Annotated in this window: 55 protein-coding genes and 1 riboswitch (1 of these 56 running past the window's edge); of the genes, 9 read left to right on the top strand and 46 right to left on the bottom strand. The window is 41.0% G+C overall.

Annotation, left to right across the window (positions count from 1 at the left end; translation table 11 throughout):
* The 16 genes from AKG39_RS09175 to AKG39_RS09100 form a co-directional block, all read right to left on the bottom strand.
* Positions 1-544, bottom strand: partial view of a hydrogenase gene (locus tag AKG39_RS09175; RefSeq protein WP_050740092.1) — the 5' portion only. 113 nt of this gene lie to the left of the window's left edge; 544 of the gene's 657 nt are visible here — the first part of the coding sequence; its start codon is at positions 542-544; its stop codon lies beyond the left edge, outside the window.
* A gap of 2 nt (positions 545-546) precedes the next feature.
* Positions 547-1,494: a respiratory chain complex I subunit 1 family protein gene (locus AKG39_RS09170; protein WP_050740091.1), complete on the bottom strand. Its 948-nt coding sequence runs from the start codon at positions 1,492-1,494 to the stop codon at positions 547-549.
* 14 nt (positions 1,495-1,508) lie between these two features.
* A complete protein-coding gene (locus tag AKG39_RS09165) occupies positions 1,509-3,569 on the bottom strand; it encodes a proton-conducting transporter transmembrane domain-containing protein (protein ID WP_050740090.1) in 2,061 nt (686 codons plus the stop codon).
* Between the two features lie 12 nt (positions 3,570-3,581).
* Positions 3,582-4,130 (bottom strand): TetR/AcrR family transcriptional regulator, encoded by a 549-nt coding sequence (locus AKG39_RS09160; protein WP_050740301.1) that lies wholly within the window; start codon positions 4,128-4,130, stop codon positions 3,582-3,584.
* Positions 4,131-4,335: 205 nt separating this feature from the next.
* The gene (locus AKG39_RS09155; RefSeq protein WP_050740089.1) at positions 4,336-4,905 is read right to left on the bottom strand and encodes a carbonic anhydrase; all 570 of its coding nucleotides are present in this window, start codon (positions 4,903-4,905) and stop codon (positions 4,336-4,338) included.
* 38 nt (positions 4,906-4,943) lie between these two features.
* Positions 4,944-5,294 carry an HD-GYP domain-containing protein gene (locus tag AKG39_RS20680; protein ID WP_050740088.1) on the bottom strand — a complete coding sequence of 117 codons (351 nt, stop codon included), beginning with the start codon at positions 5,292-5,294 and terminating at the stop codon, positions 4,944-4,946.
* Positions 5,291-6,850, bottom strand: a complete 1,560-nt coding sequence (locus AKG39_RS09145; RefSeq protein ID WP_050740087.1) for a diguanylate cyclase domain-containing protein — start codon at positions 6,848-6,850, stop codon at positions 5,291-5,293. The genes AKG39_RS20680 and AKG39_RS09145 overlap by 4 nt, the downstream gene beginning before the upstream one ends.
* Positions 6,840-9,806 (bottom strand): response regulator, encoded by a 2,967-nt coding sequence (locus AKG39_RS09140; RefSeq protein WP_050740086.1) that lies wholly within the window; start codon positions 9,804-9,806, stop codon positions 6,840-6,842. Before AKG39_RS09140 ends, AKG39_RS09145 begins: the two co-directional genes overlap by 11 nt.
* Positions 9,807-9,835: 29 nt before the next feature.
* The gene (locus tag AKG39_RS09135) at positions 9,836-10,663 is read right to left on the bottom strand and encodes a CheR family methyltransferase (RefSeq protein WP_050740085.1); all 828 of its coding nucleotides are present in this window, start codon (positions 10,661-10,663) and stop codon (positions 9,836-9,838) included.
* 177 nt (positions 10,664-10,840) lie between these two features.
* Positions 10,841-12,463 carry a sensor domain-containing diguanylate cyclase gene (locus AKG39_RS09130; RefSeq protein WP_050740084.1) on the bottom strand — a complete coding sequence of 541 codons (1,623 nt, stop codon included), beginning with the start codon at positions 12,461-12,463 and terminating at the stop codon, positions 10,841-10,843.
* Entirely contained in the window at positions 12,460-13,005 is a 546-nt protein-coding gene (locus AKG39_RS09125; protein WP_242852585.1) for a V4R domain-containing protein, read from the bottom strand. Before AKG39_RS09125 ends, AKG39_RS09130 begins: the two co-directional genes overlap by 4 nt.
* Positions 13,006-13,145: 140 nt before the next feature.
* A complete protein-coding gene (ribH, locus tag AKG39_RS09120) occupies positions 13,146-13,610 on the bottom strand; it encodes a 6,7-dimethyl-8-ribityllumazine synthase (protein ID WP_050740082.1) in 465 nt (154 codons plus the stop codon).
* Between the two features lie 23 nt (positions 13,611-13,633).
* Complete coding sequence (locus tag AKG39_RS09115) at positions 13,634-14,833, bottom strand: bifunctional 3,4-dihydroxy-2-butanone-4-phosphate synthase/GTP cyclohydrolase II (RefSeq protein WP_050740081.1); 1,200 nt, start codon at positions 14,831-14,833, stop codon at positions 13,634-13,636.
* 10 nt (positions 14,834-14,843) lie between these two features.
* Positions 14,844-15,494 (bottom strand): riboflavin synthase, encoded by a 651-nt coding sequence (locus AKG39_RS09110; protein ID WP_050740080.1) that lies wholly within the window; start codon positions 15,492-15,494, stop codon positions 14,844-14,846.
* Positions 15,495-16,589 (bottom strand): bifunctional diaminohydroxyphosphoribosylaminopyrimidine deaminase/5-amino-6-(5-phosphoribosylamino)uracil reductase RibD, encoded by a 1,095-nt coding sequence (gene ribD, locus AKG39_RS09105; protein WP_050740079.1) that lies wholly within the window; start codon positions 16,587-16,589, stop codon positions 15,495-15,497.
* A 175-nt stretch (positions 16,590-16,764) separates the two neighbouring features.
* Positions 16,765-16,881, bottom strand: a riboswitch (FMN riboswitch).
* A gap of 72 nt (positions 16,882-16,953) precedes the next feature.
* Entirely contained in the window at positions 16,954-17,751 is a 798-nt protein-coding gene (locus tag AKG39_RS09100; RefSeq protein ID WP_050740078.1) for a hypothetical protein, read from the bottom strand.
* A gap of 613 nt (positions 17,752-18,364) precedes the next feature.
* Here AKG39_RS09100 and kamA point away from each other — a divergent pair.
* Positions 18,365-19,636: a lysine 2,3-aminomutase gene (gene kamA, locus AKG39_RS20310; RefSeq protein WP_423230038.1), complete on the top strand. Its 1,272-nt coding sequence runs from the start codon at positions 18,365-18,367 to the stop codon at positions 19,634-19,636.
* Complete coding sequence (gene ablB / locus AKG39_RS20305; protein WP_050740076.1) at positions 19,637-20,467, top strand: putative beta-lysine N-acetyltransferase; 831 nt, start codon at positions 19,637-19,639, stop codon at positions 20,465-20,467.
* Between the two features lie 244 nt (positions 20,468-20,711).
* Here ablB and AKG39_RS09085 read toward each other — a convergent pair whose 3' ends face one another.
* Positions 20,712-20,984 carry a DUF5661 family protein gene (locus AKG39_RS09085; protein ID WP_050740075.1) on the bottom strand — a complete coding sequence of 91 codons (273 nt, stop codon included), beginning with the start codon at positions 20,982-20,984 and terminating at the stop codon, positions 20,712-20,714.
* Positions 20,985-21,210: 226 nt separating this feature from the next.
* Here AKG39_RS09085 and AKG39_RS09080 point away from each other — a divergent pair, with 226 nt between their 5' ends.
* Positions 21,211-22,821: a phytoene desaturase family protein gene (locus AKG39_RS09080; RefSeq protein WP_050740074.1), complete on the top strand. Its 1,611-nt coding sequence runs from the start codon at positions 21,211-21,213 to the stop codon at positions 22,819-22,821.
* Between the two features lie 14 nt (positions 22,822-22,835).
* On the opposite strand, the gene AKG39_RS09075 is transcribed toward AKG39_RS09080, so the two are convergent.
* From AKG39_RS09075 to AKG39_RS09030, 10 genes are all read right to left on the bottom strand, one after another.
* Positions 22,836-25,658, bottom strand: a complete 2,823-nt coding sequence (locus tag AKG39_RS09075; RefSeq protein ID WP_050740073.1) for an HD domain-containing phosphohydrolase — start codon at positions 25,656-25,658, stop codon at positions 22,836-22,838.
* Between the two features lie 321 nt (positions 25,659-25,979).
* Positions 25,980-27,818, bottom strand: a complete 1,839-nt coding sequence (locus AKG39_RS09070) for an FAD-dependent oxidoreductase (protein ID WP_050740072.1) — start codon at positions 27,816-27,818, stop codon at positions 25,980-25,982.
* 101 nt (positions 27,819-27,919) lie between these two features.
* Positions 27,920-28,459, bottom strand: a complete 540-nt coding sequence (locus tag AKG39_RS09065) for a glutathione peroxidase (protein WP_050740071.1) — start codon at positions 28,457-28,459, stop codon at positions 27,920-27,922.
* A 287-nt stretch (positions 28,460-28,746) separates the two neighbouring features.
* Positions 28,747-29,526 carry a 4,5-DOPA-extradiol-dioxygenase gene (gene ygiD, locus AKG39_RS09060; RefSeq protein ID WP_083439483.1) on the bottom strand — a complete coding sequence of 260 codons (780 nt, stop codon included), beginning with the start codon at positions 29,524-29,526 and terminating at the stop codon, positions 28,747-28,749.
* A 15-nt stretch (positions 29,527-29,541) separates the two neighbouring features.
* On the bottom strand, positions 29,542-30,234 hold the full coding sequence (locus AKG39_RS09055; RefSeq protein ID WP_050740070.1) for a CDGSH iron-sulfur domain-containing protein: 693 nt from the start codon (positions 30,232-30,234) through the stop codon (positions 29,542-29,544).
* 65 nt (positions 30,235-30,299) lie between these two features.
* Positions 30,300-31,034, bottom strand: coding sequence for an amino acid ABC transporter ATP-binding protein (locus AKG39_RS09050; RefSeq protein WP_050740069.1), 735 nt, complete (start codon positions 31,032-31,034; stop codon positions 30,300-30,302).
* On the bottom strand, positions 31,006-31,791 hold the full coding sequence (locus AKG39_RS09045) for an amino acid ABC transporter permease (RefSeq protein ID WP_050740068.1): 786 nt from the start codon (positions 31,789-31,791) through the stop codon (positions 31,006-31,008). Before AKG39_RS09045 ends, AKG39_RS09050 begins: the two co-directional genes overlap by 29 nt.
* Before the next feature lie 12 nt (positions 31,792-31,803).
* Complete coding sequence (locus tag AKG39_RS09040; protein ID WP_050740067.1) at positions 31,804-32,610, bottom strand: transporter substrate-binding domain-containing protein; 807 nt, start codon at positions 32,608-32,610, stop codon at positions 31,804-31,806.
* A gap of 27 nt (positions 32,611-32,637) precedes the next feature.
* A complete protein-coding gene (locus tag AKG39_RS09035) occupies positions 32,638-32,937 on the bottom strand; it encodes a cupin domain-containing protein (protein WP_050740066.1) in 300 nt (99 codons plus the stop codon).
* Positions 32,938-33,065: 128 nt separating this feature from the next.
* Positions 33,066-34,040 carry a YbgA family protein gene (locus tag AKG39_RS09030; protein WP_050740065.1) on the bottom strand — a complete coding sequence of 325 codons (975 nt, stop codon included), beginning with the start codon at positions 34,038-34,040 and terminating at the stop codon, positions 33,066-33,068.
* A gap of 185 nt (positions 34,041-34,225) precedes the next feature.
* Between AKG39_RS09030 and AKG39_RS09025 the strand changes: the two genes are divergently transcribed.
* Both AKG39_RS09025 and AKG39_RS09020 read left to right on the top strand, forming a co-directional pair.
* Complete coding sequence (locus tag AKG39_RS09025) at positions 34,226-35,401, top strand: iron-containing alcohol dehydrogenase (protein WP_050740064.1); 1,176 nt, start codon at positions 34,226-34,228, stop codon at positions 35,399-35,401.
* Positions 35,373-36,866, top strand: coding sequence for a bifunctional diguanylate cyclase/phosphohydrolase (locus AKG39_RS09020; protein WP_050740063.1), 1,494 nt, complete (start codon positions 35,373-35,375; stop codon positions 36,864-36,866). Before AKG39_RS09025 ends, AKG39_RS09020 begins: the two co-directional genes overlap by 29 nt.
* Positions 36,867-36,894: 28 nt before the next feature.
* Here AKG39_RS09020 and AKG39_RS09015 read toward each other — a convergent pair whose 3' ends face one another.
* From AKG39_RS09015 to AKG39_RS08990, 6 genes are all read right to left on the bottom strand, one after another.
* A complete protein-coding gene (locus AKG39_RS09015) occupies positions 36,895-37,386 on the bottom strand; it encodes a hypothetical protein (RefSeq protein WP_050740062.1) in 492 nt (163 codons plus the stop codon).
* 68 nt (positions 37,387-37,454) lie between these two features.
* Positions 37,455-39,167 (bottom strand): bifunctional diguanylate cyclase/phosphohydrolase, encoded by a 1,713-nt coding sequence (locus AKG39_RS09010; protein WP_050740061.1) that lies wholly within the window; start codon positions 39,165-39,167, stop codon positions 37,455-37,457.
* 108 nt (positions 39,168-39,275) lie between these two features.
* A complete protein-coding gene (locus AKG39_RS09005; RefSeq protein WP_050740060.1) occupies positions 39,276-39,401 on the bottom strand; it encodes a cyclic lactone autoinducer peptide in 126 nt (41 codons plus the stop codon).
* A gap of 201 nt (positions 39,402-39,602) precedes the next feature.
* Positions 39,603-40,256: an accessory gene regulator ArgB-like protein gene (locus tag AKG39_RS09000; RefSeq protein WP_050740059.1), complete on the bottom strand. Its 654-nt coding sequence runs from the start codon at positions 40,254-40,256 to the stop codon at positions 39,603-39,605.
* Positions 40,213-40,719 carry a hypothetical protein gene (locus tag AKG39_RS08995; protein ID WP_050740058.1) on the bottom strand — a complete coding sequence of 169 codons (507 nt, stop codon included), beginning with the start codon at positions 40,717-40,719 and terminating at the stop codon, positions 40,213-40,215. Before AKG39_RS08995 ends, AKG39_RS09000 begins: the two co-directional genes overlap by 44 nt.
* Before the next feature lie 62 nt (positions 40,720-40,781).
* Positions 40,782-41,375, bottom strand: coding sequence for a DUF5317 family protein (locus AKG39_RS08990; RefSeq protein ID WP_050740057.1), 594 nt, complete (start codon positions 41,373-41,375; stop codon positions 40,782-40,784).
* A gap of 392 nt (positions 41,376-41,767) precedes the next feature.
* Here AKG39_RS08990 and pdxS point away from each other — a divergent pair, with 392 nt between their 5' ends.
* Together pdxS and pdxT are read left to right on the top strand one after the other, a co-directional pair.
* Positions 41,768-42,640, top strand: coding sequence for a pyridoxal 5'-phosphate synthase lyase subunit PdxS (gene pdxS / locus AKG39_RS08985; RefSeq protein ID WP_050740056.1), 873 nt, complete (start codon positions 41,768-41,770; stop codon positions 42,638-42,640).
* On the top strand, positions 42,640-43,212 hold the full coding sequence (pdxT, locus tag AKG39_RS08980) for a pyridoxal 5'-phosphate synthase glutaminase subunit PdxT (RefSeq protein WP_050740055.1): 573 nt from the start codon (positions 42,640-42,642) through the stop codon (positions 43,210-43,212). Before pdxS ends, pdxT begins: the two co-directional genes overlap by 1 nt.
* 57 nt (positions 43,213-43,269) lie before the next feature.
* Here pdxT and AKG39_RS08975 read toward each other — a convergent pair whose 3' ends face one another.
* From AKG39_RS08975 to AKG39_RS08915, 13 genes are all read right to left on the bottom strand, one after another.
* Complete coding sequence (locus AKG39_RS08975) at positions 43,270-43,719, bottom strand: flagellar FliJ family protein (protein ID WP_050740054.1); 450 nt, start codon at positions 43,717-43,719, stop codon at positions 43,270-43,272.
* The gene (fliI, locus tag AKG39_RS08970; protein WP_050740053.1) at positions 43,716-45,020 is read right to left on the bottom strand and encodes a flagellar protein export ATPase FliI; all 1,305 of its coding nucleotides are present in this window, start codon (positions 45,018-45,020) and stop codon (positions 43,716-43,718) included. Before fliI ends, AKG39_RS08975 begins: the two co-directional genes overlap by 4 nt.
* Positions 45,021-45,036: 16 nt before the next feature.
* Positions 45,037-45,780, bottom strand: a complete 744-nt coding sequence (locus AKG39_RS08965; protein ID WP_050740052.1) for a FliH/SctL family protein — start codon at positions 45,778-45,780, stop codon at positions 45,037-45,039.
* Positions 45,773-46,777 carry a flagellar motor switch protein FliG gene (fliG, locus tag AKG39_RS08960; protein ID WP_050740051.1) on the bottom strand — a complete coding sequence of 335 codons (1,005 nt, stop codon included), beginning with the start codon at positions 46,775-46,777 and terminating at the stop codon, positions 45,773-45,775. The genes AKG39_RS08965 and fliG overlap by 8 nt, the downstream gene beginning before the upstream one ends.
* Before the next feature lie 32 nt (positions 46,778-46,809).
* Entirely contained in the window at positions 46,810-48,366 is a 1,557-nt protein-coding gene (gene fliF / locus AKG39_RS08955; RefSeq protein ID WP_050740050.1) for a flagellar basal-body MS-ring/collar protein FliF, read from the bottom strand.
* Positions 48,367-48,417: 51 nt separating this feature from the next.
* A complete protein-coding gene (gene fliE / locus AKG39_RS08950) occupies positions 48,418-48,738 on the bottom strand; it encodes a flagellar hook-basal body complex protein FliE (RefSeq protein ID WP_050740049.1) in 321 nt (106 codons plus the stop codon).
* 59 nt (positions 48,739-48,797) lie between these two features.
* Entirely contained in the window at positions 48,798-49,232 is a 435-nt protein-coding gene (gene flgC, locus AKG39_RS08945; protein ID WP_050740048.1) for a flagellar basal body rod protein FlgC, read from the bottom strand.
* Positions 49,233-49,234: 2 nt separating this feature from the next.
* On the bottom strand, positions 49,235-49,636 hold the full coding sequence (gene flgB, locus AKG39_RS08940) for a flagellar basal body rod protein FlgB (protein ID WP_050740047.1): 402 nt from the start codon (positions 49,634-49,636) through the stop codon (positions 49,235-49,237).
* A gap of 239 nt (positions 49,637-49,875) precedes the next feature.
* The gene (locus AKG39_RS08935; protein ID WP_050740046.1) at positions 49,876-50,265 is read right to left on the bottom strand and encodes a hypothetical protein; all 390 of its coding nucleotides are present in this window, start codon (positions 50,263-50,265) and stop codon (positions 49,876-49,878) included.
* A 3-nt stretch (positions 50,266-50,268) separates the two neighbouring features.
* Positions 50,269-50,661, bottom strand: a complete 393-nt coding sequence (locus tag AKG39_RS08930) for a flagellar export chaperone FliS (protein WP_050740045.1) — start codon at positions 50,659-50,661, stop codon at positions 50,269-50,271.
* 24 nt (positions 50,662-50,685) lie between these two features.
* A complete protein-coding gene (gene fliD, locus AKG39_RS08925; protein ID WP_050740044.1) occupies positions 50,686-52,605 on the bottom strand; it encodes a flagellar filament capping protein FliD in 1,920 nt (639 codons plus the stop codon).
* A 57-nt stretch (positions 52,606-52,662) separates the two neighbouring features.
* Positions 52,663-53,475, bottom strand: coding sequence for a CheR family methyltransferase (locus AKG39_RS08920; RefSeq protein ID WP_050740043.1), 813 nt, complete (start codon positions 53,473-53,475; stop codon positions 52,663-52,665).
* 23 nt (positions 53,476-53,498) lie between these two features.
* The gene (locus AKG39_RS08915) at positions 53,499-55,562 is read right to left on the bottom strand and encodes a chemotaxis protein CheA (RefSeq protein WP_050740042.1); all 2,064 of its coding nucleotides are present in this window, start codon (positions 55,560-55,562) and stop codon (positions 53,499-53,501) included.
* Positions 55,563-55,825: 263 nt separating this feature from the next.
* On the opposite strand from AKG39_RS08915, the gene AKG39_RS08910 reads away from it, so the two are divergent.
* Together AKG39_RS08910 and AKG39_RS08905 are read left to right on the top strand one after the other, a co-directional pair.
* Positions 55,826-57,262, top strand: a complete 1,437-nt coding sequence (locus tag AKG39_RS08910) for a hypothetical protein (protein ID WP_050740041.1) — start codon at positions 55,826-55,828, stop codon at positions 57,260-57,262.
* The gene (locus AKG39_RS08905) at positions 57,249-57,536 is read left to right on the top strand and encodes an EscU/YscU/HrcU family type III secretion system export apparatus switch protein (protein ID WP_050740040.1); all 288 of its coding nucleotides are present in this window, start codon (positions 57,249-57,251) and stop codon (positions 57,534-57,536) included. The genes AKG39_RS08910 and AKG39_RS08905 overlap by 14 nt, the downstream gene beginning before the upstream one ends.
* Positions 57,537-57,671: the final 135 nt, after the last annotated feature.

Raw genomic sequence — 57,671 nt, 5'->3', positions numbered from 1 at the left:
CCATATCCACAATAAAGGGCATGCCCTGGGTGGCAAACAAGGCCGTGACAAAGATCCCATTTTCAATCACCAGAAATCCGATGATTAAGCCAATCGCCTTTTTTCTGCTGATCATAAAAAACAACCCGATTAAAATCAGGGAAACCGAGTTAATGACTTGCATATTAATGTTCCCGGAGTTTATCCCAGTGGTTGTTGAAAGTGAAAAATAGGTAAATACCACAATAAAGCAACACCCTAGAATAAGGATGGGGATATTGAAATAAAAATCTTTTTCGACCCTGTAGGCCACATTTTTACACGTCTTATTTAAAAGGTAGGGAATATATATAACCTTAATCCCTATTACAACGGCACAAACCACCAGCATATCAACATGGCCGTCTTTCAAAAGACTGTTTATGCCCATAACTCCGGTTAGAATTGCAATCAGTATTGATTGCATTTTAAAGCTTTTTATATAGGCATTTGTTCGTTTATTTCCCATCAGAACAAACGCGGATATTAATAATAAAACCGATAATGCATCAAGATAATTCGACATTTTTATCCTCCAAAAACGAAATATTGTAAAAATCCTATAAAGGATAGGATAAATGACAGCGCGGCGAGATTCGGTATGCTGAAGAGTCTGAGTTTGACTGTGCTTACCTCGGCAATGGCAATAACTATCGATACCACAACAATCTTCAATAAATAAACCAACAGTGATATTCCAATCCCGGCAAAACCGGTAATGTTAATCAACTGATCATGAGGGATGAAAATATTGACCAGCAAAGTAATAAACACCAGCTGTTTAATGGCCGCACCAAGCTCCATCAGGGCCAGATTTCTGCCCGAATACTCCAGCACCATGGCCTCATGGACCATCGTCAGCTCAAGATGCGTACCGGGATCATCCACCGGGATTCTTGAGGTTTCGGCAATAATAATAATAACCAGAGCACAAAAAGACATGATATAAACGGGATGAATTAAGGGATTATGGATTTCCTGCATAAAATTCATTATCTCAAAAACAGAGGTTGATTTTGCAATAAGCCCTACTGTAATCAACGATACAATGATGGACGGCTCGATGAGCGAGGAAATCATTGCTTCGCGGCTGGCCCCCATGCCGCCAAAGGTGCTTCCGGCATCCAATGCCGCAAGCATCATAAAAAATCTGCCCAGGGCAAATATCGAAACCAACATAATAAGATCTCCCGGAAACCACCGGGGTTTAATCAGGGTGGTCACCGGCACAATCAGTGCGGCGGCAACTGCTGTGGAAAATACGATAAAAGGCGTAACCTTGAATATCCACGACGACACATCTGACACAACGGCGGTTTTTTTTAACATTTTAAACAAATCATAATACATTTGCAAAAGAGGTCCGCCGGTTCGCTTTTGGGTTAATGCCTTTATTTTTTTTATAATTCCGTTGACCAACGGCGCAATCAAAATAATTACGCTTATTTGAACAATTAAATATACTGCCTCTACCATTACTGAATCTCCTTCTATGCGAGCCTGTTATAAAGCATTAATGTTAAAACGGCAATGAAAATGTATATCAGGTACGCGTGAATACTTCCCGTCTGTACCGTGTTTATTATTTTCAGTGAAATTTTGCTGACCATATTGAGTACCGGATTATAAAAATACTTCTCAAAAATCGGTTCTGTCCAGACCTTATATTTAATGGAGGTTGGAAAGTAAGAAGAAATACCTTCTTCTATTTCAACTTTTCTTCCCGGCCGATATAAAATACTAAAAACAATCCTTAAAGGCTTTGAAAATCCTGTGGCGGTGTACTGCATTCTTGAATTGAGTGCTTCAAAACCGCAATCCCAGGTTCCGTATTTCCGTTCGATATATTTTCCACCGATTAATCGGATGATCAGAAGCGCGCCGGCAATTAAAGCCAGTATCACAATCAGTATTTCCAATGGCGCAATACTATTTCCGGAAACAACCAGTGGCGCCGTAGCGTTTAAAAACCCGCCCTGCAAATTAGCGGTGATTGATAAACCGGTGAGACTGCGAACAACTTTATCCGCAATATCGATGAAAAAGCCTGGAAAAAGACCACTTGCCAGACAGAGCCCGGCTAGCATGCCCATTCCTATATTCATTGTCGCCGGAACCTCTTTTGCCTTTTGGGCATTGTCGCTTCTCGGCAGTCCCAAAAAAGAAATCCCAAACAGCTTAACAAAACAGGCTGCGGCCAGGGCTCCGGCCAATCCCAGCGCGGCAATTGATAAAATGGATAAAATATTCAGGCCACCGCCGCCATAACCGATATTCAAGAACAAGGATTGGTAAACCAGCCACTCACTGACAAATCCATTAAAAGGAACGACTGCTGAAATGGCCAGCGAAAAGCACAATACCATCAGCGCCGTGATCGGCATTTTTTTAATCAACCCGCCGAGTTTGTCAAGCTCCTTTGTATGGGTGGCATATTGAATGGATCCTGCGCTAAGAAACAACCCACCTTTAAACAGGGTATGGTTAAAGGTATGCAGCAGCGCTGCAACAAGCGCCAGGCCGCCTAAAAATTCATTGTTTTGAGCAAATGCAATAAAGGATACGCCCAAGCCAATCAGAATTATCCCAATATTTTCAACGCTGGAAAATGCCAGTATTTTTTTTATATTGTGCTCCATCAAAGCATAGGCAACCCCCAGCACAGTGGATACAATCCCAACGCATAGGATGACTACGCCCCACCAGACATCCTGGATCTGTAAATAACAAAACATAAACCGGATCATTCCATAGATCGCTGTTTTAATCATGATCCCGGACATCAAGGCAGACACATTGCTGGGTGCTGCCGGATGTGCCTGAGGCAACCAGATATGAAGCGGCATGACCCCGGCTTTGGTTCCAAATCCAATCAGAAAAAATACAAACATCAGGTTTTTTGCCGCCGCTGGTATGGCTGCCGAACTTCCGAAAATATCAAAAGATTGGGTGTAGCTATACATCATCATAAACCCGATTAATAAAAATGCGGTTCCTAAATGAGTCATAATGATATACAATTTACCAGCCCGCAAATTTTCTTCTCGTTCCGACTCGAAAATTACCAGAAAATATGAAATGATCGACATGGCTTCCCATGCAATATAGAAAAATACACTATTTCCCGCTATCATCAATAGGAACATTGATAAAATGAAGCTTACATATAAGAAATTAAATAATCCCACATTTCTTTTCCCATAGTAGTGCGAAATATAACCAATCGAGTATATCGAAACCGAAAAAACAAGGACCGACAAGCAAAGCACAAAGAATGCCGATAAAGTATCGATTCTTATATTCATGGATAGCTGCGGAATAGTAGACTGAAGAATAAAACTATTTGTTTGGGTGGTCCCTGTGAAAATTTTTATTAATGAAGCGGCTGCGCCAACTAACGCTGCAGCCATGCAGATAATGTTTGATGCAATGTTACACAGTTTATGATGTTTTATTAAAATAAGCGCTGTAACTGCTGCGATCAGATATAATAAAATAGCAATCAGAAATAAACTATTGTGTTCGCCAATGTTGTGAATTATAAGTAACATTTTGGGGTCTCCTTATTTAATACCATTCCAGAAATTTTGCCATATATCATCGTGATTTATTTTCAAATTCTCTGATTCGTAAATAATAGAGATTGAGACTAACCCATGAATCATTGCAAGAAATGAATATAACACTGTTTCTGGATCTTGAGGTCTGATGATCCCTTTTTCCATATTTAATTTTATTAAATCTTTTATAATTGCATAACGCTGTTCCGTCAGCTTGTTGATTTTCGAAATGAGGGTGGTTTCAAACACTGCGGGTGGAAATAATAACAGCCGTTTCCAAAAGTATCGTTTGGCCTTCGATTTGCTATAATAATTTAATATCATATCGAAGGTACTTTTTAAATCCCGACTTTGTTCATCGATCTCAAAAAAGTACTCGTAAATTTCCTGATCAATCACTTCATAAAGTAAAACTTCTTTGCTTATAAAATGAGCATAAATAGAAGCTTTTTTAATCCCAACTTCATTCGCTACTTCAGTCAGTGAAAATTCATTGCCCTTTTCGGAAAACAATCTAAATGCCGAATTCATAATCTTTTTCTTTGTTTCCAATTCCAAAACCTCTCTTTCGTTTACCTACCTACCGTAAGGTAGCCGATGTTTATCATACCTCTAATTTTTATTTTGTCAAGCCAAATTATGGCTGTAAACGTTTCTTTTAGCTTCGTTTTTCAAAATAGCTTAAAATGACGTAAAAAAATAGGATCAAGGCCCTCAAAGCCTTGATCCCATTCTTCTGACGCATGATATTCAATGTTTAGTAAAATTCCACGATCCCTGTCTCAATGTCATATTTCCCTGAAATGATTTTTACGTATCCTTCTGCTGTGAGATTCTTTATCATATCACTTTCCATTATTCTGGAAACGCTGTTTTCAATATTTAGTTTCTCGCATTTCTCCACATCCTTTTCGCCGGTAATAACAGGAATGATCTCATTCAATATCTTTTGAACATAACCTTTCCCATGGTTGCCCATGGCGGCTTTAACCGCACCGCAATGATTATGCCCCAGAACACACACCACTTTCGCGCCGAGATACTTAACCCCGTACTCAATGCTGCCTAATTCAAAATCACCAATAACATGGCCCGCTGTGCGAATCACAAAAAGCTCTCCGATGCCTGCTGAAAAAATGTATTCTGCCGGAACTCTGGAATCAGAACAGGTTACAACCACTGCATATGGTTTCTGGCCTTCTTCCGGAATCTGGGATTTAATTATTTGTGAAATATTGCCTTTTTTTTGGGCATTTACATAGCATTTATTCCCCTGGACCAGAGCCCGACACGCATCTTCTATGGTATTAATAGTTATCTCGCTCATCTCTGAACCTCTTTTCGATTACCGGTAAAATTAGTCGGTCAATATTTACCTTGTTTTTTTAGAACCACTTCAATGAATACCTTCGTTACCTCAGGATCAAATTGAGTGCCGGAACACCGTCTTATTTCTTCTACCGCTTCGATTTCACTTAATCCTTTACGATAAGCTCTGTCGCTGGTCATTGCATCATAGGCATCCGCAACGGCGATGATCCGCGCCGACATTGAAATCTCATTACCTTTAAGTCCTTTGGGATAACCTTTACCATCCCATCTTTCCTGATGTTCAAATACAGATTTTGCCATATACAAAAACTCATTGGAAGCGCTTAAGATCCGATATCCGATTTCAGGATGTCGGGTCATTTCTTTCCATTCATCATTATTCAATTTATCCGGTTATTCAGAATTTTTTCATCAATTCCCATTTTTCCAATATCATGTATGAGACCGGCGGTTCTAATCTTACTAATATGATCCTGATCAAATTTCATCTCTATTGCAATTTTTTCACATATTTCACTGACTCTTTTTGAATGCAGCATCTCTCGACTGCTCTTTTCATAAAGGGTATTCATGATAAGGTCAATGGTCTTACTTCTTATACTTGCACTTTCATACAACTTATATCGATACATGCTGTCTTCAGCTTTTTTAAGTACTTTCTGAATATTTTCGTCGATGTGATACTTAGTGGCTTTTCCAAAAGAAATGGAAAGCTTAATGGCACCGATCGCTTCGTTTTCTACCAGTTTTTTTATGCTAATTATGATTTGATCTGCTTCAAAAGTATCGGTATTGGGTAATATCATCACAAACTCATCGCCGCCGAGTCGGGCCACAATATCACCCCTACGACTACCCTTTTTTATGGCTTCTGCAGTTTTTTTCAGCAACATATCCCCAAAAACATGTCCGAAAGAATCATTAATCAGCTTTAATCCGTTAACATCAGCCATCACAAGCGTGATGGGTTGATTGTCTTCGGTATCCAGCCTGATTAGTTCTTCTTCATAAAATCTGCGATTATAAAGCCCTGTGAGGTGATCGTGATAGATGAGATAAAGAATTTCTTCTTCTTTCTTTTTACGATCCGTAATATCGGATAAAATCACTGCCACCCGGCCCGGTTTGGGCGAATACGCAACAACCTCAAAATATTTCTTAAACTGTTCAAAATATCGCTCATAACGTACCGGTTCCGAGGTGATCACCAAACTCGCATGTTTTTCCATGAGAAACCTTTTGGAATCAGGCATGATTTCAGACAGCACCTGTCCGAGAATATTTTCCCTTTTTAGTCCGGTCAATCGTTCAAAACTATCATTGACATAAATAAAACGGTAATCATCAGGCTTCCCTGTTTTATCAAAGATCAATTCCTGAACAGCCAGACCCTGTTCCATTTGGGTAATCAATAAACGATTATTTTCTTCACTCTCTTTAAGACTTTCGAACAATTCAATGGTTTTCAAATGGGCTTTTTTCAATTCACAGGTTTTTTCTTCCACCAAGCGTGCAAGTTGTCCTTTTTCATCCCGCTTTTCCATGCTGGCTGTTTTTATTTTCACCATGGCCCGAATCTGGGCAGTGAGCTCGGTTTCATCAATGGGTTTTGCCAGAAAAGCCTCAGCTCCGGATTCCAGTGCCAGAATACGATGCTCTTTGTCGCCTCTGATGGCCGTCACAAAAACCACCGGAATATCCCTGAGGTCTTTATCTTCTTTTAGTTTACGGCACACTTCAAAGCCGTCCATTCCCGGCATTATTACATCCAGAAGGATTACATCTGGATCTTCCTGTGCTGCCAGCTCGAGACCTTTGGGTCCACTGAGGGCAGTGAGTACCAGATCATCAGGATACACCTCACGGATCAACGCTTTTAAAGTGATCAGATTATCCGGATTATCGTCAATGGCTAAAAATTTTAATCTTCTATTTACCATAAAGAACCTCACTTATCACATTTAAAAATTGCATCTCAATGATGGGTTTCGCAATAAATGCATCAAAACCATGAACCAGAATTTTTTCGCGATCATGAATCATGGCACTGGCTGTCAGAGCAACAATGGGGATTTTTTGTAATCTTGACGACTTTCTAATGGCTTTGAAAGCCTCTATGCCATCGATTCCAGGCAGGGCAATATCCATAAGAATGAGATCAGGAACATATTTTTCTGCCATGGCAATGCCTTCTTTTCCATCAACCGCCTCAATAACCCTGAACTCCCCTTTCAGTAAAGCTTTCACGGTAATCATGTTATCCGGATTGTCTTCCACCACCAACACCATCGGTTTTCCTTCAATATGTTGGAGTTTTCGCCTAGGCTTGGAGACTTCTTCGCGCGCCGGAAATAACATGGCGGTAACTGCACTTTCAAGCTCAATTCGATTCACATCCCCCTTTTGAATCAACTGATGAATATTGTTTTGTTTCAGGGATTTAAGTTCTTCTTTAGTAATATGCTTTGCCGTAAGTATGAGCACTGGCACATGGGCTGTTGATTCTGCTTCCCGGAGTGTTCTGAGCACTTCAAACCCATCCACTCCGGGCATCATCAAATCCAATATGATAGCATCCGGAATAACCCGTTCCATGATTCCAAATGCTTCTCCGGCATTTCGGGCAACCAGAATTTTATTACCGCTTTCCTCCAATAAATCTTTAATCTGGATCACAGCGGGTTCGCTGTCTTCAACCATTAATATGGTTTTAACCGCAGCTCCTGAAACTGGTTTGACCGCTGCCGGTTTATTAAGATGTTTAAACTCAGGAATTAGTTCTGTTATAATGTTTTCACCGGCATAAAATTCAGGCAGTAAAAGTGTGAATTCCGATCCCTCATCAACTATGCTTTTAAGTAAGATTCTGCCTCCCAGCAGATTGGCATATTTCTTCGCAATGGCCAAACCCAATCCGGTACCGCCGAATTTTCGCGACGTACTGCCATCCGCTTGCCTAAATTCATCAAAAATAGTTTGTGAATATTTTTCAGCAATCCCTATTCCTGTATCTTTTACAATTATTTCAATGTTTCTACCGTTTGGCTTTGCTTTAATTTCCACAGTACCACTTTCTGTGAACTTTACTGCATTGCCAATTAAATTCTGTAAAATATGACGAACCTTATCCGCATCACTGGTGATGAAGCGTTTCTGTTTCTCGGATGTTTGAATTAGTTTGATACTTTTCTCGTTAGCCTGTGGTTGTATCATGTCCACCACTTCGGCAATGAGGCGATTCACATCGAATTTTGTGATTTCTATTTCTTCCCGCCCAGCTTCAATTCTGGAAATGTCCAGAATATCATTAATCAGACTTAGCAGGTTTTTACCATTGCGTTCAATAACTTCCAGATAACTATACTCCTCTTCGGGAATTTTATCCACAAGCCGTCGGTTAAGAACACCTGAAAGAGCAATCACCGAATTCAACGGGGTGCGAAGTTCGTGGCTCATGTTTGATAAAAAGCTGGTTTTTAATCGGTTGGCTTCATTAAGCTGATTTTTCTGAATTTCCAATTCGGTGTTTTGTTGGCTCAACTCAGAGGATTGAGCTTCCAATTCTTTTTTCTGGGTATCTAATTCACGGTTTTGGTGTTCCAGTTTTTCAGAGAATTCCTTGATCTTCTGGTAGGCCAAGATACCCACAATGCGGGCACTCATGGTATCGCTGGTTCGGTCAATCAACTTCATCGCATCATCACTAAAGGTACTGATTGAGGCCAGGGAAATAATGGCAATTACCGTATCCCCGGAAAGAATTGGAATTGTAATAATTTCTCTGGGAATAAACTTTCCGCTGGTGGTGTAAAACACAAAACGGGTATCATCAGGGATGTTTTTAATCTTTTGAGCAATACCGGATGTAATCACCGCTCCGAATTGTCCTTCCAGGGTATCGGCATCAAAAGACTTCTTTGCATTTTCATCCAAACCCATGGATTCAAGATGTTTAAAGGTTCGTTGATCACTGCTCAATAAATAAATCGCCGCCATTTGTGCTTCTGTTTGAGTGGCCAGAGCTGTAAGTGTGGATCTGAAAAAATTCCTGGATTCTTCCTCACTCAGCATCACTTCAGCAAGGTTTCCCACCTTTTCATTGAGTTCCATATTCATCTTAACCCGATCTGCCAGCGTATTAAAGGAAGCGGATAGTAACCCAAACTCATTTTCATACAGATAGCCACTTCGGGCATTCATATCGCCTTTATGAAATTTATTGGCGACATTGGTCAATTCCTTAAGTGGATTTTGAATATTTCGCAATAAGACCGTACTTATTATAAGGGAAAGCACCAGGATCACCGCAATCAAAAGTGTTGACTCGCGATTTAATTTATTATTTAGATCGATTGTCGTCATAAAAAGGGCATCTGATTTATTTTCTGCATATTCTTCGATTTTCTGTATGCCCGCCAACATCTGGTTTCGATACTGAGCAACGACACCTTCTGAGCTTAGGTTCTCTTTCACCTTTTCATTCTCACCCGACAGCGATAACTGAATATTTTCTTCCCAAGCTGTTTTCCATTGGAGATAGGCTGTAAAAGCTTCATCAATATCCTCGGCTGGTCCCAGATATAATTCATTTAAAGCATCAAATTGCTCTAATACACCGGCATCCGATACTCTCATTAGTTGTACGGCCGTTAATTTTTCCTGATCACTTTCCGCCAACATCAAATCTTTCAGGCCCAGGCGAATATTTAGAATATCCGTGTTCAGGCTACCCAGGGTGCTGGTCACTTGCAACGGGTGAGTATAGAGGATTTCATTTTGCTCTCGAATTTCATTATTTTGAAGGTAATTAAAAGTTCCCAGCACAACAACGAAAAAAAACAATATTCCAAATCCAATCCTCAGCTGAGTTTTAATTTTCAAATTTTTCATGTTCATAAATGTCGCCTCCGTAAATTACGGACCCCTTATCTTTTATTGGTTTGGAAAACTGCCGTCGCCGGGATCAGCATTTCCAGTTTTCCTTCTTTTTGCATAAATGCTTTTTCTGCCTCGCCGGTTATCAGATATCCCATCACTGACATTGAGTTCTCCATCTTCCTGATTATCAACCGTCGCAACTCAGGCCGATAGTAGAACAGCAGGTTACTGCAGAAAACAATATCAAAATCCCCGAAAATACTTTCGGGCGGATTAGCGGAATACTTATCCATCAGGTCATAGGTTGAAAAATTGATATGCTCTTTTAATTCAGAAACAATGGTATATTTATCATTTTCTCTGCTAAAGTATTTGTGAAGCTGTTTAAGGGTCACATGTTGAATGGCCTCCTGATCATACCGACCCGTTCTTGCCAGAGTAAGAGCAGTTTCGGAAATATCAGTTGCAAAAATTCGAAAACGAAGAGCATTCCCGGTTGCATCTGTGCACTCATTGAGCAGCATGGCAATGGAATAGGCTTCCTGGCCGGCAGAGCATCCCGCGGACCAGACCCGAATCTCCCCACCAATCGGTTTCTGCCTGATAAGACTGGGTAAAATATACTGCTCAATTAATGCAAAAGTCAGCGGGTTTCTGAAAAATTCGCTGTATGTGATGTTCAACGAACGGTAAAAGGCCTCGGCCTCGGCGCTGCTTTTCTCTAAACATCCTACGTACTTCTCGGCTTCGTTCCCTTGATTCGCGCCCCATCTTCTGCCCAGAGATTTTAATAAAAAGGATTCATCATACATGGAAATATCTATATTATATGTTTGCTTCATCACCTGTATTATTTCGTTTAATGCCTTATTCATTTTGTCACTCCTTTTGCCCAAAACTCGTCGACTTGGAATAATTGCTTGCTGTGTTTGGTATACTATACACTTTTAAACCTTCTGTGACAACCGCTCTTAACCATAATCGCAATAATTATACTTATTTTTATCAGATTGCTGACAAAACGCTTTGGGTTCATTTATATAAATAATTTCTTATAAATACTCAACTCTGTTTCTGCCATTTTCTTTAGCTTTATAAAGGGCTGAATCGGCCCTGAAAACAATGGTATCCGGTGAACTATCTTTATTGTAGTCAGCAACGCCAAAACTGGCTGTAATCTTTCCTACTTTGGTAAAGATTTTTTCATTAATCAACATTCTTAGTTTTTCTGCCAGCAGTAATGCGCTGCCCCTATCTGTTTTTGGAAGAATGATCAGAAATTCTTCACCGCCCCATCTGCCAACCACATCAACCGATCCGACATTCATTTCTAAAATATTTGCAAGCTCAACCAGAACAATATCTCCAGCCTGGTGCCCAAATGTATCATTAACAAATTTAAAATGATCAATATCGACGATCATCAAAGAAAAAGGGATCTCGGTTTTATTGGCATCGTTCCACTGCTCTTCCAGCGTTTCATCTAATTTTAAGCGGTTGTAAATTTGAGTCAGTTTATCGGTAACCGAAAGCTTTCTGATTTCTTCTTCCATGTTTTTTCGTTCGGAAATATCCCGGGATACCCCAAGCATCCCGATAAATTCACTATTTTCATTGTAAATCCCTGAAACCGTGGTTTCTGTCCAAACCGTGCTACCGTCCTTGCAGGGTTGTTCCAGCTCACCCCTGAATACATTGAATGGTTGATTATTCTGCACTGATCGAATGGCATTTTCCAGTCCTTGCTGCATATAAATCAACGACCCCGGACATAACAACTCTTCCTGGGATTGCTGGAGCACTTCGTCAACAGAATATCCCCTCAGCTTTTGAACCGATGGACTGACATAGGTGAACTTTCCTTCTAAATCCATGGTCCAGATTACATCCGCAGCATTATCAGCCAAAAGCCGATGTCTTTCTTCACTTTCCTGAAGCTTTTTTTCGATTTTTTTAAGGGGTGTAATATCCCGGATAACGCTTAATATATGATCTTCGCCCTCTATCTTTATTATTTTTGAGGATATCAGGCCAATGATTTTTTCCTTATCTTTGTTTTGAAAAGCAACCTCCATGTTTTGCGAAAAACCGTCTTTTCGGAGTTTTTCAAGTAAAAGTCCTCTTTGGTCTCGACTAATATACAGATTAAACATATTTATCTTTTCATCTCGTATTTCTGCTTCTGTATATTGGGATATTTCCAAAAAAGCTTTGTTGTAGGCAATTAAATTCCCTTCATCCATGCTGGTGATCAATGTTGCGTCGGGAATGGTATGAAACACCATTTCAAAATGCTCCTGGGCCTCTTTCATTTCCAGGATCGACGACGCAAGCTTTTGTGTCATGCTGTTAAATGCATCCGAAAAATCCCCCAGAAAGTGGACACTTTGGGAAAAATCTCCGGTGGCAATGGCCTTCGTCTTCCAGGTGATATTTCTAAGGGACGCCTGTAAATTTTTCAATGATCCAATAACAAAACCTTTGCCCTGGATCTCATAAGAAAGATTACCCGCACTCAATTCGACAGTTGCATTTCTAATGGATTTGAGGCTTTTATCCAATTCCAAAAAATCCTCATCCGCTGCGAATTTTTGTGGAATAACCGCATTCGTTTTTATATCAAAAACAAGAGCTTTTAAATAATTTAAAAGCTCTTGTAAATCTTCTTTTATCATATTTGTTCCTCTTGGTTCATTTCCGTTATTGCCTTTGCACTGAAACGACAGGTTCTATCCCCGGTACTCCAACAGTCAATTTCCTTAACCTCAAAAGCTTTTCCGGTAAAGCTTTCCAGCAGTGACGAGATAAAGCCTTCGTCGTAGGTGCATATCTCATAGCCCGTCTCGGGTAATCCCGAACAGTCAAGGTCCTCGGATACCGTCAGGGTAAGCTCACCTTTTTCCATATCTGTTTTTTCGATTCTCAGTATACCGATACCCAAATCCTTCAAGGCTTCCTGAAGCTGATTCACAAAATCATTCAAATCCTCGGTATGTCTGATGGTATGTTTGTAAAACTCTTTCCCTGCCAATTTTCCGGCAGCAAAAAAGATCTCATCGGTTTTACGTGAACCCAGATTTTGTTCGATGATGTCTCTAAACGTAAATTGCATCAGCCGATAAATTTCTACCCGTGTGGTATTTCCTAAATTTGGTCTACCTGCTTCGATATCTCCCAGCAGCTCCCATGAAAATTCATACTTTCGTTTCGAATTCAAAAAAAAACCTCCCATAATCAAAATATTATTTTAGTACCAACAATTCAATTCTAAGAAGAATTCATCGTAATCATCCGTATTTTTTATAATATTTTATCATGTGGAAGGTCTTTGTCAAGCTTGTTATGCTTCTTTTTCGGTTAGTTTATTTCTTTAATTAGATTTACCATTTCAATAGCGGATAATGCACAGTCATAACCTTTGTTTCCCGCTTTAGTGCCGGCTCTTTCAATGGCCTGTTCAATGTTTTCGGTTGTAATCACACCAAACATCACTGGGATGTCAGCATTTAATGAAACGTTGGCAATGCCCTTGGAAACCTCACTGCAAACATAGTCATAGTGGGTGGTTGAACCTCTGATAACGGCACCCAGACAGATGATCGCATCGTATTTCCCAAGCTTCGCCATTTTTGCTGCGATCAGGGGAATTTCAAACGCACCGGGCACCCAGGCAACCTCAATATCATCTTCTTTTACATTCAGTCGCTTCAGGCCGTCCACTGCCCCACCCAACAGCTTTGACACAATGAATTCATTAAACCGTGCTGCCACAATCCCAACCTTAATACCTTCTGCAACTAACTTTCCTTCATAAACCTTCATGTTATAATCTCCTTTAATTTTGATTAATAATTTAACAGATGACGCATTTTTTGTTGCTTTGTTTTGAGATAGAAAACGTCGTGTTTGGAAGCTTCCATCTGGATGGGGACACGCTCGACAATATCCATGCCGTAGGCTGACAGCTGTTCCATTTTATCGGGGTTGTTGGTGAGCAGTCTGAGTTTTTTCACGCCTAAGTCTTTTAGCATCTGGGCCGCAATATGATACTCCCGCAGGTCTTCGTCAAAGCCCAGGGCGATATTGGCTTCGACCGTGTCCATTCCGCTGTCCTGGAGCTCATAGGCCTTTAATTTATTCATCAGTCCGATGCCCCGGCCTTCCTGGAACATGTACAGAAGAATGCCCCGGCCTTCTTTTTGAATTTGCTTCATTGCCGCGACGTATTGTTCCCCGCAATCACAGCGGGAAGAGCCCAGGGCATCCCCGGTCAGGCATTCGGAGTGGACCCGGCACAATACCGGCGCACTGCCGGAAATATCGCCTTTAACCAGTGCCAGATGGTTTTCTCCGTTGATGGTGCTTTCATAACCGTAGACCGTAAACTCACCGTATTTAGTGGGCATTTTGGCCTTTGCAACCTGATTAACCAACAGATCCTTTTGTTTTTTATATTCCTGGAGGGCAGTAATGGTGACAAACTTGAGCTTATGTGTATTGGCAAATGCCATGAGCTCCGGGGTTCTCATCATGGTGCCGTCTGCACTCATCATTTCGCAGCAGAGACCGCATTCTTTAAGATCCGCCAGCTTCATCAGGTCAACCGTAGCTTCGGTATGTCCGTTTCTTTCTAAAACGCCGTTGTTCCTGGCCAGCAATGGAAACATATGGCCGGGGCGGCGAAAATCTTCGGGCCTGGCATCATCCTCCACGGATTTCAGCGCGGTTACTGATCGTTCCAGGGCGGAAATACCGGTGGTGGTATCAACGTGGTCGATGGATACCGTAAAGGCGGTTTCATGGTTATCGGTGTTGTCACTGACCATCTGGGCCAGGCCTAATTTGGCCACCAGGGCCTCGCCCATTGGCATGCAGATCAGACCCTTGGCGTAAGTTGCCATAAAATTCACATTCTCCGGACTGGCAAATTCTGCGGCGCAGATTAAATCGCCTTCATTTTCCCGGTCTTCGTTATCCGTGACCACAATAATCTTTCCCTGTCGAAGCTCTTCTAAGGCTTCCTCTACCGTATTGAATTCAAACATCATATTCTCCTTAAAATCCATATTTATTTAATAAATCCATGGTAATTGTGTTTTGGCTTTTTGTGTTTTGACCTTCAAAAGTCAAAAACCGTTCAATATATTTACCGACACTGTCATTTTCCAAGTTGACGCCTTCACCCACTTTTTTTGTCAGCAAGGTTGTTTGTTGTCCGGTGTGGGGAATCAATGATACGGAAAAACTGGTATCATCAAGCTTGGCAACGGTGAGGCTGATGCCGTCAATGGCAATGGACCCTTTTTCGATAATGTATTTTAAAATCCGCTTCTCTGCTTTCACCGTTACCCAGACTGCGTTTTCATCTTTTTCCATTTTTGTGATGGTTCCGGTACCATCAATATGACCTGACACCATATGCCCGCCAAAACGTCCATTGGCCGGCATGGCCCGTTCCAGATTTACAAAACTCCCGGGCTTAAGCTTACCAAGCTCACTGCGCTCCAGGCTTTCACTCATCACATCGGCGGTGAAATTTTTATTGCCAAAGGCGCTTACGGTCAGGCAAACCCCGTTAACCGCAACGCTATCGCCTATTTTCAGATCATCAAAAATAATATCTCCCCAGATCCCCAGTTTTGACGACTTTCCAGCCTTTTGAATGGCTGTAATTTTACCAATTTCTTCAATAATTCCGGTGAACATTTACACCCCTCCCATCACATCATATTCAATTAATATATCGTCATCCAAAATCGTAATTTCTCTATTTTTCAGTCGAAATGCCTGGTTAACTTCGCTGATGCCCTTACCGCCCACCGGTGTTTTGGCGGTTTCGCCGCCAAACAGTTTAGACGCAATATAAGCCTGGACCCTGTTGACAATACCGTTTTCCAGGGCACTGAAATTCAGTGTTGAGCCCCCTTCCAATAAAATACTGTCCAGCTGTTTTTCGCCCAGTCGCTGCATTAATTCATTTAAATTCACCGATCCATTTTTCTTTGGGAGCTGCAAAAGAATACAGCCCGCTGCCAAAAGCGGTTCGATCTTTTCTTGATCGTCACAGCTCGTGGCAATATAGGTTTCTATCTCCCGGGCAGTTTTAACAATCTTTGAATCAATTGGGATTCTTAAATGCGTATCACAGATAATGCGACTGGGGTTTTTCGTATCGGGTAACCGGGAAGTAAGCAAAGGATCATCGGCGATGACGGTATTCACCCCGACCATGATTCCCGCGTGCCGATGCCTTGATAAATGCACCTTTTCCCGGGCGCTTTCCCCGGTAATCCATTTGGATTTTCCAATACGGGTGGCGATTTTACCATCCAATGTCATGGCGTATTTGAGTACCACAAAGGGTGTCTTTTTCGTAATATAATGAAAGAAAACCTCATTTAGCTTTTCGCACTGCTCGGTCAGAACGCCGGTTACCACTTCAATGCCATGATTTTTCAATATCTCAATGCCTTTACCCGCCACTAAAGCATTAGGATCGATTGAACCGATCACCACTTTAGCAATGCCGCTTGCAATGATCGCATCGGTACAGGGCGGGGTTTTTCCATGATGACAGCAGGGCTCCAGGGTAACGTATAAGGTTGCGCCCCTGGTGGAACCTCGGCAGTCAGCAATGGCATGACGTTCCGCATGAAGTTCACCGTATTTTTGATGATAGCCACGGCCGATTATTTTGCCATTCTTCACTATAAACGCCCCGACCATTGGATTGGGGTTCACCCAGCCGCAACCCTTTTGCGCCAGATCAATTGCCATTTGCATAAATATTTCATCAGTCATTTATTTCACCTCACTTATATAAAAAAAACAGACACCTTGAAAAAATTTCAAGGCGTCTGTAAAAACAACAAGGTCATACTGCAATCAAAATAGTAATAAAAAAACCCTGAAATGCCAAAACATTTCAGGGTTTAAAATACAACTATTGTGGCATAGAAAACTATGCAGATGTACCATTTATCTTCTTTCATCCAGACTTTACACTGTCGGCTTCGGAGTTACACCGAATCATACCTTGCGGCTCGTGGGCTATACCACCGGTAGGGAATCGCACCCTGCCCTGAAGATCATATTCAATTGTTTTATATTGTACCATGTGGTATTTGCTTTGTCAATGAATACCATTTTTCAAAATAAGATGTTGCTATGCCTGTCTTCTCATGTTCGAAAAAAATACATAGGCTTCCGCCGCGACCAAAAACACCAGGGCAAAACTCACAGTAATTGTTACAGCGGGATATTGATTGGCAAAACCCGTTTCCGATGTATGTTTAATCAGTATTCCCGCATATGCCCAAATAATAACCAGACCATAGGTCATGTCTTTGTTTATTAAAATTGTCGCACCGGCAATGATCAGCCCGACAGCAATGATTACCACCGTCCACACGACTTCGGATATACCAAATCCATTAAAGCCTAAACTAACCAGGAGTGCGGTTACATTGGCAATGGTTGCCACCGTAATCCATCCAAAATAAACACTGAAGGGAATTTTCACAAAAATTAGATCTCTGGTTGAAAGCTCAATTTTTTTTATTTCCTGAACAATCATAATCAGCGAAATAAGAATGACCACCATCAACACCATGGAAAGCGGAATCATCATATAATGCCAGCTGAAAATCCAGATAGCATTGGCTACGGAAGAGATGGAAAAATAAAGGCCTATTTTTTTAAACTGACTTTCTTGAACCAGGCTTTTTCCATACTGGAATAAGCCAAACTGATAAAGTGTGTAGCCAGCTAGCAAAAGGTAAATGACTCCCCATATGGCAAACGTCACCGGTGCCGGTGCAAATAAATTAGGGTATGAATCTGAAACCGCCCCTGTACCAATTCCATTAATGGGCAAAATATTTGCCAGGGCATTCACGGTTACCATTAATACATAGGTCAGTGCCACTAAAATCTTAATCCCGATTCCATTATTTTTATCCATAATTGCATTGTTCTCCTTTTTTATTTTTTTAACGCGTTGTCCTTTAGTTAATACCCTTTTATAATATTTATAACCTTTTTTGTTTTTTTCAGATGCTTAAAAATCACTCTTTTAATAATACCATTCCATTAATCAAATGTCATAGATATTTATAGTCAGCATGCTGTGAAAATGGTCATTCCTTAAACTGATTTTGACAGCGACTGTCTTTTTTGGTATAATATTAAGGTGTCACGTATCAATGTGAAGTATATGTATTGAGTAATTCTGTTGGTGAGCTTGTTTACGTATTCCTTAGAATGTGGAAATAAATAAACTAACCCTTTGAATAAACCCAATGAAATTTACATAGAAAAACATGAATCCCAATAGAACTGGGGCTTGTATAGGATCCACACGGTCTTATGCTACACTATCAGCGCAGCTCCTAAAGTTGCATATTTGATGGTATAAAGTGAGTTATATATTTAGCGAAACTTAAGCACTCTAACTCTCTTAAAACAGAGTTAGAGTGCTTTTTTTTATTAATCGTCCCCTGAAAGGAGACAACATGCAAGAAGCAATTAAAATAACAAAGGAACATCTTAACAGTGAAACCGCATCGAAATATTTAATGGAAAAATGGACCGATTGGCGTTGGCAAATTAAGAACACCATTCGAAAAGTCGAAACTGTTGAAAAAATACTGGGTATAAAATTTTCAGATGAAAAACGAGATGAAATAAAGAAGACCATTGAAAAATTCCCCATGGCCATCACCCCTTACTACCTGTCACTCATCGATTCGGATGATTATGAGAACGATCCTGTTTTCAAGCAATGTTTTCCCAGCATCAAAGAATTGACTATTTCACCTTTTGACATGGCCGATCCCCTTAGCGAAGACAAAGACAGCCCGGTTCACGGCATTACCCATCGTTATCCGGACAGAGTTTTATTTCATGTCAGTAACGTCTGTTCCATGTACTGTCGTTTCTGTACCCGGAAAAGAAAAGTCGGCGATGTTGATTCCATTCCTTCCAAGGACATGATCCTCGAAGGCATTGAATATATTAAAAACACCCCAACCGTCCGGGATGTTCTGCTTTCCGGCGGCGATCCATTTTTATTGCCCGATGAACAGCTCGATTGGATTTTAGAACAGATCACTCAAATCCCGCATGTCGAAGTCGTTCGTATCGGAACGAGAACACCCGTGGTTTTACCCTATCGCATCACGGATAACTTAATAAAAGTCTTGAAAAAATATGATAATCTCTGGATCAATACCCATTACAATCATCCCCGCGAGCTCACCAAGACTTCAAGAAACGCCCTTAAAAAATTAGCCAATGCCGGGATTCCCTTAGGCAATCAATCGGTATTGCTACGAGACATTAATGACTGCCCGCGCATCATGAAAAAATTAGTCCATAAGCTAGTGGCTAATCGTGTTCGTCCCTACTACCTCTACCAATGTGATTTATCCGAAGGACTTGAACACTTTAGAACTAACGTCGGCAAAGGCATCGAAATCATGGAAAGCCTAAGAGGCCATACCAGTGGTTTCGCCGTTCCCACCTATGTCATCGATGCCCCCGGCGGTGGTGGGAAAATACCAATTATGCCTAATTATCTGATTTCCTGGTCCACCGACAAGGTTGTTCTACGAAACTACGAAGGCGTCATTACCACTTACAAAATGCCGGACAGCTACGAACACACTGTTTGTGATTTAAACTGTGAAGAATGTAATTTACAATTAAAACTTGATAACGACGAAGCCGATCTCAAGCCCATTGGCATTTCCCGATTACTATGTGACTACGATGACGACATTACCCTTGTGCCGGAAGATCTTGAACGCGACCAACGCAACAAGGACGTCGAGGAATTGGAGGTTTAAGTGAGTGATACAATAGAAAGCTTCGGTCATAGCCTTTTGCAGCATGGTAAAGAAGGCAATCGCATTTATTTGATGAAATTCGATGAACGCGATCAAAAAGGGCTTCTCAAACACATGGATGCCCTTGCCAGTAAAGAGAATTATACAAAAATCGTTGCTAAACTGCCTGCCAGCCAAAAGAACCGCTTCGAAGACCACGGCTACCAACAGGAAGCAATCATGCCTTCCTATTATCAAAGGCAGCAGGACTGTGTGATGATGTGCAAATACTTCTCAGAAGACCGCGCCAAAAGAGAAAATGCCGCTGAATTAGAAAAAATTATTCACAGTGTCCAGGAAAAAGCCGGTGAGCCACCCACTGCACTCCCTGAATTATGGTATCTCAGACGCCTGACCGAAGATGATGTACCGGCTTTGGCCCAGGTCTATCAAACGGTTTTCAAGAGTTACCCCTTCCCCATTTTTAATGAAGATTATCTCCTTGAAACCATGAATGATAATATTCAGTATTATGGGGTTTTCACCCCGAATGGTCTGGCGGCGGTGGCTTCAAGCGAAACCGATCCGGCCCATCTCAACTCGGAAATGACCGATTTCGCGGTGCTTCCCGAATACCGGGGCCACCAGCTGGCGCTGCATTTGCTGCTTGAACTCGAACAACAAATGAAAGAGCAAGGCTACCGCCTACTATATACCATTGCCCGGTCTCTATCCTACGGCATGAATAGCACCTTTGCCAAGGCCGGTTACCACTTTGGCGGTACCCTTTTTAACAACACCCAGATTTCCGGCTCAATAGAGTCCATGAACATCTGGCATAAAGAATTGTAAAAGAATTACGACTGCAGATAGCGTAAGTTATCAAACCCAGAATCGTAGCTATAGCAATTCTCTAACTTTTGATAAAATACAAAAGTAAGTCCTGAGGACAATCGTAACATCAGTTGTGTGCATCAAGGCGAACAGGCGATAGCCTGTACGATCTTGCAGCACACAACGATTTACCATTGTCCCCAGAACGATTATGCAAACAAAAAAAGAATCGTCAACAATGGCGATTCTTTTTTAATTTATGTTATTTATTTTCCCAGTAGGCTTCCGCTTCTTTTTCCATTTTTTCAAGCCGAGTGTAATAGTCAGGAAATTCATTTAAATGGGCAAGTGCAATTTTACCTGTTACCAATATTTCATCACCCGTAACATTTGTGTGCGGATCCGTTGTCCCATGTTCCAGCTCAACGTCCATCCCCATTCTAAACTGCTCCACATCAAATTTGCTCCAGTCAACTGCAAGCATTCTACCGACATCTCTGGCTTGTTCACTTGTAAATACTTTTTTTGATGACATAAAAACCACCCTTTCTTAAACACTATTTATTTTTGATTGTACTCCTCGTCTTACACTTTGTCAATCCGGCAAAATGTTGCAATCCCTTGTATTTGAATATTTCCATATTTTGAGGCCTGGCTTTCTATTTTTTTATTTATGGTTGTTTATATGTTGCTAAAATTGATATACTTATATAAACAGCAACTATTTTCTTTTGTCTAAAGAATTTCAATGAGAGGTGCATATGAACTATGATGTAATAATCGTCGGAGGCGGAATTGCGGGACTGACGTCAGCTGCATTCCTGAGCAAAGATGGCTATAAGGTGCTGGTGTGCGAAAAAGAAGAAAAAGTTGGGGGATTGGTTAATTCCTTTAATTACAAGGGATTCACCTTTGATGGCGGCATCCGAGCCATTGAAAATTCCGGAATTGTATTTCCGATGCTAAGACAATTGGGTTTGGAAATCGATTTTATTAAGAACAATGTTTCGATTGGCATCGAAAACGAAATCATCCAGCTGACTTCCAAAGCTAGTCTGGTGGATTATCAGCATTTGCTCAATCATCAATTTCCCGATAATACCGATGATATTCAAAAAATAATCAATGAACTTAAACGGGTTATGACCTATATGGATGTGCTTTACGGCATTGACAACCCCTTGTTTTTGGACTTAAAAAAAGACCGGGCATACCTTCTTAAAACCGTTATTCCCTGGATGTTTAAATATTTCGTTACCATTAAAAAAATTGTGAAACTCGACACCCCTGTTTATGAGTATTTGGAACATTTTTCCAAGAATCCGGCACTCATCGATATGATCGGACAGCATTTTTTTAAAAACACACCGGCTTTTTTTGCTTTAAGTTATTTTAGCCTTTACCTTGACTACCAATACCCCAAAGGCGGCACCGGAGCCATGATTGAAAGCATGAAAACATTGCTCCTTGATTATAAGGGGGAAATCAGGACTCAAACGGAAATATGCAAATTAAATCCTCAACTTAAGCAGATCGAAGATTTGAATAAAAATAAATTCAACTATAAAAAATTAATCTGGGCTTCGGATTTAAAAAAGCTCTACACCATTATGGATTTAGAATCCATTGAAGATGCAACAGTCAAGCAAAAAGTGCTGGACCAAAAGAATGCCGTGTCCAATAAAATTGGAGGCGATTCCATCTTCACCTTATATTTAACTCTTGATTTAGACAAAAGCTTTCTTAAAAACCTTTTTAGTGCGCATTTATTTTATACGCCATCTAAAAAAGGGTTGTTAACCATTAACTTAAATGACTTGAAAGCTAAATTGTCAGAATCCGGGGATGCAAACTATATATCAGATAAAGAAGCCATTTTTAAATGGCTCCGCAAGTATTACGAACTGACAACCTATGAGATATCCTGTCCGGTGATGCGCGATGCCAATTTAGCCCCAAAAAACCAGACCGGATTAATTGTCAGTACTTTACTCGATTATTCTTTGGTTAAACATATTTTCAACATGGGATGGTATGAGGAATTTAAACGCTTCAGCCAGGAATGCATCATCACTGTTTTGGATGCCACTCTTTTAAAGGGGTTTAAAAATAAAATCATCGACCAGTTTTCTTCCACACCTCTGACTTTAGAAAAAAAGACCGGAAATTCCCAAGGCGCCATCACCGGCTGGGCTTTTACCAATGCCATCATCCCGGTAGTCAGTTCACTTCCTGATGTTGGCAAATCCATTGATACCCCTCACCCCGATATCTTTCAGGCCGGCCAATGGAGCTTTAGCCCATCGGGACTGCCAATATCTGTTTTAACAGGAAAATTAGCAGCCGATGCCGTAAAAAAGCAACTGAAATAAGCAGTCCGACAAACTTATTTCATGATAGATTCCAATGATGTGTCCATTTCTGGCAGGCATTTTTCAAGGAACAACTTTGCAATGTCTGGATCAAATTGAGTTCCCATATTTTTTTTAATTTCATCGATGGCCTCTGCCCGGCTGAACGACTTTTGGGAACATTTTTTATTGGTCATTGAATCAAATGCATCCGCAACCGCGATGATCCGTGCCTGAAGAGAAATTTCCTGGTCTTTAAGACCCTTGGGGTAGCCTTTACCATCCCAGCGCTCATGATGTTCCAGAACGTATTTAGCCATTTCAGAAAACTCATTCGATGCACTTAAGATCCGATAACCTATTTCAGGATGTTTTCGGATTACTTTGTATTCATCTTCTGCTGATGGTGCTGACCGGTTAAGTAATTTTTCGTCAATGCCCATTTTTCCAATATCATGCATCAGTCCAGCCATTTTAATTTCATCCACTGCTGCCTTGTTAAAATGGAGCTTTGTACCCATTGCTTCACACATTTTAGCCACACTTTTTGAATGCCGCATCTCTTGATGGCTTCGTTCGTAAAGATTATTCATAATGAGTTCGATGGACTTACTTCTTGTACTCGAACTTTCATATAATTTATGGCGATACATATCGTCTTCTGCTTTTTTAAAGATCTCCTGGATGTCCTCTTCCTCGAACTCCTTGGTTTCATAGCCAAAAGAAATTGAAACATCAAAAGCCCCAATTTTTTCTTTGGAGGTGAGCTGCCGGATTTGCTTGACGATTTCCTCGGCTTCAAAAATATCAGTTCGGGGTAATACAATAATAAATTCGTCGCCTCCCAGCCTGGCCACAATATCATCTTTGCGGGATCCCTCTTCGATGGTTTTCGCAGCTTTTTGGAGCAGCTCATCGCCCATGGTGTGACCAAAGGAATCATTGATCAGTTTCAATCCATTGACGTCCCCCATCACCAAGGTTAAGGGGAGGTTTTCTTTTGTATCCAGCTTTTTCAACGCTTCTTCGTAGTACCGCCGGTTATAAAGCCCGGTGAGATAATCATGATAATTCAGGTACAAAATTTCTTCCTGCTTTTTCTTTTTCTCCGAGAAATCTCTGAACACCAATACCGCCCCGGCAATCACACCGTTTTCTTTCAAAATCGGTGCGACACTGTCTTCAATGGGCCGCTGGGTACCGTCTTTTGAAATCAGCAAGGTATGTTTATCCAATTCCAATACATTCCCGGTTTCAAGCACTTTTTTAACGATATTGTCGCTTTTCTTACCGGTGAATTCGTTAATAATATTAAATACTTCGTCGATTTCTTTTCCCTTTGCTTCTTCCTGAGTCCAACCAGTCAGGTCTTCACCGACCATATTCAAAAAGACGATCTTTCCCATTATATCGGTCGAAATAACACCGTCTCCCACAGATTTCAAGGTTGTTTCCAAAATATTTTTCTCGTTTGAAAGCGCGGTTTCCAACTCTTTACGCTTTGTAATATCCGAGATAATCACTGCAAATTGTTTATTACGGGGCGCATAAACGATGACTTCAAAATATTTTTTCAGCTCTTTTGAATAATTTTCATAATGCAGGGCCTCACCGGTCAGCGCCACCTGCCCATATCTTTCAATCCAATAGTTTTCGGTTCCCGGCAATGCTTCAAGCACAGTTTTCCCCAGAATATTTTCCCGTTTTAATCCAGTTATTTCTTCAAAGCTCTCATTAACATCCAGAAAACGGTAATCCATAGGATTTCCCTGTTCATCAAGGATGATTTCATGAACAGCCAACCCCTGCTCCATTTGCGTTACCAGAAGCCGATATTTTTCTTCGCTTTCTTTCAATTCCAGCTCAGCCTGATTGCGAGCAGTCCGATCAATAAGCAGATAATTCACCAATCTTTTTTTTTGGCCAAAATCATTTTTTTCAACTTCAAACCATCGTTCCTGATCATTGATGGTAAAAGCAACCAGTTTTCTGTTCATATGGGCATCATCCAGATTTTTGATGCTATCCCTGGTGTGTGTTTTCGCTACATTTAAAAAATCTTTGGCATTTTCATTGGAACAAATCACATCACCGCTTTTATCAACTAAAAATGCGGGTTCGCCAATTTCGCAAAACATATTTTTCCATCGCTTTATTTCCAGTTCAAATAGATCATTTTTAATTTCATTAATACCGATTAAAATACAGATAATCATGATTGTTCCCGGGGTAAAATCAATATAGTCGGCATATCCCAATAAAATCAATAACATGATTGGCCAAGTCAGCTGAAATATGATCAATAAAAACAGAAAACTATTCTTCTGTTTTTTTCTCGTTGCTTTCTTGTATGCCTTTAGGAGAACAATACTCGCGAACATTAGAAAAGCCGCATAGTACGTCATCATAGAGTAATAAGCCGGTCCTTTTACCGTGGTCACTAAAGTAAAGCCTTTAACAATATTCAGATTGATACTCTGATAGATTAAATGATGCCATGGGTTGGTGATAAGAATCAGCCATAAAATCAGCGAAATACCAAATAAAGCCATCTCAGTTTTTTTAGCCACTTTTGTACCTGTTAATTGCGCAATAAATAAGATCCCAAAGGTCGGGATAAAAACCGAGCCCAGAAACTCAAGATTACGAACAATCAACAGCGTATCAAGTGATACCCAATGCAGTTCCAAAAAATAACCAAAGGAATAGACGGCAGCCGCAAACATAAGCAACGAGAAATAATTTACCCTGTTCTCACCCTTATACTTATATAATAAAACCCCCACTGTGATATAAATAGCAGTTATTATTGGAATAACATACACAATAAAATTTAATAACATGTTTGGAGTATTCATCTGACTTCCTTCTTTGTTAATATTGTAGTCATATTCAGTTTTACATACCAGCTAAATATTATCACATTTCCAAAATAACTTCAATGAACAAATTAAGATTGGCGATTATTAATTTACTCCTTAATAACTATTATTACTAAATTTAATGTACGTCTGACTGAAGACAAAAGTGAGTCCCGGGGACAATCGTAACATCAGTTGTCTGCATCATGGCGAACAAGCGTAGCTTGTACGATCATGCAGCAGACAACGATTTACCATTGTCCCCGGGACGGGTTTTAACAACTTCCCATAAGGTATCTCCAGTCCTTATTGGCTGAATCATTTCAGATATTTAAGAATACTTATTAACTCAACAGGACTTCCTGTTTTTTCCTTTTGAATACAGGTGCTTTGACAATTCTCAAGCTCCTGTGCCTGATCTGCTTCGAAATAACCCTCAGCGCGTTTCCGGGCGCCTACGAAATTACCCACGGTTACTCGTCGCATAATCCCTCTGATATCCAGCTTTGTCTTTTCCATGCACTTTGGATATTCACAGTACTGACATCGGGACGCTTCATTCATTATGGTGCGTTCCTCTTCAAGATAGCCGACGTATTGGTTTTCCAATTCAAAGGGCTTATTGACAATTGTTACATAATTTTTCATATTTTCCCGATACGTAAATTCTTCAAGTCCCAGCTTTTTTAGGATTGCATTAGCCGCACTCAAACCTGAAATCGTAACCGTTGGGGTCCCGGTGCCCATGGCCGTTGATTCCCCGCAACAGTACAGAGAATCCCATAGGGTTTTTGTCAGCATGCGGTTGAACATATGCTGGCCCAGCATTTGTTTGGGCCCGGCCACGGCTCCATCATTTTTGTTGGTATACCGTTCAATGGTTTTCGGACTTGCGACCTCAGCATATCTTAGCCCATTTTCAAATCCGGGGAACCTTTTTTCAAGCACCCCCAGAAGTCTGATTTTCTCTATTTCTTTTTTTTGTTGGTATGCCAATTCGTTTTCAGTAGCCCAGCTTTCAAAGGATGGACCGATGGCCATAATCACATGTCCGTCAGCACCGCAAAGACTGTGGTCATCAATGCTCGGGATATAAACCGTTACTTCGCTTTCATCCAATTTATCGGGATTCCCAACCAGCATCTCAATGGGTTGGGTATCCTCGGGGATGACCTGGGCATCCACATAGGCATACAAAACAACGCTGGGATAAGTTGGTACCTGCTTCATGGCCCACTCAATTTTTTCCGGGTTCAGATAATCTTTTTCAATTAACTTACCATAGAGATTCCAGACGGTTCCAGAATAAATAATGTTTCTGGCATAATATTTCTCACCACTTTTTAGTTCCACGCCGGTAGGCTTGTTGTTTTCAAAAATAATCCTGACAACTTCCTGTTTCATTAACATTCGGCCATTATTTTCTTCAATAACCTTTTCCAGCTTGCCCGGTAAAAAGACAGTTGAACCGGCTGGGTAAAAGCTGCCCCCAAAGTGGTTATCCACAAACATCACCGCCGCCAATATGGCCGGGGTTTCTGCTACGGTTGTGTAACAATAGGTTGAGGTCAACTTGTCAAAAAATTTGAAGATTTCCGGGTCGGTAAAATATTTTTCTAAAAGGCTTTTGGTGCTTTTATTCATAAAACTTAAAAATTTAGCATAGGATAACGGGTGTTTCAGAAGCGGTTTGATGGTCGCCTTGGGATCGGTTTCATCAGGAGTCGAAAAAACCGGTTTTTCCACCATGACATGCTGGTACAATTTACTCAGGTCTTTATAAAAACGCTTGATATTATCTTTTTCAGATGGAAAAATGCCGCCTAATTCTTCAGCAAACTGATCCACATCCGGCCAGAATTTAATTCTTTTCCCCTTGTAATTAACGCAATACAACAACTCATGTTTGATCACATCAATGGGTTCTTCCAGGCAATTAAAAACAAACCGATGGGGATTAAAGCCCTTTTCCCCAAATCCGAACAGCATCGCTGAGCCCTGATCAAAAATTACATTTTCCCGTTTAAATATGCCGCAGGAACCACCGGGATTATAGCTTTTATCAATGATGCCAACCTTTAGTCCTCTTTTAGCAAGTAAGCTGCCGGCGGTTAAACCGGATATTCCAGCGCCGATCACAATAACATCAAAATCCATTTTTCACCTCACCTTATGAATAAGTCAAACAAATAAAAGGCGTAAAATCGCTGATTGGATTTTACGCCCTGACTCAAAATTTCACGCTGCATAACATCCGCCTATGAATTAAGCAGTTTTTCAATATAGGGTTCAATATCTTCAGGTTTAAATGCCGGTGCAAACCGGGCCACAACCTTTCCCTCTTGATCAACCAGAAACTTTGTGAAGTTCCATTTGATACTATTGCCGCCAATGTTATGGGTTAAATCTCTGAAAGCTTTTTTAATGGCATTGGCCTGGGGATCCTGAATATCATCAGATATTTGATCTTTAAGATACACATACAGAGGATCCGCATTTTTGCCATTGACTTCTATTTTTGAAAAAGTCTTAAAAGCAACACCATAATTCAGCTGACAAAAGCTGACGATTTCTTCATCCGTTCCCGGCGCCTGACCTAAAAATTGATTACAGGGAAAATCCAATATTTCAAAACCACGATCCTTATGCTTTTCATACAACATTTCCAATCCCTCATACTGAGGCGTAAATCCGCATCCGGTGGCCGTGTTCACAATCAGAAGCACCTTGCCCTTGTAATCGGACATGGAAACATCATTCTGGTCGGTATCCTTGACTGTAAAATCATAAATATTCATAGCGTTTCTCCTTTGTATTTTGAATAGCAAAACTCATAAACATCGAACAATTGTTGCTTTACGAGTAGTTTCCACAAACAATTTTGTAACGTGCAGGCGAACAGTCCTTAGACTGTCCGCCGTGCAGTGTAAAAATTCGCGAAGGCAACGAGCCAATCACAAGCTTGCTTGTAGTTGGCGACTGCCCGCGACCTCGAAGAAATTCGCGTAGCGATTTCTTCTGGTTGTTTCGTGCGAAACTGATTGTAAAGCTCGCCACACTTTTGAAACTTGCTAATTTAAATAATCTATTCAAACAGATAACTGGTCATGGACATGGCGCCCAACATACAGGCTTCATTGAAAATCGAAACCTGATCGTCTTCCTTCACCGCCCCCAATACATAAAGCAAGGGACAGAAATGATCGGGGGTATTAAAGGCGGATTTTGAAGATTCTCCGGCCATTTTATAATTAACCACATCCTCAAACTGATTTCTTAATATTTTATCCCGGATATAGCCGTCAAAATCAACTGCCCATGGATATCCCCCCTTCATATTCCAGTTAATTCTAGCAAGGTTATGAACAATATTGCCGCTGCCAAATATGAGCACCCCCTTTTCCCGGAGGCTGCTGATTTGCTGACCGATTTTAAAATGGCTTTCCGGCTTTGCATCGGCGTCGATGCTGAGCTGAAACGTTGGTATATCACCCTCTGGATACATTTTAGAAAGCACCGACCAGGTTCCATGATCACAGCCCCAGGTGTTATCGATTTGAACCTCTTTCTCTATGAGCGTCTTTGTGAGCTGCGCCAGTTCAGGGGCACCCACTGCTTTATAGACCACCTGATATAATTCGTCGGGGAATCCGTACATATCATAAATCATTTTGGGATTGGCGGCATCGGTTATCTTACTGCCATTGGTGTACCAATGGGCCGAAATTGAAAGAATTGCTCTTGGCCTTGGAATTTCACGGGCAATCATTTCCCATCCCTTGGTATATTCATTGTTTTCAATTGCATTCATCGGGGATCCATGACCAACAAATAATACCGGCATTCGTTCATTTGTGTTTGTCATATTCTGCTCCATTTTCTAAATATTATCTTTATCTGAAAAACTTACTGATACATGTGAGGCATCACAAAAAGGAGTATTCTTTGACTCACCACAACGACACAGAACAACTCTGTTTCTGGTCTCGTAGATTTCCCCCTCCGATGACTCGATGGGAATATAACCCTTAACAAAAATCCCGCAGCTTACTTTTCTTTCAGGGTCCTGAAGAATCTCAATGGCAGGCTCATAGTCAGGTTCGATGGCTGTTCCCATTTTATCCACAGCCACCAATCTGCCGGCTGGGCATTCACTGGCGCCCTTAATCGCGGCATCCCGGTGTTTTGGCTGATCCGATGTTTTTATCAAATCCCAGGTATTCCCTTCCTGGGTGTGACAAAAACGCGCAAACGCACATCGATGGTCGTCCCAAAGGTCAAGCTCCGGACCTTCAAGTAATTCAGCCCGATCTTCATACTTCGCTTTGGATGCAGTTTCAGTTCCCTCAAAACCTGCCTTAACGTGATAGGCATCACAGAAGGGTGGGTTTTTAGACTTTCCGCAACGGCACAATGCATATTTCTCATACTGGGGAAGCTCCCGTCCGTCTTTATATTCATACCCCTTTCCCTTGGAAACTATTATTTTTTCTGACAAAGGAACATTTCCCGAAACGATGTATGGTCCATTCTTAAGTATTCTAATTCTCGCTTTCGTTATATCGCTTCCCATATAAGCTCATCACCTTTCAAAATTTGGTTAAATCATGCTCTTCCAATTCATTTCACTCTGATTGATTAGACCTTCCATTCCAGAATCTTGTTCAAAAAAGCCATTAATTCCGGTGATTTAGGAGCATTGAATATTTCATTACTTTTACCGCTTTCAATGATTTGATTGTTTACCAGAAACATCACCTTTTCACAGGCATTCTTGGCAAATCCCATTTCATGGGTGACAATAATTGTTTTTAAACCTTCATTTTGAAGTTCCCCCAACATATCAAGGACTTCCGCGGTATACTCCGGGTCAAGGGCTGAGGTTGGTTCATCCAGCAGCAGCAACTTTGGTTTTACCGCAATGGCTCTGGCGATAGCAATTCTCTGCTGTTGCCCCCCTGACAACTGGTAGGGGTATTTATTTTTTTCATCTGATAGTCCAAACCGTTTCAAAAGATCATCACCCGCTTTTTCGGCATCATATTTATTCATACCAAAACTGTGGATCAGCGGAAGCATCATATTCTCCATACCGGTTAAGTGTTCAAAAAGCCCTTTGGCCTGAAACACAAAACCAATATTGCGGCGATACAGTTGTAATGCTTTCTCATTAAAATCGATTTTAATACCATCAATTTTTATTTCTCCGGAATCAGGATTGAGAAGACCACCAATAACCCGAAGCAAGGTCGATTTTCCACCTCCCGATGGCCCGATAACGGCAATCGAGTGAACCTCCTCCTGAAAGCTGATATCCTGCAAAACTAATTTCCCCGCAAAACTTTTACAGATATTTATTAGTTCGATATTCATGGTTATACCGCCTTTCTAATACTCCCGATATCATGGAAACGCTAAAGGTAAGGATGAAATACAACAGCCCCACAAATATATAATTTTCAAACATCCGAAAGTTATCTGCGGATATTTCCTGAATAGTTTGGGTAAGCTCGATAACAGCAATAACAGATAATAATGAAGAATCCTTGATAATTGATGCAAATTGTCCTGCCAGTGCCGGCAGGATCCGCGACAGCAAAATCGGCAGCGTCACAAATTGAAGAGTTTTTATTGGTGTGAGACCAATGGCTTTGGCAATTTCATACTGTTGATGGTCAATGCTTTCCAGTCCCCCTCTAACAATCTCGGAGATATAAGCGCCTTCAAAGATAGACAGAATAAGGATTCCCGCCACATACCGATTATCGATTCCCCAGGCGGTGCCAATAATATAATAAAAAAAGTAAATCTGCACCAACAGCGGGGTTCCGCGGATAATCTGGACATAGGTCTTGCAAAGATAGCTAATTGCCAGTATTCTGGCATTCTGACCAATGGCTGTGATCGACCCAATGAACAGGCTGACAATTAAGCTTCCCACCGATATAATAATCGTCATTACGAAACCTTGCCAGAGTCTCTGTTTGTATGGCAGCAAGGTTGAAAAATCCAGTTCCAAACCAATTGAGCGGATTGATAGCCATAAAAAACCAACCAGAATGGTGGCAACAAAAAGGCCGCTGAGAATTTTATTGAGGGTGGTTGGTTTTTTATTTTCTAATTCTGTCATAACTCTCCTTAATTAAAAAAACCAGGGAAAACCAAGGGTGTCAAAGGTTTGCTTTTCCTCTTTCAAATATTTTTCGGTGAGGGCATCGTAGCCGCCGGTTGTCTTATATTCCTTCAAAAAATCGTTGATTTGGCCAACCAGCTCGGTATTGCCCTTATTAACAGCCATTCCCCAGCTTTCACTCTCCTGAAAGGGAATCAGGATGGCTTTGGTGGTGTCTGGATTTAGCTGATTCTGACGGTAAATGGTCAGCTGATCATAAATGAAAGCATCGGCTTTTCCCTGGGCAACCTCGGTGACACAGGCATTTTCTGAGGCCAGGGCATTGATTGTGGCATTGGTTAAATTGTTGGTGGCATAGATATAGCCGGTGGTCCCTTTTTTAACATCAATGACTTTTCCGGTTTGGTTCAAATCCTCAATGGCCGCAATGTCGGAATTTTTATTTAATAACAACGCCAGATAAGAATGGGCATAAGGATCAGAAAAATCCACAACCTTACTGCGCTCATCGGTAATCGTCATCGATGATAAGACAAGGTCAACTTTACCGGTTTGGAGTGACGGGATGAGGCCGTCCCAGTTTGTGTTCTCGATTTGTACCGGTCGCCCCAAATACGCGCCCAAAGCCTTGGCTAAATCCACACTGACGCCGCTGGGATTGCCCTGTTCGTCCTTTGTTTCAAACGGCGGATAAGCCAGCTCCATGCCAACCACCAGTGTTTTTCCGGTACTTCCTTCATCTTTTGGACTTCCACAGCCGGTAACCATAATAACAACAGATAATAATACCAATAAGCATATAAGTAGTCTTTTCATTTAATCACTTCCATCATTCTTTTTAATTTAGAAATACACACAGAGCCAAATACATGGCGGTTCACAGGACGTGTATACCACCCGATGTTTTTGGTGGGGAGTTATTAAAAGCGTATCGCCTTTTATTAATGGTACCACCGCTGCATTTTCATATTCAATTTCAGCATTGCCTTCCAACAAAATTACAAATTCTGATTTTTCCTGATCATACCAATCTGATACCTGACCGGTGCTGATGATTTGTTCAATTATTACATTTTTATTTTTCACTAAAATAGTTGTTAATTCCTCTGAAAGAGGGAGCTTTGGTAAATTTAACAGGTTCATTTTCACCTCTTTATTTAATTCAATCTGAAAAAACCTACTTATAAATTTAGTACCCATTTAATAAGTTCAGTAACCACCTTATCAGTTTAATCCTCATTGGCAAACTGGATTGCAGGGCTTCCCCCCGATTAAACTGATAAATTTTCCATTTTACCGGTGTCGCTAATGTCCATTAATTCTTGCGGAAAAGGCTCCCAAATACTTTGTTCCAATAAATATGTTTGTTCATACTTTATCGCATAGGTTTCTAAAACATTAATCGGCACACTTAACGGTATAAGTCCTTTTTTGTATTTTTCAAAAGTACCTAAAACAAACTTTTTTTCTTCAGCCGAAAGATTTTCCGAAAAATAACCAAAAATGTGGGTTAACGCATTGATATAATTGGTGTATTTTGGCAGCTTTGAAAAAGCCGCGCCCAGGTGATTTCGATAATCATCAAACAACTCATCAAAAGATCGTTTTTCGTGATTGGCAACAATCCGGCCCAGTATTTTTTGTTCTTTTTGATTATATGCCATCAATAAATACTTGTTTTCAGCCTGAAATTTTACCAGCGCCGCCATGGTTTTTGTCTTTTTAACCTGGCGCAGCTTTGTCATTAAATACAGCTTTGTGAGAAAATGTTCTCTGATCCTAAAGTTTGTTAAACGCCCCTCTTCTTCAATTGCTAAACAGGGGTATTTTTTTACCACCTCTGCCGCAAATATTCCAATCCCTTTGATCGACCCCGATGCCTTATCTTTTCCCAAATAGACTTTCACATCTTTAATCCCACAGGACGGTGATCTTCCTTTGAGTATAAAGCCATCCACTTCTTCCAGTGAGTCTAAAAAGCTCGCAGAAAACTCTATCATTTCTTTGGTAAATTCCTTTTCTGTAGCCGGTTGATATAAAATAATTTCGTCATTTTCCAGGACCAGCCGGATGGGGTTTCTGGGTACCCCCAAGCCAATCTCCACTTCTGCACAAACTGTTTTATATTCAACATAATCCTTTAGTTTATTTACAAATTTATCGGGAATGGTCTGACCATTGTAACGACACTCACTAAAACCCAAACATTTACTAACAACAACCTGGGGTAAATCAAGCTTCTGCATCGCTTTTTCTCCTTGCAAATTTATTTAATAGATTTCAATTATTATACTACTTCCTATTCTTTTTTTAAAGCCAATTAGTTTATTTATGTGGTATCTTTTGACTTTTGACGATTACGTAATCGGTTGCTCTTTTTTTGATTTAATAGTATTATTGAATTATGTAACAGAAGATGGAGGATCGGAAAATGAATGAACCGCTTTTGGACTTAAGAAAGTTTGTGGTTCCGGAGATTATCATCGGTTTGGATGCCCGCTTATTAATCGGGCGGTATATTTCCCATTTCAATGCAAAAAAACCAATGCTTGTAACCGACAAGGACGTACAGAAATTTCGGTGGTTTGACGAAATTTATGATGCCATCCAGTCCCATACCCGAGCAATTTATTTTTTTGATGATATCAGTCCCAATCCCAAGGATTACGAAGCCATGCGCGGGGCTGAATTATTCTTAGCCAACCAATGCGATTTGATCATTGCCATTGGTGGAGGAAGCCCCATTGATTGCGCCAAATGCATCAGCATCGTATCCGCCAATGGCGGTCATGTACTGGATTATGAAGGGGTTGACGAAATACGGATGCCCGGTCCGCCCTTAATCTGTATTCCCACCACCGCCGGATCTTCTGCGGACGTCTCTCAGTTCGCCATTATCAAAGATACCGCTGCGAATGTTAAACGGGCCATTATCAGCAAAAAGCTGGTGCCGGATTTGGCCTTGATCGATCCTGTTCCCCTCATGTCCATGGACCCTTACCTAACCGGATGTACCGGTATGGATGCCTTAACCCATGCCATCGAAGCCTATGTTTCAGATACCCACTCTGCCCTGACCGATGTTCATGCTCTGGAAGCCATCAGCCTGATTAGTCAAGTCATTGAACAGGCAGTATTGCCTGACCGGACCATTGACACCATGTTTCAATTAATGCTGGGTTCGCTCCAGGCCGGCTTGGCCTTTTCCAATGCAAGCCTTGGTGGCGTTCATGCCATGGCCCATTCCATGGGTGGTCTGCTGGACTTACCCCATGGAGAATGTAACAGTATATTGCTTGAACATGTGATCCGCTTGAATTTTGACAGTGTTCCCGGACGTTTTAGAAATATCGGCGAACAACTTGGCCTTGACGTGGCTGATGCAACTGATGCTTTGGTTCTCGAAAGCATCCTACAGCGCATTTGTACAATTCGCAATAATTTACAGATTCGCTCTTTCATCCCTGTTGAAGAACTCAGTGCTGAAACCCTGGACCATTTAGTGGCCAATGCCCAAGATGATCCCTGTATGGTAACCAATCCAAAAGAATTAACAGATCAAGAGGTGAGAAGCATATATGACAGAATCTTACAAATCCAAACCTAAAAAAGCGGTAACCCGGGAGTCCATCATTGGCCTCGGTGAAGATTCCTTTAAAAAGAATTACTACTCCGAGCTCCAGAATAAGCTTGTGGATCTGGAACACAGCAATGGCCGCACTAAAGCTTTGATTGCTACGATTCCAGATATTCTGCTGATCAGCGATGTCAGCGGAAACATTGCGCCTTTTGGCGATACTTTTAAAAATGATAATTCCTTAGTTTTTAAAATAACAGCAAATCAAACCCTCATTAACGATTTGCACAGCGTCATCAGCCAGGTTGTTGAAACCAGATGCCTGATAACCCATCATTTTAAAATGATCGATGATGAAAAGATCCATTATTTTGAAGCCCGTGTCCACATTTCAGAATTTGATGAAGTGTTAATCATCATTCGTGATATGACCGAACAAACCCTGCTGGAAACACAATTGCGGAATTTTGCGGATAAAGACAGTTTAACGGATTTGTATAATCGCCGATTTTTCGAATCTTTTTTGCAGGATTTAAATCATCAGCATGCGGAAAATTTGACCCTCATTCTGATGGACATTGACGGTTTAAAACTGGTGAATGATACCCTGGGACACTTAGCCGGTGATCAGGTCATTGCCGCCACAAGCCAATTGATTAAAGAAAACTTTCAAGCGCTGGGAACCGTCTCACGGGTCGGCGGTGACGAATTTGGTGTTATCATTCTAAACCAGCACCCCGCAACCATTGAATTAATGCTTGAGCGTTTAAGCACCGCTGTAAAAGTATTTAACACATCAACTGACACCATCAGCATTTCACTGTCCTTTGGCTATTCTCATCATAAAAATGGTGTTGCCAATACCGATTGGCTTTTTCAGGAAGCCGACAACAATATGTATCAAAACAAATTGCTGAAAGAATCCAGCACCCGGAATAATTTGGTTAAAACATTAATGAAAGCCCTGGAAGTCAAAGATTACATCACTGAGGGCCACGCCAATCGGATGGGCAACCTGGCCACAATGATTGGACAGTGCCTTCATTTAACCCAGAATCGGATTGATCGGCTGCAATTATTATCGAAATTCCATGATATTGGCAAGGTCGGCATCCCCGACAGCATTTTAAAAAAACCGACTCGCTTAACACTGGAAGAATGGAATGTCATGAAAACCCATTGCAGCATTGGTGAGCGCATTGCCAATGAATCATCGGAATTAAAAGAAATTTCCCATCTGATTCTAAAGCATCAGGAACGCTGGGATGGATCCGGATATCCCTTGGGTTTAGTCGGAAAAGAAATTCCCATTGAATGTCGTATACTATCCATTGTCGATGCCTTTGATGCAATGACAAATAACCGACCCTACCGCGAAGCGCTTTCAATAAGCATGGCCGTTCAGGAAATCATTGAGGGTTCCGGCACGCAGTTTGATCCTGAATTGGTTGACCTATTCAAACAGATAATCCCCGAATATGTCAATGAATTATGAGCCATTCACAATAAAAAGAGAGATAAAATTATCTCTCTTTTTTTAAATTCAAAATTTCTTTTTTCTTTGAAACCTTTATCACATTAAAATAATAAGCAGTAAATATGATCGCCCCAAAAACAATGGTTGATGGAATCGTATAAATTACTTTAGTCATTGGATCACCCATTATTTCTAACATCTTCTGGCTTCCACAGATAGACTGCAAAAGAAAATAGTTTGTAGCTTCACCTACCAATATTGCACTAAAGGTTAATAAATTGGCTTTTACCGATTGCAATAAACTAATTTTCAATACATTTATCCCTAAAACAGTGCAGAATATCACATTTATCATAATGTTTACACTGTAGTTAATGGGCATCAGTCTTAAAATATATACCGCGACAAAAATCATGATCGCAGCAATCCAATATGGCTTTGATTTTATTCTGGTTTTAGTGAATGCAAATAATCCTAATGTAAAAATTAAATTTTCCGGAATTCCTTTTAATATGATTTCAAGTATAGAAACTTTCAAATAATTACTCCTTATTTCATAAAATTATTTTACAACCCATTATCATTTACTGATTTTCAACCGTCCTTTCATCCATTGCTATCGCTTAGTCCACTATTTATAACATTTAATTCAATATTGAATTTTTTGATCACAATTCCAATAAATACATCCACCACATTGGGATCAAACTGTGTACCCCGACACCGGATAAGCTCCTCACAGGCCTCTTCTACACTTCTTTTCCGTTGGTATGGCCGCAGGGATGTCATGGCATCAAAGGCATCAACCACCGAGAGAATCCGCGATGTATAAGCAATTTGATTACCTGCCAAACCATAGGGATAACCTTTTCCGTTATAATACTCATGGTGCTGGAGGATAAGAGGTTGGACATCTTTGATCACATCAACATGTTCAATGATTTCAACGCCCTGGATTGGATGCTGTTGCAGCTCTTTCCATTCTTCCTCGGTCAGTTTTTCCGACTTTAATAATACTTCTTTTGGGGTATTGATTTTTCCAATATCATGCATATACGCACCATATACCAGGGTTTGTTTCAAATGTTTAGGCAAATTAAGTTCTTCGGCCATCCAACTAGCATATTCTGCAACCCGTTCGACATGTTCGTAGGTGTGTTTATCCCGGGAATTTATAACCGAAATAAGGGTTCTCAGGGTTGTAATAATGGTTTCATCTTCTTCTGATAACGAGTTCTTAAGGTTATCAAGTATCGAAGCATAGCTCTCGACCCTGTTTTTTCGAAAAAACTTTGCCCGATAAAGGGCCTGGTCGGCCTGCGAAACCAGATCGTTTGCGTCCTTTGCCTTATTTGGATATTCGGATACCCCTACTGAAACAGTGAGATTTTGGCCCGGCAGATATTCCTGGCCATCAAAAACCGCCTGTTCTATTATACTGCACAGTTTATTTGCAGATTCCATTGCCTGTTTTTCTTCAGTATTATACAAAAGGATGGCAAATTCTTCCCCGCCATAGCGACAGGCAACAAATTCAGTACCTGCAAAATCCATAATGATTTTCGCCATTTTTTTGAGCGCACGATCACCGACGGTGTGTCCATAAAGATCATTGTAAATTTTAAAGTCATCAATATCCAAAAAAAACAGCGAAACAGAAACGCCATTTTTTTTTGCTTCATCTATTTCTTGATACAGGTTGGCATAGAAATAACGATGGTTGAATAATCCGGTGAGGGCATCCTCATTCGCCAGATCACGAAGTTCCTCGATGTGATCATTTTCCAATTTTGCATAATAACCAACCGTAAAAGTTACCAGAAGAAAGATACTGGATAATACTAAATCGTACTCAAAGTAGAGATTCACCGTTTGGTTTGGCACCATTATTAAATCCATACTTAATAAACCAAGTGATAAAATTCCCGCGATGACCATACCAATGGTTAATCCGTGGCCAATAGTTGCCAGCAAAATCACACATAAAAAAAGCGGTTTAAAATTACTCGCAAATGCACCGGTATAAAAAACAGTTAGAAAGGACAGAACTACAAAAAAGGCAAGCTCCCCATACTTAAAAAGACCCAGCTGTTTATCGGGATCCACTTTATTTGAAAAAAACACGACACCATATATTACAATTATAATCAATACAAAAATAAAGATTGTTTTGCTGCCATTGGAAAGCAAGTCTAAAATCTCCTTATTTTTAAAGTAATGTTGGGAAAATGCAATCACCGAAAAAAATAAAAGGGCTAATTTAATGCTGATCAGCAGCTGTTGAAGACTGATTTCCTTATTTTGATCAAATTTTTCCAAAATATCTCCTCTTTTTCATTTAAGATCTTTTGTAAGCGTGCTGTTTCAATTATTATGTATCATTTATTAGAAAAGGAGTCCCAAGGACTCCTTTTCTAATAAATGATGTTATTCACCTCTTAGACAAGTTGGTTCTTCCGGTTGATTGATAAAAAAGAAGCATGCAGATGTTGACATTAATACTGCTAAACTTGTAACCACCACTGCAATAACGCCGTAAATTTTGTTTTTCATTTCCTTCGCCTCCTTTTATAATATATTTAATGAAAATTGAGGATTCCTTCCTCTTTGGCACAGTATTTTAAAAGAATAAATTCCCCGAAAGGAAGAAATCTTATTAAAATTTTGTATCTATATCGATGTCAAAATGCAACAATAATCATTCGTTTTCAGTGCCAGAAGTGCTGATTATAAAACAAATATTTTATTTAAGTGCTACAGCGATTTAAGTGCCTTCCAGGTCATAGACATTCCTTTATCAATACCGCCAATAAGTTTGCTTCCGATTTTAGTAAGCGTTAAAATCTGCCACATAAGTCCGAATAAAATGCATAATGCATAGGTAGTTGACGTATGAAATTTAAAAGCCAGATATATAAATACTATCGTAAGAAAAGCGTAAGCCACTAAAATCATATAACACGATTTTCGCAATCGTTTTTTCTTCTTAACTGTATTAATTGGCTTATTTTTTGTGTCCACCGGTGCCTTTAGATAAATGACAATAAAGGCCAATGTAAAACAGGCGACTGCTAGAATACTCAGCCAAAAAAGATTAATCCAGTCAGCTAATACATACTTTATCAAAACAGAAGAAAATAGGCAGAAGGTCATTCCAATAATAGTGCATATATTAATGGAACTCACATGAACTCCTCCGCTTGATTTACGTAAAATGCTAGTAGAAAAGCAAATGGTTAGAGCCGCAAGTGCGGTTCCTGTAAATATACCTGCAATAAAAACTGCTGAAACAAAGAAAATAATTTGAACTAAAGCGATCATCCCGTATTCAATCACTTCTTTTTTTTCACCTGAAATACTTAAATTATAACAAATCACTGCTGATATCTTCTTGCTCAAGGTTAACATTATTTATCCCCTTTACACGTATCACATTAAAATAATAAACAATAAATATGATTATTCCAAAAACAAATGTTGAAGGAATGGTATTTATGGTTTTTGCAATAGGATCGCCAATAATTTCCAAAGTCTTTTCACTCCCGTAAGCAGCTTGCAGCAGAAATAAATTGACACCCTCTCCTATTAGTACTACTACCGTGGAAAGAAGAGATGCTTTAATGGATTGAAATAGCGAAATTTTTATAAATGAAATCCCTAAAAAGGTTGTTAAGATCAAGGTTATTAATGTATTAACTCCATAGTTAATCGGAAGTAAACGAATAATATACGTTGCTATAAATATTATTGGCATAACTGACCAATATTTTTTCCATTTTATCTTTGTTCTACTAAAAGCATAAAGCCCCCATGTAAAAATAGCAGCTTCCGGAATTCCTTTTAGTACAAGTTCAAGCAGAGTTAATTGCATATGATTGCTCCTTATTCTTTAGGCCAACGCTTATCATTCATTGCCATTTATCAACTTTTTCTTTAATTCTCTGTCTGCCTTGGTTTTAAAATAAGTGGTCTTAGGGTAAAACCCTCATCTTTTCTTTTGTTTAGCTCAACAATGGCAAAATAAACAATTATGCCTGCAAATGAGTGGATCAGTATGTCCCCGATGCTTAGTATCGACCATCCGACATCAAAGATGTCAGCCAGAATGATCATTTTTGTATCCGCATTTCCCAAAACATGAATATCATTGATTCTTTCAAAGGTATCGCTTTTGACATAGCCGGTTAAATAGGTAAGCGTTGGAAATACAGGCATTTTTCCATTGTTTAGCGCAATGACAAAATTATTCATTGCCGTGCCGGCCACAATAAATGCCGAACCAATTAATCCCGGTTTGTACAATTTCAGCATAATAATCGGGACTAAAAAAGATAATAAATACATTTTTTTAAATATCTCTGCAAACACGATGACATCGTAATTCGCTGTCATCACAAATACCTGCAATACCAGATAAATGATCTCAAAGATAAACGGCGGGTAAAGTGCAACACTTTTAAATGCCGGTTTAATTTCGCAGCCGCGAAATTTTGCAAATAGAATTGCAATCAGAAATATAATAATCATAAAGCCCCATCACCATGCCCTGTTGAACGAATTTAAATCGTGTTTAAACACCTCGAAAATCTCCCAAGCCGCACACTTGCCAATTATATAAATCAAAAGGCTCTAAGTCCTTAAATATAGCCATCTAATGACCCATTATTGACGTTTTAGATTTTCTTCGTATTTTATCATATTAAAGTACAAACATCAATAGTCTGGAGATTAGTGCATAATTATAAATTCAGTGCAATACTATGTACTTCTAAACCCTAACTTGATTTAGAGTTTCCTCATCAACTCAACTTTATCTGACACCATCATTTTTATGTTTTTTGACTCTTATTACACTATCAGTTTTGTATTACAATAAATTTAGATATTAAATAATCAAAATCATAAAGGAGTCAAATAAAATGAATAATCGTTATGAATTAAACAAAAACCTCGCCCAAATGCTTAAGGGTGGGGTTATTATGGATGTCACCACTGCTGAACAGGCAAAAATCGCTGAACAGGCCGGCGCTTGCGCTGTTATGGCATTGGAGCGAATTCCCGCTGATATTCGTACCGCCGGCGGTGTTTCAAGAATGAGTGATCCTAAAATGATCCGCAGCATCCAGGCGGCAGTATCCATTCCGGTGATGGCCAAGGTTCGTATCGGCCATTTCGTGGAAGCCCAGATTCTTCAGTCCATTGAAATTGACTACATCGATGAAAGTGAAGTACTCTCCCCGGCGGACGACACCCTGCATATCGATAAAACTAAATTTGAAGTTCCCTTTGTTTGCGGTGCCAAGGATTTGGGTGAAGCATTGAGACGTATTGGCGAAGGGGCTTCGATGATCCGAACCAAGGGTGAACCCGGCACCGGAGACATTATCCAGGCCGTCCGCCATATGAGATTGATCAGTCAGCAAATCCGCCATCTGCAGGGCTTAAGGGATGACGAACTGTTTCAGGCAGCCAAAGAATTACAGGTAAGTTATGAACTGGCTGAATATGTCCATACCAATGGCAAGTTGCCAGTTGTCAATTTTGCTGCCGGTGGCATTGCCACCCCGGCCGATGCGGCTCTGATGATGCAGTTAGGCGCCCAGGGCGTGTTTGTAGGATCCGGAATTTTCAAATCCGGAAACCCCGACAAACGGGCTCAGGCCATTGTTAAAGCCGTTACCAACTTTAATGATCCGATGATTTTAGCTGAATTGTCCGAAGATCTCGGCGACGCAATGATTGGCATCAATGAACAGGAAATTGAATTGCTGATGGCCCAACGAGGGATATAATGAAGCCGACCATTGGCGTCCTTGCCGTCCAGGGTTCATTTGCCGAACACATTGATTCTCTGCAAAAGCTGGACGTAAACTGCCTTGAAATCAGGCAAAAATCCGACCTGACGGACCATCAGCTCCAGGGGATTATCCTGCCTGGCGGCGAAAGCACGGTGATGGGCAAGCTACTTCAGGAGCTTGATTTGTTTGCTGATTTAAAGCACCGGATTGAAAACGGCCTGCCGGTTTTAGGCACCTGCGCCGGTTTAATTCTGTTGGCAAAAGCCATTGCCAACGATCCCAATGTTTATCTCGGTACCATGGACATTGTGGCAAAGCGTAACGCCTATGGCCGCCAGCTTGGGAGTTTCAGTGCCCAGGGCAGCTTCGCTGAAATGGGCGAGATCCCGATGACCTTTATCCGGGCGCCGTTTATTGAATCCGCATCAAAATATGTTGAAATACTGGCAAAGATAGACGGTCATATTGTGGCCGCCAAACAGGACAATATGGTGGTAACCTCATTTCATCCGGAATTGTCAGCGGATCTCAGCGTCCATCGCTATTTCCTGAATCTGTGCGAATAATACCCTGTTCATTTTTTAAGAACGCATAAAAAGCCATTAGCAAGTTATAATTATTTGCTAATGGCTTTCTTTAATAATTTTAGCGGTTGTCATAAATTCATCTATCTCTTTTTCAGATTCTTTGAGTACTTCTTTTTTATATTCATCGTACCGGGTTTCCTTGATAATTTCTAAAGAACGGGTTTCCAGCTTCAGGTTTTTAACAACATCAATTTGCATATCAATTTTTACTGTTAGCTCGCTTATTTTCTTTATCATGGCCTTTATCTGTTCTTTTAAAAAGTCCAGATAGCGCAGATGAACCTGACAGGCATTGGGGGTGATGCCGGCTGCCATGTCCCGTTCGAAATTAGCGACACATTGATCCTGTTCATTTTTTAAAGCCAACAATATTTTTTGCTCTTCTTGCAGGTGTTTATTAAGGGCAGCCAGGATCATCATTTCATTTTCCAGATTCTGATCTTTATAGGATAAGAGTTTTCCTAAATGAAATTTGAATTTTTTCATAAGATTGCGCTTTTCATTAACGCGATGCTATCCTGGTACTGAACCTTTTCCGCGACGCCCTGCTGCAAAAATTTATTAATGCCGTCTATTTTTTTCAGTGCATGATCCAAGGCCGGGTTGCTGCCGCTTTTATATGCCCCAATATTGACGAGGTCAAAATTGGTATCGTAGACAGACATTAAATTACGGGTCTCGGAAGCAACACTGCTCTGACTTTTATCCACAATATCCGACATCAGCCGGCTGACACTGCCCAGCACATCAATGGCCGGGTAATGATTTCTGGCCGCAATCTTTCGGGATAAGATAATATGTCCGTCAATGATACCCCGAACCGTATCCGCAACCGGTTCATTCATGTCATCACCCTCAACCAGAACCGTGTAAATTCCCGTAATTGATCCGGTCTCAAAGTTACCGGACCGCTCAAGGAGTTTGGGCAGCATGGAATAAATGGATGGCGTATAGCCCCTTGCCACCGGGGGTTCGCCGGTGGCTAAACCAATTTCTCGCTGGGCCATGGCAAAGCGGGTCAGAGAATCCATCATCAACAAAACATCGCTGCCCTGGTCTTTAAAGTATTCGGCAATGGCGGTGGCGGTCAAGGCGCATTTCATGCGCTGCATCGGCGGCTGATCCGAGGTGGCAACCACCACCACAGATCGGGCCAGACCTTCTTCGCCCAGATCTTTTTCCAGAAACTGCCGCACCTCCCGGCCTCTTTCCCCAACCAGTGCAATCACATTAACCTGGGTCTTGACGTTCCGGGCGATCATTCCCATAAGCGTGCTTTTACCAACGCCGCTTCCGGCAAAAATCCCCATTCTCTGGCCCTTGCCAATGGTTAACAGACCATCGATGGCCTTGATCCCAAATTCCAGAACATCCGAAATAACCGGCCGAGAAAAAGGGTTTGATCCGGCACTCTGAATGTCATAATCCACCGAGTTTTCAATGGGGCCCTTGCCGTCAATGGGTTCTCCCATGGCATTAATCACCCGGCCGATCATACCTGGAGACACACCGATTTTCAGCGCCGCCCCGGTGGGTTCAACAATATTGCCAAAACTGATGCCTTCAGGTTCTTCATAGGGCATCAGCAATACCTTGTTACCCCGGAAACCGACGACTTCCGCCAAACTGAAGCTCTCAGCGTTCTGATCAAATATTTTACACAAGTCCCCAATTCGGCATTCCGGACCCACTGACTCAATCATCATCCCAACAACTTTTTCAATTTTCCCAAAATAACGGTAAGTTTCAGCTCTTCGAATAATTTTGCAGATTTCTGATGTATCCATGAAAAGCCTCCCTTATTTAAGCATTCTGATCAATGGCTTTTGCCAATTGTTCCAGCTGCATCGGCAGGCTCATATCAACCACGCCATTTTTTGTTTCTACCATTATTTTATCATCGTCCTTGATGATGATGACCTTTGATTTCGATGATAATTTCTTTATTTTTTCGGCGATTTCTTTATCAATATGAATTCCCAGTGTTTTCTGATACTCAGATAAATAAATTTTCAAACCTTCTTCGTCTTCATGCACAATTTCTTCAAGCATCTTGGGAATGGCATTGTCATCAAGCACTGCCTGTTGTTTCATGATTTTTCTGGCAATCTCAAAGGCAATGGAAATCATTTCCTTTTCCCGGTTTTCCCTTGCTGTTTCACGCTCCATATTTATACAGTCCACCAGTTCCTGAAGCTCCCTGAGACCTGCCTCAGCCTGGACCAGGGCGTTTTTAGTTCCTTCGATCATTCCCTGGGCCAGACCAACCTCATATCCCTGGGATAAGCCCTGTTGGTATCCTTTTTCCTGAGATTTAAGTCGGATCTCATTACTGCTTTTCACAGCGCTTTTCATGAGATCATTGGCGGATTTTATGGCTTCTAAATTACAGTCATAAACGCCTTCAGTCTGTTTAGCTCCCTGGGGATCGTCGGGACTTGTCTTCATATCGCCATGGTCAACACGATTATTCTTCGGCAGAACATCTTGAAATTCCAATGATTCGACGAGATTAGTGGCCCATTTGGCCTTAACAATTCTAGACAATAATCTCATCCTTTCCGCCCTTTGAAGTGACAATTTCGCCTTCTTCTTCAAGTCTTCTGATGATTGCAACAATTTTCTGCTGCGCTTCTTCAACGTCTCGAACTCTCACGTTATGCAGGAATTCCATTTCGCTCTTGACAGTTTCACCCATACGTTGGGACATGTTCTGGAAGATAAGATCCGCAAGATCCTTGTTTGCCCCCTTAAGCGCAACAGACATTTCCTTGGTGTCGACTTCGCGTAGGAAACGCTGGATCGACATGGGGTCCAAAATAACGATATCCTCGAAAATAAACATCCGTTTCCGAATTTCATCGGACAGTTTACTGTCAATTTTACTGAGTTCATCAAAGATGAATTTCTCGGTTCCACGGTCAATATTGTTCATAATTTCCGCAATATAATTGATTCCGCCAACTTCCAGGAGATCAAATGATACAACCGATTCAAATTTCCGTTCAAGAATGGTTTCCACCTGTCTGATGATTTCTGGTGATGTTCGATCCATTCTGGCAATCCGCTCAACTACATCCACCCGCATGCTTTTAGGCAATTCCGAAATAATCGCAGAAGCCTGATCCGATCTGGCATAGGAGAGAATCAGCGCAATGGTTTGGGGATGTTCATTAATAATCATATTCAAAAGGTTTTTATAATCCGCTTTTCGGATAAATTCAAACGCCTTGGTTCTGAGGGTTTTGGTCACTCGTTCTAACAGCGCATTTCCCTGTTGGGCGCCAAAAGCCTTTTCCAGAACATTTTTAGCATAGGCAACCCCGCCCTCAATATATACTTTCTGGGCAACACACAAACCGTAGAATTCATCGATAACCTGATCCGAAATCTCCGGCGCCACACTTCCCTGGCGGGTTATTTCATAGGTTAATTTTTCAATTTCATCTTCCTGTAAATGCTTATAAATACCGGAGGCGATATCAGCGCCAAGAGAAATTACAACTTGGGCGGCCTTTTGCCTGGGAGTTAAGCTAGTATCCATATTCATCAACATCCTTTATAAAATTCTTTAATTTACTCATTATCGTTTTTCAGCCATGACTTAAATAACTGTGCGGCAATCTCAGGATTTGTTTTGGCAAATTCCTTAATTTTTTCCTTTTTATCATCCTTGACCGGTTGAATATCCGGGAGTTCAGCCTTTCCAGCCAGTTCTCCAAATAATTCATCCATTGCTTCCTGTTCAAATTGTGCCCCAGCACCTAATGCCTTGCGCTTCTTTTTCTTTTTGCCAGCCACTAAAACAATAATTAATATAACGATTAAGAGCAGTACGCCGCCAACAATACCGGCGATGATTAATAACTGCTGCATGGTAATGCCATTCTCTTCGTCAATCTCAACATTATCTTCTTCAGCATAAAATTCAAAATTCCGAATGGCTATGCTTTGAGGGGTGACACCGGCGGAAAAAGCAACCAGCTGAATCAGATTCTCTTTTTCAGTTGGATTCATATTCACATCATCAATAGCAATCCCAATGGAAACCGACTCCAGCACCGGATCTTTTTTCTCGGTTTGGGTTTTATCCTGACTCACAGAATAGGTTTTATTTCCGGTGGTATCGGTAATCACACCGCCACTATCAATAATTCCCTGGGCATAGGTGGTCACTTCAGAATTGGTGGTGGTCCCTGCCACACCGCCATCTGTGGCTGTTCCGCCATTGATGCTAAAGCCCGCTGATTCCTCGTTAATGACCCCAGAATTATCCCCATCAGGAGAAGGAGTATAAACCGTTGACTCCTTGATTGAGGAATCGGTATTAATGATTGCGGTCACCGATATTTTATACTTTGACTGTTCATAAGGGCCATCCAAAATATCATTGACTTTTTTCTTGATATCATTTTCAATTTCTCTGGTTAACTTAATTTTCGAATAACTCCCATTCAATTCAGAAGTGCTGGAAATTAAATCATTTCCTTCGCCATCCGATAGGGCAATATTATCCTTGGCCAGTCCGGAAACACTTTTGGCAACTAAATTCTGGATTCCCAGAACCTGGCTTTCAGTCAACGTATTGCCCGGGTACAGATGAATAATTACCGAAGCTGTGGACATTTCAGTTTCCTGTAAATAGAAAACATTTTCCGTAGGTTCGGATATGGTCACAACCGCATCCTTAATGCCATCCAAGGTTTCAATACTGGCGCCGATTCTTTCCTGGAGCTGCATGTTTTCATATTGCTTTCTTTCATAATCCGTTGAAAGCATGTTGCTGTTGTCTTTGATCACATAATAACTCAGTCCATTTTTGGGGTAGCCGGCGGTTGCCAATTCCATCCGAATCTTGGATTCGTCTTCCTTGGGCACCATAATCGCCCCGGTGGAATCAATTTTTACGTCAGCACTCATGGTCTTAAGCTGGGCTAAAATCTCGGTGCTTTCCTCAACAGATAGATCATCAAAAATCGGGACATAATCCTTGACATTCAGCAAAAACGTCAAAGCGATGGCTCCTACCAGCACTACAACAAGTCCTCCAACAATCAGCCCTTTGGTTTGTTTCGAAATTCCCGTCCAAAATTCTTTTATGCCATTTAAAAATGCTTTTATCTTTTCATTCATTTTTTATTTTTATCCATTCGAAATTTCTTAGATTAACTGTCATATTCAATATTATAAGTTTGTATTCATAACCTGAGAATACGCATCCAGCACCTTGTTTCGCAGTTGAACCATGGTTTGCAATGCCACATCGGCCTTTGCCGAATTGATCATCATCGTATGGGTATCATCCATATTGCCGATAGATAAGTTATAAGCATCGACCTTGGTTGTCGCCTCGGTGGACTCAACATTGTTAATAACACTCTGAACCATATCCTTAAACCCGGTCCCGGTATCGGCTCCGGTTAGCTCCGCTGTTTTTTCAAGACTTTTAGTCACTGAACCAATACTGCTTTGTCCAATTAATGTATTCATGGGAACAATAAACATAATTTATCTCCTAAATATCTGTAATTTAAATTATTTATACCTTTATACCTTGTTGTCGATTATCTTCCGATTTCCAAAGCTTTCATCACAATTGACTTGGTGGCATTAAAAGCGGTTACATTGGCCTCATAGGCCCGGCTGGCCGCCATCATATCCGTCATTTCCTGGGCAGTGTTCACATTAGGATACATCACATAACCGTCGGCATTGGCATCGGGATGGGATGGTTCATAAACCGGAACCAGATCTGATGGATCATCCACCACCGCGTCAACCTGGACACCCTGTTTGTTGGCTTTTACTGCGGAATTCAGAGCATTCTGAAAGCTGCCGGTATCCGTACTCTTAAGAACAACCATTTTCCGGCGATAAGGGGTGCCTGCTTCGGTCTGGGTGACCTGAGCATTGGCTATATTTTGGGATATAACATCCATTCTGAATTTTTGCGCCGTTAAACCTGACCCTGAAATATTAAATGAACTTAAAAAACTCATAATTATCGTTTCCCTTCGCTGATTGCGTATTTTAATCGTGAATAGTTATCCGTAATTCCTCTGACCAGATAATAATACTGCATGGTGGTCTTTGACATATCAACATTTTCAGCATCCAAGTCCACATTGTTCTCGTCGGCCCGGGCTGCTGTTGATGTCACCGCTTCGGCGTTAATATTCGAGTTTTTTATGCTGTTAATATTTTGGACCTGCTCAGCCGCGGTGCCTGAATTACTCTGAAGCTTTTTTACCTGCAAATCCAGTTCTTTTTCAAACGAAACCTTTACCGCTTTATAGCCCGGGGTTTCCTCATTAGCAATGTTGTTGCTAATTGCCTTTTGCCGTTGCCAGGTTCCATCCAATGCCTTTTGATACAGAGCCGAAGTTATTGAATCGCCTATCATATTGAGCTCCTTCCAAGTCCAAATTAATTACTATTATAAAAATTCCAATGCAGTGATAAAACCGGTCACATAAAACGCCTATTTTGTCTACATTGGCATTAAAAAAACATCTAAGTTCTTGCATTCTATCATAAATTTTAATGAACAACAATCTTATTCATCAATATAATTCAAACAACCTAAAAAAAGCAACTATTCCTTCGTTGCTTTTTTTAGGTCTGTGTTACTTAGAACATATTCTATTTTTTATAATCTAGTAATCTGCCGCTTTCGGCTAGCGATTTCTGTTGATAATCTGATACTTTTTGGCTTTGCTGATTAATCTTTAGCTCCCCAATAATCTTTTTCTTTTCTGCTTCAATCATTTTGATGCCGTCTTTATCAATATCCAGGATCAGCCTAACCAGCCCATCAATTTCTGTCCGCTGATCTTGTGAACAGTTCGGCATAACCGCTTTGTTCTCGGCCTCAAGGATCTGGAGCTTCTGGATTAAATACTCCCGCTCGGATAAAATATCATTCAATAATTCCCATTGCTCCACATTGCTGAGAACTTCTTCGCTTTTAGAAATATATTCTTTTAAAAGCCGGATTTTTTCCCGGCAATAGTCATTCGTATTATTAGACATTGACTAACGCCCAGTCGGTTTTGAACTATTGACCAATTTATCGGCTTCCTTGAAGGAATCCTTTAAATCGTTGATCAATATCCAAAGCTCCTTCATTAATTCAACATCCCGGTGTGCATTTGCCTGGCCCAGCTGTTCAAACAGAAAGCCGTACATAGCATCCAGTTCCATTGAAATCGGATATTGCATATCCAGGGAACGATGGAGCGAACTGATAACCTGTTGAGCCTTAGCAATGGCATTATAAGCTTTAACCGAATTACCCCGTTCTGTTAAAAAAATACCCATTTTAACCTGTTTTGAAGCTTCCTCGAAAAGTCTTACCACTACTTCTCCTTTTGTCAGAGTTTCCAACGCCTGCCGTTTTGACTCCTGATAAGCATTTGCATTTTGCATATTTCTTTCCCTTTCTATTTAATATCAGCTTGCTGAAAACTGAGTAAGCATGGCACTTTGATTATTCAGCTGTGACAGCGCTGTTTCCATGGCGGTAAACTTTGCCCAAAGACGGGTTTCCTCGGCTTTTAAGCGGGTTTCCAGCTTTTTTTTAGTCTTATTCTCTCTTTCAATGCTCTCGGTAATATTATTCTCGGTATCTGACATGGTTGACTCATAGCCGGCGGCCTCAATTAAAGAGCCCCGGCTACCCTTGGCACCGGTTGTTTTGGTGGCGGCTAATAAAACTTTATTGAGCTTATTAGCCAGGCCTGTATCCGCTGTGGTAAAAAGCTCTTTAATGGCTGAGCCTTTCGTTTCCAAAGCCGTCTTAAGTTTTGCGTCATCGATAACAAGCTTACCGTTCTCGCTATAGCCGGCAGAAGTAATTCCTAAATCGTAAAGACTGATACCGCCTTTTACCGCCGACCCATACATCATTGACTGCATTTGAGAAGCAATTCCCCTGAGCACCGGATCTGAAGCTAAAAGACCGGCTTTGGCCTTTTTTTCCCAGGTTTCAATCTGTTTTTCGGACATATCTTCTTTTTGAGAATCAGTCAGCGGCGCATAAGCCGAATCTTTATTTTCTTTAACCAAACTATTCATCAAATCAATCATCGTATTATAATCTGACACAAAGCTTTTGATAGGCTCCAACAGAGCCGATGCATCAGCTTTCATGGCAATGGTTATGGGCTCTTCAAGGGCTTCAGTTGTTTTCAAAAGCGAAATTTTAACGCCGTCAATTACAATATCATTGGAAGTTCTGGTAATCGCCACCCCATTAACGGTCAACAGCGCATTTTTGCCGGCCGTTACATCTGCCCCGTCACCTTTTAAACCCAGTGCGGTCATGAAATTACCCTGTTCTTCGGAGATCACAATATTTTCACCCACACCGCTGTTCGTTGCTGTCATGGAAAACTTGTCCGTAATCGAAGAATAGGACATCGACACCCCCGCATTACCGGAATTAATCCGACTCATGACGGTAGAAAGACTATCGGTTTTATTAAATTCAAACTTAACACCGTTAATGGTTGTTTTAAAAGTTTCCACTCCACTTTCAAGCGGAATTGCAAAACCCAAATCTCCAAGGCTTTTATTGGGAGACATTTTATTGGACTGTCCATCTTTAAGCCCCAAAAAACCCAGGGTTGCAGTATCTTCATTCAGAGCATTCACGGTAATCTGAGAACCTGAAGCCGTAAAACTTAATTGATCTCCCGTAACAGCCACCGCAACGGTTCGGTTAGCAGCGGTTACCCCATAGGCCTTATCGACTGCACCCTGGAACGCAGTTTGCAAGCCATCACTGGTTAATTTTGCTCTGGCACTGGCCATAAATGCACTATCAAAGGTAACGGTTTTAACCTTGCCATCCAGAGTTAGTTTAAGCGATTTTCCTTCAATATTGGTAAGCAGTGCTGTTACATCCGCTTCGGACATGCTTCCAGTGTCTGCGCTTGTCATTTTTCCGCTCAAGGGACCGGACGCAGCTGTGTTTCCCTGGACAGTCTGTTTAGTAGCCAACTGCGTGATGGCGCCAATGGTCAATGTACCTTCATTGGCCGCACTCGTTGCTGAAACTGAAATATTTGTCGATGCACTTGTGGCGTTTATCGTATTATAAAATGATTCACTTCTCATATTTGTAGCGGAAAGCACATCCAGATACTTAGTCTGAAATTCTTTCAAAGCTTTGGTAACGGTCCGGTATGCGGTTTGTTTCCACTCCATGGTTTGAATCTTCTGATCCTGCTTTGCTACCTTTGTCCGGCTTGCAAGGGTTAAACCTTCGACCAATTCATCCGTATCCATTCCGGATATCAATCCGCCCATGCCCGTCTTAGCTGTAAGTGCGGATGTGGTGCTTTTTGAACTGCTGACTGCTGTTGACATCTTGTATACCTCCAAAATGATTTCTTAATTATATTATCGGTTAATGCTTCAAATACTTTAGGCTTCCTTCTTATAAACTGATGGCATCACATATTTAAAGGGATGATCACAGGACGACAGCGACTCGCTTTGTCCAATGAAAAAATACCCTCCTGGAAGCAATGCATCATAAAATTTCCGAACCACTTCATTTTTTGTGGGAAGATCGAAATAGATCATCACATTGCGACAGAAGATCGCATGGAAGGGTTTCTTAAACTGAAACTTTGACAATAGATTAAAATTCCGATAAGCCACGCCGCTACGAAGCGAATCCGTCACGACTAAATTATCGTCATCATAGGGCTGGAAATGTTTCTTCTTCCATTCCTCGGGAATTTTCGACAATTCTTCCTTGGAATAAATGCCGGCTTTTGCCATTAGTAAAACCTTATCCGAGATATCTGATGCCAATATGGTACTGTCCCAGGTTTTATTTCTGGTGGCCAGGTAATCCCGGGTGATCATAGCCAGAGTATAGGGTTCCTGTCCCGAAGAGCATCCCGCACTCCAGACCCGTAAATCCTTGGATTTCAAGGTGTCATCAACCCAGGGCAATAAGGTTCTTTTATAATACTCAAAATGGTCGTTTTCCCGTAAAAAATAAGTATGATTGGTGGTCAATTTGTTGATCAGGACAATTATTTCATTGCCCTTTTTATCACTTTTGGCAAATTCAAAATAATCCATATAATTTTCATAGCCCAACTGAGCAATATGATTGGCCAGCCGGCCTTCAATCAAATGTCTTTTTTTCCGTAAATCCACACCGTAATTCAATTGAATGTAAGAAGTGATTGCCGTAAATTCGTTGTCCCTTAACTTAATCATCTGTCATTACCACTTTCTCAAAACTAGTACTTATTCAAAATGCTGGGAATGTCGATAATAAGGCTGATACTGCCATTTCCCAAAATGGTGCAGCCGGCAATACCCGAATCTTTTACAGCATGATGGTTTAAATATTTGGGTATCGGCTTAACCACGATCTGGTGTTTCTGGAGCAAATCATCCATAAATAGGCAGGCCAGATTATCGCCGGAGTCTACCAGCATTAGAATACCATCTTCGATTTCAGTGGTGCAATCAAGTACATGGAATATTTCATGTAGTCTGATTAAAGGATAACACACCCCGCGAATTAAAACCATTTCATTTTTATCGGGATCCATAATCAGCTGTTTGCTGGTTATTTTAAAGGATTCCCGGATATTGCTGATGGGAATTTCACAAATATTTTCTCCCACCTTAACCTGCATACCCGATATGATAGACAAGGTCAGCGGGATCTTTAAAAAGATATTGGTTCCCGCGCCTTTGACGCTTTCGATGGTAATGGCGCCGCCGACTTTTTCAATATTCCGTTTGACCACGTCCATGCCGACGCCTCTTCCCGAAAATTCCGTCACCACCTCTTTAGTGGAGAAACCCGGTGCCAACAGAAACGCCAGTATTTCCTTTTCGGTATATTCTTCCTCGGGTTTTATTAACAGCTTGTTCTCTTTGGCTTTCTGCATAATCATATGTTTATCAAGACCTTTACCGTCATCGCTCACCGAGATAACAATATCCCCGCCAACATTTTGAGCTGACAGGATAATCTTGCCCACCGGATCTTTACCGGCGGCGATGCGTTCTTCTTTGTTTTCCAATCCATGATCCAGAGAATTCCGGACCAAATGCATTAACGGATCGGAAATCCCATCAATAATGGTCTTATCCACCTCGGTACCTTCGCCCATGGTAATAAATTCCACTTCCTTAGACAGCTTTTTGCCCATATCTCTTACAATACGGTGCATCTTTTTAAAGGTTCCGGCAATGGGAACCATGCGAATGGACATAACAATATCCTGGAGCTCATCGGTTAATTTGCGCAACTGCAGGGACGCCTTATTAAAGTTTTCCTCTTCTTTTCCCTGAAGTTCAACGCTGCCGACCACCATGGATTCGGTAATAACAATTTCCCCGATTAAATCCATCAGGGTATCCAGTTTATTTAAATCCACATTAATTAAGTTTTGCGTATTGTTGTTTTGTTTTCCTTGACCGTTAGACACATTTTTTACCGCGGTTTCTTCTTTTTTATCCAAAGGCAACGGCTCCGAAGCTTTTTTAATGGGCACTTCAACCTCGGGCATGTGGTCAATGAAATAAACGCTATCTACGGATAGAACACTTTTGGAAGCCGCTTCCACCGCAGCCTGGTCAAAGCTTGTCTGAAACTTGCAAAAAAAGCCATTCTTAAGAATGATTCCAGCAGCTTCAGGATTGTTGTTGAGTTTTTCGGGAATGGTTTCCAGAACCTTGCCCATCGACTCCAGCTTATTCACCAGCATAAACGCTCTGATATTTTCCATCTGACTGTCTTCGGCAAAACGTGCATGCAGAAAATAAATGGTTTCTGCATCAGACAAAAGGCCATCTTCTTCCGGGGTTGAGTCTTCCTTTTCTGCTTCTAAGACTTCCTCTTCCTCAGCGATCGCCACCTGTTCTTCGGCCACCGCACCCTTTAAGCGATTCAGAAAATTCTCAATTTCTTCGCCCAGGTCTTTGTTGATCTCTTCCAGGGTTTGGTTATTCTGGATCTTGTCAACTTCACCCTTTAAAAACCCCGAAACCTTGAGAACCAGATCCATCAGGTCTACAAAGTTTTCAGTTTCAATACCCTCTTCCCTAATGACAAAAAATAAATCCTCGAGCTTATGAGACGCATGGGCTACGGTATCAAATTCCATCATCGCCGATGATCCCTTTATGGTGTGCATAATACGAAAAATTTCATTGATATCGTCGTTTTTAAGTTCCGCATTCTCCTCAGATTGAAGTAGAATTTCATCTAACTGATCGAGGAGAGTCTCCGATTCAAAAAGATACATTTCCAACATTGAATCATTTCCTGAATCATAATTACTCATCTTAACCATCCTTTATTGACCTTTTATTTTTAATCTCTATGTCTTTTAACTGAATAAACTCTAAATATAAGCATAATTTCTATTCTCTATGATTATATCGACAAAAGAATTAGAAAACTTAGGACATAAAATAAATATTTACGAGAAGAAATTATTGAGCTACTAAACCCGAAAAGATTGCTTATAAAAGATCTTTCAAGTATAATCGTAGATAGAAAACATTTATGACGAAATAAAATTTTTATATAGATAGGAGCATTGCTTTGGCCGATAGTCTAAAAATAACCTCGTCCATTCCACCGGCGAAACCCGCTGGCATTCCCAACAAACCATCCCCCATTGATGCCATTTTTGGTATCAACGACTCCGACCTGGCCGTTAAAATGCCTCTTGAACCCACCACAGCCAATCCCAAAGAGGAAAGCTTTAAAGAAACGCTGTTTCAAAATTTAAACAAAGAAATTTTAAAACCCTTAAAGAACAGCACCAAAGGGGAAGCGGATATTCTCAGACGCTTGGTGTTGCTTTCAGAGCTCTTCGAAAGCAGCCCGGGAGGAATCCCCAAAAGCTTTATGGATCAGATATTCATGGGCTCCCAGGATTTTTTAAGCGAGCTGTTAACCCGGGATAAAACCGAAACCGTTTTTAAAGGCGCTTTTTTTGACAGTCTCAGAGCCCTGGCTAAAATGGAGGGATACCCTCAATTAAAAGAGACCATTGTTTCCATTCTCCGGCATTATGACGCCTATGTCAATCGCAATCAGACCCTAAAAGCCATTCTGACAGAAATCACCCGCATGACCGAGCTGCTCCCCCAAAACGAACGGGTTGCCCTGGAGCTCAAACTCTCGGCTCTTCAAACGGCGGTCAATGCAGATCCCCAGGATCAGAAGGCTATTCAGAGCCTGCTTAAAAACCAGACCATTCCCCTGCTTGGCCAGATTCTTAAAAACCACGCCTTCAGTGAAAACCTTTATCACTCGGTGCTCACCATCATTAATCACATCGTGCGCTACGACAAAGGAGACGTAGAACATTTAGAAGAAGCCTTGCTGAAATTCAGCCAGGCGCTGAAACCCATTTCCAATTTAACCAGTAACGAATTTCTGGATATGAAAAACCTGCTCTTCTTCCACACCGAAGAGGCTGAAAACCTTTTTAAGCGCATGGATGTTTTATCTAAAGACGGAAAAATCACCGAAAAAGCGGATTTATCCACCCTGCTTCTCAAAGCCCTGGATGATTCAAGCCCGTCAAAAATCAGAACCCTTGGCCTGACGCTGCTGGACACCATGGTTCGCAACGAAAGTCCGATTTTTCCGGTTATGCACTTTTTAATCCCCCTTCACTATTTGGGCAGCAATTCCTACGGGGAATTTTTTATTGACAAAGACGCTTCCGAAAAAAAGGGAAATGCCAAAAGCGCCACCAATATCTTCTTTACCATTCAATCTGACCGGTACGGCAATTTTGAAGTGGAGCTGCTGGTGCGGGATCAGATTATTGATCTGGACATTCGCTGTCCCGGAGCATTGATTGAACCCTTAAAAAACACTCGCGGCAAGATTCGAAGCATTATTGAAGAACAGGGTTACAAACTATTGGCCTACGGTGTGGGGGAATATGTCGAAGGACAGACAATTCTTCAGCGTTATCCCAAGCTTGCTCTGAGAAAGGTAGGACTGGATGTCAAAATCTGATGAAAATCGCGAGGGCCCGTTAAGAGTTGCCGCGCTAAAATATGACCCAAAAAAAAATGGAGCCCCTGTGATTGTTGCCGCAGGAACTGGCCCGGTGGCCCAGAATATTTTAAACGTCGCTGCCGAAAACGGCATTGCCATCTACCACGACGACAGCGCCGCCACCCTTTTATCCAAACTGGAATTAGGCCAGGAAGTTCCGCCAGCACTCTACCAGATTGTGGTGAGCATTTATTTGTCGCTTTTGGATTTGGCAGAGGAGAAGAAGAATTAAAGTAAGATTGCAAGCATCAAAATTATATCAAAATTAAAGGAGCTCTTTAAATGAGTAAAGATTATGAAATTTGTGTTGAGGCCCACCCAAATATTTATACAAATATGTCTTCAAGTGATTATTTCACGCTAAGAG

It is taken from the genome of Acetobacterium bakii (assembly GCF_001263355.1).
Classification (GTDB): Bacteria; Bacillota; Clostridia; order Eubacteriales; family Eubacteriaceae; genus Acetobacterium; species Acetobacterium bakii.
This window is presented reverse-complemented; position numbering and strand designations above follow the sequence as displayed.

Coding starts and splice junctions, on each gene's coding strand:
- AKG39_RS09045 (WP_050740068.1), bottom strand. CDS start 31,791: ATGACAGAATTAGAAAATAAAAAACCAACCACCCTCAATAAAATTCTC.
- AKG39_RS09170 (WP_050740091.1), bottom strand. CDS start 1,494: ATGGTAGAGGCAGTATATTTAATTGTTCAAATAAGCGTAATTATTTTG.
- AKG39_RS08920 (WP_050740043.1), bottom strand. CDS start 53,475: ATGATTAAGTTAAGGGACAACGAATTTACGGCAATCACTTCTTACATT.
- AKG39_RS08930 (WP_050740045.1), bottom strand. CDS start 50,661: ATGCAAAATGCAAATGCTTATCAGGAGTCAAAACGGCAGGCGTTGGAA.
- pdxS (WP_050740056.1), top strand. CDS start 41,768: ATGAATAATCGTTATGAATTAAACAAAAACCTCGCCCAAATGCTTAAG.
- AKG39_RS09050 (WP_050740069.1), bottom strand. CDS start 31,034: ATGAATATCGAACTAATAAATATCTGTAAAAGTTTTGCGGGGAAATTA.
- AKG39_RS09065 (WP_050740071.1), bottom strand. CDS start 28,459: ATGAATATTTATGATTTTACAGTCAAGGATACCGACCAGAATGATGTT.
- AKG39_RS09020 (WP_050740063.1), top strand. CDS start 35,373: ATGACAGAATCTTACAAATCCAAACCTAAAAAAGCGGTAACCCGGGAG.
- fliE (WP_050740049.1), bottom strand. CDS start 48,738: ATGTTTATTGTTCCCATGAATACATTAATTGGACAAAGCAGTATTGGT.
- fliD (WP_050740044.1), bottom strand. CDS start 52,605: ATGTCAACAGCAGTCAGCAGTTCAAAAAGCACCACATCCGCACTTACA.
- AKG39_RS09140 (WP_050740086.1), bottom strand. CDS start 9,806: ATGAACATGAAAAATTTGAAAATTAAAACTCAGCTGAGGATTGGATTT.
- AKG39_RS08975 (WP_050740054.1), bottom strand. CDS start 43,719: ATGAAAAAATTCAAATTTCATTTAGGAAAACTCTTATCCTATAAAGAT.
- fliG (WP_050740051.1), bottom strand. CDS start 46,777: ATGGATACTAGCTTAACTCCCAGGCAAAAGGCCGCCCAAGTTGTAATT.
- kamA (WP_423230038.1), top strand. CDS start 18,365: ATGGAAAAATGGACCGATTGGCGTTGGCAAATTAAGAACACCATTCGA.
- pdxT (WP_050740055.1), top strand. CDS start 42,640: ATGAAGCCGACCATTGGCGTCCTTGCCGTCCAGGGTTCATTTGCCGAA.
- AKG39_RS09100 (WP_050740078.1), bottom strand. CDS start 17,751: ATGGATAAAAATAATGGAATCGGGATTAAGATTTTAGTGGCACTGACC.
- AKG39_RS09115 (WP_050740081.1), bottom strand. CDS start 14,833: ATGTTTGAATTCAATACGGTAGAGGAAGCCTTAGAAGAGCTTCGACAG.
- AKG39_RS09005 (WP_050740060.1), bottom strand. CDS start 39,401: ATGAAAAACAAAATTTACGGCGTTATTGCAGTGGTGGTTACAAGTTTA.
- flgB (WP_050740047.1), bottom strand. CDS start 49,636: ATGATAGGCGATTCAATAACTTCGGCTCTGTATCAAAAGGCATTGGAT.
- AKG39_RS09055 (WP_050740070.1), bottom strand. CDS start 30,234: ATGGGAAGCGATATAACGAAAGCGAGAATTAGAATACTTAAGAATGGA.
- AKG39_RS08935 (WP_050740046.1), bottom strand. CDS start 50,265: ATGTCTAATAATACGAATGACTATTGCCGGGAAAAAATCCGGCTTTTA.
- ygiD (WP_083439483.1), bottom strand. CDS start 29,526: ATGACAAACACAAATGAACGAATGCCGGTATTATTTGTTGGTCATGGA.
- AKG39_RS09025 (WP_050740064.1), top strand. CDS start 34,226: ATGAATGAACCGCTTTTGGACTTAAGAAAGTTTGTGGTTCCGGAGATT.
- AKG39_RS09135 (WP_050740085.1), bottom strand. CDS start 10,663: ATGAATAAGGCATTAAACGAAATAATACAGGTGATGAAGCAAACATAT.
- AKG39_RS09070 (WP_050740072.1), bottom strand. CDS start 27,818: ATGGATTTTGATGTTATTGTGATCGGCGCTGGAATATCCGGTTTAACC.
- AKG39_RS09080 (WP_050740074.1), top strand. CDS start 21,211: ATGAACTATGATGTAATAATCGTCGGAGGCGGAATTGCGGGACTGACG.
- AKG39_RS09040 (WP_050740067.1), bottom strand. CDS start 32,610: ATGAAAAGACTACTTATATGCTTATTGGTATTATTATCTGTTGTTATT.
- AKG39_RS09155 (WP_050740089.1), bottom strand. CDS start 4,905: ATGAGCGAGATAACTATTAATACCATAGAAGATGCGTGTCGGGCTCTG.
- ribH (WP_050740082.1), bottom strand. CDS start 13,610: ATGAAGGTTTATGAAGGAAAGTTAGTTGCAGAAGGTATTAAGGTTGGG.
- ribD (WP_050740079.1), bottom strand. CDS start 16,589: ATGACTGATGAAATATTTATGCAAATGGCAATTGATCTGGCGCAAAAG.
- AKG39_RS08990 (WP_050740057.1), bottom strand. CDS start 41,375: ATGATTATTATATTTCTGATTGCAATTCTATTTGCAAAATTTCGCGGC.
- AKG39_RS09110 (WP_050740080.1), bottom strand. CDS start 15,494: ATGTTCACCGGAATTATTGAAGAAATTGGTAAAATTACAGCCATTCAA.
- fliF (WP_050740050.1), bottom strand. CDS start 48,366: ATGAATGAAAAGATAAAAGCATTTTTAAATGGCATAAAAGAATTTTGG.
- flgC (WP_050740048.1), bottom strand. CDS start 49,232: ATGAGTTTTTTAAGTTCATTTAATATTTCAGGGTCAGGTTTAACGGCG.
- AKG39_RS09165 (WP_050740090.1), bottom strand. CDS start 3,569: ATGTTACTTATAATTCACAACATTGGCGAACACAATAGTTTATTTCTG.
- AKG39_RS08905 (WP_050740040.1), top strand. CDS start 57,249: ATGTCAAAATCTGATGAAAATCGCGAGGGCCCGTTAAGAGTTGCCGCG.
- AKG39_RS09145 (WP_050740087.1), bottom strand. CDS start 6,850: ATGGTAAATAGAAGATTAAAATTTTTAGCCATTGACGATAATCCGGAT.
- AKG39_RS09085 (WP_050740075.1), bottom strand. CDS start 20,984: ATGTCATCAAAAAAAGTATTTACAAGTGAACAAGCCAGAGATGTCGGT.
- AKG39_RS09030 (WP_050740065.1), bottom strand. CDS start 34,040: ATGCAGAAGCTTGATTTACCCCAGGTTGTTGTTAGTAAATGTTTGGGT.
- AKG39_RS08995 (WP_050740058.1), bottom strand. CDS start 40,719: ATGCAATTAACTCTGCTTGAACTTGTACTAAAAGGAATTCCGGAAGCT.
- AKG39_RS09035 (WP_050740066.1), bottom strand. CDS start 32,937: ATGAACCTGTTAAATTTACCAAAGCTCCCTCTTTCAGAGGAATTAACA.
- AKG39_RS09075 (WP_050740073.1), bottom strand. CDS start 25,658: ATGAATACTCCAAACATGTTATTAAATTTTATTGTGTATGTTATTCCA.
- AKG39_RS09130 (WP_050740084.1), bottom strand. CDS start 12,463: ATGATAAAAGAAGATTTACAAGAGCTTTTAAATTATTTAAAAGCTCTT.
- AKG39_RS09000 (WP_050740059.1), bottom strand. CDS start 40,256: ATGTTAACCTTGAGCAAGAAGATATCAGCAGTGATTTGTTATAATTTA.
- fliI (WP_050740053.1), bottom strand. CDS start 45,020: ATGGATACATCAGAAATCTGCAAAATTATTCGAAGAGCTGAAACTTAC.
- AKG39_RS08915 (WP_050740042.1), bottom strand. CDS start 55,562: ATGAGTAATTATGATTCAGGAAATGATTCAATGTTGGAAATGTATCTT.